26 protein-coding genes (2 of these 26 cut by a window edge) are annotated in these 57671 nt (G+C 64.9%); 16 read left to right on the top strand and 10 right to left on the bottom strand.

Annotated features, from left to right (window positions below; genetic code table 11):
- Positions 1-2937 carry the 3' portion of a hypothetical protein gene (locus KF708_15555; GenBank protein MBX3414103.1) on the top strand. 1830 nt of this gene lie to the left of the window's left edge, so only the last 2937 of its 4767 coding nucleotides appear in the window; its start codon lies beyond the left edge, outside the window; it ends in the stop codon at positions 2935-2937.
- A 51-nt stretch (positions 2938-2988) separates the two neighbouring features.
- On the opposite strand, the gene KF708_15550 is transcribed toward KF708_15555, so the two are convergent.
- A complete protein-coding gene (locus tag KF708_15550; GenBank protein MBX3414102.1) occupies positions 2989-3843 on the bottom strand; it encodes a hypothetical protein in 855 nt (284 codons plus the stop codon).
- A gap of 464 nt (positions 3844-4307) precedes the next feature.
- On the opposite strand from KF708_15550, the gene gspE reads away from it, so the two are divergent.
- The 10 genes from gspE to KF708_15500 all read left to right on the top strand — a co-directional run bounded on the left by gspE (position 4308) and on the right by KF708_15500 (position 18650).
- Entirely contained in the window at positions 4308-6005 is a 1698-nt protein-coding gene (gspE, locus tag KF708_15545; protein MBX3414101.1) for a type II secretion system ATPase GspE, read from the top strand.
- A gap of 182 nt (positions 6006-6187) precedes the next feature.
- A complete protein-coding gene (locus KF708_15540) occupies positions 6188-7399 on the top strand; it encodes a type II secretion system F family protein (protein ID MBX3414100.1) in 1212 nt (403 codons plus the stop codon).
- An 83-nt stretch (positions 7400-7482) separates the two neighbouring features.
- The gene (gspG, locus tag KF708_15535; protein ID MBX3414099.1) at positions 7483-7956 is read left to right on the top strand and encodes a type II secretion system major pseudopilin GspG; all 474 of its coding nucleotides are present in this window, start codon (positions 7483-7485) and stop codon (positions 7954-7956) included.
- A 66-nt stretch (positions 7957-8022) separates the two neighbouring features.
- Positions 8023-8655, top strand: a complete 633-nt coding sequence (locus KF708_15530) for a hypothetical protein (protein MBX3414098.1) — start codon at positions 8023-8025, stop codon at positions 8653-8655.
- Positions 8652-9113, top strand: coding sequence for a hypothetical protein (locus tag KF708_15525; GenBank protein ID MBX3414097.1), 462 nt, complete (start codon positions 8652-8654; stop codon positions 9111-9113). The genes KF708_15530 and KF708_15525 overlap by 4 nt, the downstream gene beginning before the upstream one ends.
- Before the next feature lie 3 nt (positions 9114-9116).
- Positions 9117-10520, top strand: a complete 1404-nt coding sequence (locus KF708_15520; GenBank protein MBX3414096.1) for a hypothetical protein — start codon at positions 9117-9119, stop codon at positions 10518-10520.
- Entirely contained in the window at positions 10517-12100 is a 1584-nt protein-coding gene (locus KF708_15515) for a general secretion pathway protein GspK (protein ID MBX3414095.1), read from the top strand. The genes KF708_15520 and KF708_15515 overlap by 4 nt, the downstream gene beginning before the upstream one ends.
- A 112-nt stretch (positions 12101-12212) precedes the next feature.
- Positions 12213-13871, top strand: a complete 1659-nt coding sequence (locus KF708_15510; GenBank protein ID MBX3414094.1) for a hypothetical protein — start codon at positions 12213-12215, stop codon at positions 13869-13871.
- Positions 13868-14755: a hypothetical protein gene (locus tag KF708_15505; protein MBX3414093.1), complete on the top strand. Its 888-nt coding sequence runs from the start codon at positions 13868-13870 to the stop codon at positions 14753-14755. The genes KF708_15510 and KF708_15505 overlap by 4 nt, the downstream gene beginning before the upstream one ends.
- A gap of 163 nt (positions 14756-14918) precedes the next feature.
- Positions 14919-18650, top strand: a complete 3732-nt coding sequence (locus KF708_15500; GenBank protein ID MBX3414092.1) for a hypothetical protein — start codon at positions 14919-14921, stop codon at positions 18648-18650.
- 460 nt (positions 18651-19110) lie between these two features.
- On the opposite strand, the gene KF708_15495 is transcribed toward KF708_15500, so the two are convergent.
- The 3 genes from KF708_15495 to KF708_15485 all read right to left on the bottom strand — a co-directional run bounded on the left by KF708_15495 (position 19111) and on the right by KF708_15485 (position 21476).
- The gene (locus KF708_15495; protein MBX3414091.1) at positions 19111-19329 is read right to left on the bottom strand and encodes a hypothetical protein; all 219 of its coding nucleotides are present in this window, start codon (positions 19327-19329) and stop codon (positions 19111-19113) included.
- 353 nt (positions 19330-19682) lie between these two features.
- Complete coding sequence (locus KF708_15490; GenBank protein ID MBX3414090.1) at positions 19683-20270, bottom strand: BON domain-containing protein; 588 nt, start codon at positions 20268-20270, stop codon at positions 19683-19685.
- 315 nt (positions 20271-20585) lie between these two features.
- The gene (locus tag KF708_15485; GenBank protein MBX3414089.1) at positions 20586-21476 is read right to left on the bottom strand and encodes a hypothetical protein; all 891 of its coding nucleotides are present in this window, start codon (positions 21474-21476) and stop codon (positions 20586-20588) included.
- A 566-nt stretch (positions 21477-22042) separates the two neighbouring features.
- Between KF708_15485 and KF708_15480 the strand changes: the two genes are divergently transcribed.
- The 3 genes from KF708_15480 to KF708_15470 all read left to right on the top strand — a co-directional run bounded on the left by KF708_15480 (position 22043) and on the right by KF708_15470 (position 27069).
- Positions 22043-24469, top strand: coding sequence for an MMPL family transporter (locus KF708_15480; protein MBX3414088.1), 2427 nt, complete (start codon positions 22043-22045; stop codon positions 24467-24469).
- A gap of 308 nt (positions 24470-24777) precedes the next feature.
- On the top strand, positions 24778-26190 hold the full coding sequence (glnA, locus tag KF708_15475) for a type I glutamate--ammonia ligase (protein MBX3414087.1): 1413 nt from the start codon (positions 24778-24780) through the stop codon (positions 26188-26190).
- A 147-nt stretch (positions 26191-26337) separates the two neighbouring features.
- On the top strand, positions 26338-27069 hold the full coding sequence (locus KF708_15470) for an RraA family protein (protein MBX3414086.1): 732 nt from the start codon (positions 26338-26340) through the stop codon (positions 27067-27069).
- Between the two features lie 244 nt (positions 27070-27313).
- On the opposite strand, the gene KF708_15465 is transcribed toward KF708_15470, so the two are convergent.
- Positions 27314-30352, bottom strand: coding sequence for a tetratricopeptide repeat protein (locus KF708_15465; protein ID MBX3414085.1), 3039 nt, complete (start codon positions 30350-30352; stop codon positions 27314-27316).
- Between the two features lie 226 nt (positions 30353-30578).
- Here KF708_15465 and KF708_15460 point away from each other — a divergent pair, with 226 nt between their 5' ends.
- Positions 30579-32186: a B12-binding domain-containing radical SAM protein gene (locus KF708_15460; GenBank protein MBX3414084.1), complete on the top strand. Its 1608-nt coding sequence runs from the start codon at positions 30579-30581 to the stop codon at positions 32184-32186.
- Positions 32187-32192: 6 nt separating this feature from the next.
- Here KF708_15460 and KF708_15455 read toward each other — a convergent pair whose 3' ends face one another.
- The 3 genes from KF708_15455 to KF708_15445 all read right to left on the bottom strand — a co-directional run bounded on the left by KF708_15455 (position 32193) and on the right by KF708_15445 (position 38850).
- The gene (locus tag KF708_15455; GenBank protein ID MBX3414083.1) at positions 32193-34235 is read right to left on the bottom strand and encodes a hypothetical protein; all 2043 of its coding nucleotides are present in this window, start codon (positions 34233-34235) and stop codon (positions 32193-32195) included.
- Between the two features lie 164 nt (positions 34236-34399).
- Positions 34400-35518: a glycosyltransferase family 2 protein gene (locus KF708_15450; GenBank protein MBX3414082.1), complete on the bottom strand. Its 1119-nt coding sequence runs from the start codon at positions 35516-35518 to the stop codon at positions 34400-34402.
- Positions 35512-38850 (bottom strand): redoxin domain-containing protein, encoded by a 3339-nt coding sequence (locus KF708_15445; GenBank protein ID MBX3414081.1) that lies wholly within the window; start codon positions 38848-38850, stop codon positions 35512-35514. Before KF708_15445 ends, KF708_15450 begins: the two co-directional genes overlap by 7 nt.
- A gap of 358 nt (positions 38851-39208) precedes the next feature.
- On the opposite strand from KF708_15445, the gene KF708_15440 reads away from it, so the two are divergent.
- The gene (locus KF708_15440; GenBank protein ID MBX3414080.1) at positions 39209-41140 is read left to right on the top strand and encodes a redoxin domain-containing protein; all 1932 of its coding nucleotides are present in this window, start codon (positions 39209-39211) and stop codon (positions 41138-41140) included.
- Between the two features lie 87 nt (positions 41141-41227).
- On the opposite strand, the gene KF708_15435 is transcribed toward KF708_15440, so the two are convergent.
- A complete protein-coding gene (locus tag KF708_15435) occupies positions 41228-42853 on the bottom strand; it encodes a cobalamin-dependent protein (protein ID MBX3414079.1) in 1626 nt (541 codons plus the stop codon).
- A gap of 374 nt (positions 42854-43227) precedes the next feature.
- Positions 43228-57671: the 3' portion of an SDR family oxidoreductase gene (locus KF708_15430; GenBank protein ID MBX3414078.1), read on the bottom strand. The gene runs 9862 nt beyond the window's last position; the window shows 14444 of its 24306 coding nt (coding positions 9863-24306); its start codon lies beyond the right edge, outside the window; its stop codon occupies positions 43228-43230.

Raw genomic sequence — 57671 nt, 5'->3', positions numbered from 1 at the left:
TCGACGCTCGGCGAGCAATTGCCGGGCATTCGCGTGATTCCCGACGCGACGACGGGCGAGATCGCGATCTGGGCCCAGCCCGACCAGCACGCCACGATCGCCACGATCATCTCGCAACTCGACCGCGAGCTCCCCCCCGAGGAGCAGGCGGTGATGACCACCTACCGACTCGAGCGTTTCAATCCTCAGTCGGCGCTGCCCGTTCTGCGAACCTTGTTGCCCGAGGCACAGGTCATCGTCGAGCCGGAGACTCGACAGATTATCGTGGTCGCCAAGCCGCGCGATCAGGCCACAGCGCGGGCGACGATCGAATCGATGGATGCCGATCTGCCGGCTGAAGGCGAACGGCCGCGGATCGTCGTCTACCCGGTTCAAAAGGCGGATCCCGTGCCACTGGCCACGATGCTGCAGGCCGTGGTGCCGAATGCGCGGCTCTCGGCCGATCGCACGAATCAGAGCCTGGCGGCGTGGGCGACCCCCGCCGATCACGAGACGATCCGGGCCGCCGTCGAGCAGATGGACAGTAAGCTGCCTCCCGAGAAAACGCCCACCGTGGTGGTCTATCCGCTGCGCCGCGCCAACGGAGCCACGTCGCTCTACGTGCTGCAAACGCTCGTGCCGACGGCGCGCGTGGCGATCGACGCGAACACGGGCAGCGTGGTGGCCTGGGGCACGCCCGAGGACCATGCGGCGCTCGAGCGGGCCATCGCCCAGATGGAAGAGCAGCCGAGCGCCGAGTTGCAGCGTACGCTTTCGGTCTATCCCATTGGCGACGCCGATCCGAGCTCGCTGGTGGTCATGCTGCAGAGCGTGGTCAAAGACGCCCGCGTCTTGAGCGATGCCAGGTCGCACAGCGTGCTGGCCTGGGGGACCGCCGACGAGCACGCCGCGATTCGCGAAGCGATCGAACAATTGAACGCCGGCAATACGGAAGACCAGAAGCCGATCGCCAAGGTCTACCGACTCGAAGCGGCCGATCCGACGGCGGCACTCTCGACGATGCAGGCGCTCGTGCCGACGGCGCGGATCGCCATCGATACGCGGCAGGGGGGGATCGTCGCCACGGCGCTCCCCGCCGAGCACGAACGACTCGCCGCGGCCGTGGCCGAAATGGATCATCCGGCCGCCGCGGGAGAAGTGCCCGAGGTGAAGGTCTATCCCTTGCAGATCTCGCTGGCCACGAACGTCTACAGCACGCTCACGACGCTTTACGCCACGCGTCCCGAGATTCGCTTCTCGCTCGACCCCACCACGCAGAAGCTGATTGCCTGGGCGCCGCCGTCGCAGCAGGAAAAGATCCGCTCGGTGATCGAAGAGATCGAAGGCACCGGCACGCCCGAGGCTACCGTGCAGCTCGAAGTGCATCCCTTGGGCACGGCCGAATCGTATACGGTGCTCGAAGCCCTGACGCCGCTGTTCGTGAAGTCGCCCGAGGTGAAGCTGAGCGCATCGCGGCGGAGCAAGCACCTGGTAGCGCTGGCGCGTCCCGACCAGCAACGCATCATTCGCCAGACCATCGAGCAAATGCAGACCGCCCCGCAGGAGCTCGAAGTCTTTCCGCTGACGGTGGTCGATCCCTTTACGGCACAGATGGCGATCGAGCGTTTGTTCGACGACGACGGCAATCGATTTGGAGGCGAAGATCCGCCCAAGATCGATTCGGACGCCGCCACGGGGCAGCTCGTGGTCCGCGGCAGCGCCGCGCAATTGAAAGAGATTCGCAGCCTGTTGGCCAAGATGGGCGAACCCCTGCTCGTCGAGATTCCCGCCGGCAGCTCGGGGGGGGGCAAGCTACGCGTCATTCGCATGGGACGACAAGAGATCGACTCGGCGATGGCCGAGTTGTCGCGCGTGTGGCCGCAGTTGCGCAAGAATCCGATCCGCGTGGTTACCCCGTCGGCCGTGGCCCCCACGCTGCGTGAAAGCCGCGAAACGCAGCCCCCCGCTCCGCCAGCACCCGCCCCCGATTCGCCGGACACGTCGGGGATCGATGGTGAACCGCTCGATGGGGTCTGCCAGCTTGCCGAGGCCGATCCCGCGACCAGCGAAGTGGCCGCCGAGCCTGCGGCGGACGAGGAAGAAGCAGAATCGATCCAGCCGCCGAGCGAACTGGTTGAACCGACGCCCCCGCCGATTATTGTCGCCCCGAGCAACGACCGCATTACGATCAGCTCCGACGATCTCGAGGCGCTCGATCAATTCGAGGCGCTGTTGCGCAACCTGGCGCAAAGTGGTGGAGGGCGCCCGGGACGCGAGTTCACCGTCTTCAACCTGAAGAGCGCCAACGCCGCCGACATGGCCGACACGTTGCAAAAGCTCTTCCGCGGCGGATTTTTCGGCGGACGGGGCAGCGGCATCGTCACGATCGTGCCCGACACGCGGCTCAACGCCCTGATCGTGCAGGCCGGACAGGCCGATCTCCGCGCGATCGAGGCGCTGCTCGAGGTACTCGATTCGGCCGACGTGCCCGATACGCTCGTGGCCACGAAGCCCAAGCAGATCCAGATCCACAACGCCCGGGCCGAAGAGATCGAAGACGTGCTGCGCGATGTCTACCAGACGCAGCTCACGTCGGGCGGGGCGAAGCTGCCGATTCCTAGCGGCGTGCCGCGCGAGCTGGCGAGCGTGTTGCAGCAACTGGGGGCTTCGAGCTCGGGCCCGCTGATGACCTTGGCCGTGGATCAACTGACCAATTCGATCATCGTGCTGGCGCCCGGCCCGCTGCTGGTCGAGGTCGAGCAATTGGTACACTCGCTCGACGAGGCGGCGGCCGATCCGGCCCGCACGGTGCGCGTGGTGCCGCTGAAGAAGACGAATATCCTGGCCGTGGAAGAGGCGATCGGCCGGCTCAGCGGCCAAAGTGGCTTTGGCGGCGGGGGAGGCAGCCGGCCGCGTCCGCGACGCGTGCCGCGACGCGTGCCGCGCTCTTCAAGATAGGCTCCCGCGGTGCGCTCAAGCTGAACGGTCGCCACGCGCTCAATCCCCCCCCTATGGCGCGGTGGCGCCCGCGGGTAGATTCCCCGCATCGGCCGAGGCCGTGGGGGCGGGCTCGTTCTTGGTCCGCTTGGGCGTGCCCGTCGTTGCTTCGTCGGGCGTGATAATGCCGTCGCCGTTCTTGTCGTAGCGGGCGAATTCGAGTGCCTCGGCTTGCGACCACTTCGACGAATACTCGACCATGCTCACCTGTCCGTCGCCATTGGCGTCGCGTTCGCTGAACCACTTGGCGACCCCCTTCGGCAGTCGCGAGGTAGGGACGAAAAACTGCTTCGACTTCTTCGTCCGACGACGATCGGGGTTCTGGTCGGTGTTGTCGGCATTGCCGCCCGGCGCGGGATTGCCGGCTGCGGCGGCCTCGGGAGCAGGGTTCGCCATCGGACCTTCCAGGGCGACCGTGGCCTCGTTGTCTTCGGCGGCAGGTTCCTCGGCGCTGGCCACGGGGAGTTCTTCGGCCTCGCGGGCCGGCATCAGGCGCAACGTGCGTTGGCGGCTGTAGCTGGCGACCCGCTGGGCCAGTTCATGGACGGTGATGATCCCATCGCCGTCGAGATCGGCCAGCCGCGGCGTGCCCGACATGCGCCGCCACTCGGGCTCTTGCAGTCTGCCGTCGAGATCGGCGTCATGCTTGGCGACGAGCTTGCTCGCATAGCGGAGCACCTTGCCCGAGATGCCGTCCGAAACCTGCGGCGCTCGCCCGGCGCCACGCGTCGCGGCGCTGCCGCGCGTGGGCTGGCCCGGCTCTTGCGCGGCGCCCTCGGCAGCACCCCACAGAACAATCGTCAGGGCGCCCACCGAGACGGCCGGGAACCAGAATTGCAGAGGCGAGAATCGAGTCGGTTTTGGCATAGTACCGAGATTATACCCAGCCAGGACGAGGGGTGGCGAACTTCTCGCCATCAAATGTTGCCAGCACGGCGCCGAAACATTTACGAGCTAAAGATATAAGTCGATGCCGGCGGGCCCGGGCGGGTGGCCGGCAAACGCCCTTTTCATCAAGTTCTGGCTTGACTCGGCCGGAACGGATCAACTAGGCTGCATGCGATGTCGACGGGCGGTTATTCGCCTGCTGACCCCACCCCAACGAGACGACCCACAGTCGTCCCACCCCCGGAGATGCGGCACGCTCCACCCCAGCCTGCGTGCCTCGACAGAGTGCCAGACGCGAATCGCCGGACGAGATCGGGCCGGCGCGTAGTGGACTGAACCACTAGTGGCAAGTCGCGAAACGGATGTCGCACGACTCCTGCCGCTGGAATTGCCGACGCTCGGGATCCACTTTCCGAGTGGCCAGAACACCTTGAGGCGACGCCATGGATGCCGGCCAACTGCTCGTCGAGAAGGGCCTTCTCGACGCCCAACAGCTCGAAGTGGCGCGCTCGCACGCCGGCGATGGCGCGCGCCTCGACCAGTTGGCCGTGCAGATGGGGTTTGCTCGCGAGGAAGAAGTGCTCCGGGTGCTGGCGGACGGACTGGGGCTCGAGTTCATCGATCTGAGCAATTTCGAGGTCGATCGCACGCTGCTGGCCAGCCTGCCGGCCAAGCTCATCCACCGCCACGCGGTGTTTCCCCTCAGCCAGACGAACGGCTCGCTCGTCGTGGCCACCAGCGATCCCTTCGATCTCTACGCGCTGGACGCCGTGGCGGCGGCCACCGGTTTGAGCGTCACGCCGGTGCTCTCCGTCAGCGACGAGATCGGCAAGCTGATCAAGGCGAACTTCGGCGTCGGTTCGGAGACGATCGACAATCTGATCGCGCAGCGGCAGGACCAGTCGAGCACGGTCGAGGTGCTCGACGAGCTCGAGCTCGACGGCTCCGAAGCGGCCGAGATGGCGCAAGAGGCCTCGGTCGTGCGCCTGGTGAATGAGATTCTCGTCGAGGCGATCGAATCGCGGACGAGCGATATTCACATCGAGGCGCATGCCACTGGCATGAAGATTCGCTACCGCATCGACGGCGTGCTGCAGCCGCAACCGACCCCCCCGGAGATCAACCAGTTCCAGGCCGCGATCGTCAGCCGTCTGAAGATCATGGCCCACATGAACATCGCCGAGAAACGCTTGCCGCAGGATGGCCGCATCAAGCTGAAGGTGGCGGGACGCGAGGTCGATGTCCGCGTGTCGATCATCCCCATGCTGCATGGCGAAGGGATCGTCATGCGTGTCCTGGACAAGGACAAGATGAAGTTCGACCTGCGCGGCATCGGCATGGACGAGGATATCTACGCCGATTTCCAGCGTCTGATCACCTTGCCGCACGGCATTCTGCTGGTGACCGGTCCGACCGGCTCCGGTAAGACGACCACGCTCTACAGCGCGCTCAACGAGATCAAGAGCGAAGACACGAAGATCATCACGACCGAGGACCCGGTCGAGTACCAATTGCCCGGCATCAGCCAGATTCAGGTACACGCCAAGATCGGGCTGACCTTTGCCGCGGCGCTGCGGAGCATCTTGCGTCACGATCCCGATGTGGTGCTGGTGGGCGAAATTCGCGACGTCGAGACGGCGGAGATCGCCGTGCAGGCGTCTCTCACCGGTCACATGGTCTTCAGCACGTTGCACACGAACGATGCCGCCGGCGCGTTCATGCGCTTGTGCGATATCGGCGTCGAACCGTTCCTCGTGGCCAGCACGGTCGAGGGCGTGATGGCGCAGCGCCTGGTGCGAACCTTGTGCCCGGCTTGCCGCGAAGCGTTCTCGCCGACGGAGGACGACGTGCCGGCCGATTTTCCGCTCGAGGAGTGTCTCGCGTCCGACGCGCCGATCTATCGTGCCGCGGGGTGCCGCGAATGCCGCGGCACGGGGTATCGCGGGCGCGCCGGCCTGTACGAATTGCTCGTCGCCAACGAAGAAATTCGCAACCTGGCGACCGAGCGTGCCAGCTCGTTCCGCGTCAAGCAGGCCGCCATGGCCGCCGGCATGCGGACCCTGCGTCAGGATGGCTGGCGCAAAGTGCTGTGGGGCCGGACGACCGTGGAAGAGGTCATGCGCGTGTCGAAGGCCGACTGATTTCAGTCCAAGAAAAGAGACCTTCAAACAACCTGGAAGAAAAGTGGCACAGGCCGCCGGCCTGTGCATGAATGAGCAGGGATAAAGAAAATTTCACAGGCTGGTAGCCTGTGCCACTGAACTTGATGGAAGCCTGATTCGACGGAATCTTTCTTCAGACACCACCCTTGTTTCTGCTGCCGATGCCCGACTTCGCTTACACCGCCCGCAACGCCCAAGGCCAGGAAGTGGCCGGCACGATCTCCGCTGCCACGCAGCGCGAGGCGCTCGTGCTGCTGGGCGATCGCGCGCTGTTCCCGTTGCGGCTCGTGCAGGAGAAGACCTCGCGCTTGGCGGCGTTGCAGAAACCGAAGAAGGTCAAGCAACAGGCCCTCGCGGCGACGCTCGCGCAGATGGCCGACTTGATGAAGAGCGGCGTGCCCCTGATGCGGTCGCTCGAGATTCTGGCCAGGCAGTCGTCGAACCCGCTGCTGACCGAAGTGATGGGGGACGTGCGGACGCAGGTCTCCGAAGGCTCGACGCTCGATGCGGCCTTTGCGCGGCATCCGCAGGTCTTCAACGAGTTGACCGTGAGCATGGTCCGCGCCGGCGGCGAAGGGGGCTTTCTCGAAGACGTGCTGCAGCGCACGGCCGACTTCATCGAACAGCAGGAAGAACTCAAGAGCCGCGTCGTCGGCGCGCTCACGTATCCCGCGCTGTTAGCGATTGCCGGATCGTCCGCGGTAACGGTGCTGATCGTCTTCTTCGTGCCGAAGTTCGCCGAATTGTTCGCCCGCTTGGAAGAACGCGGCGAGTTGCCCTTCATGACGACCGCCCTCCTGGGCACGAGCGATTTCATCGGTCGCTACGGGCTCTTGCTCGTCGCCCTGGCCATCGGCGTGGTCCTTTGGATCCGCCAGCAGCTCAAGACCGAGAAGGGGCGCCTCGTGCGCGATCGCTTGAAGATCAAGGTCCCCGTGGCCGGGCCGATCTTCTTGAACCTGGCGGTGTCGCGCTTCTGCCGCGTGCTGGGCACGCTGCTGCACAATGGCGTGCCGATCCTCAAGTCGCTCGAGATCAGCAGCGATTCGACCGGCAATCGCGTCATGGCCCAGGCCATCCAACAAGCGGGCGAGAACATTTCCTCGGGACAGACGCTGGCGGGGCCGTTGGCCTCGTGCGGGCTGTTTCCCCAGACGGTGGTCGAGATGATCAGCGTCGCCGAGGAGTCGAACAATCTCGAGAACGTGCTGGTGAACATCGCCGACGGGTTGGACCGCCGGACGAGCCGCCAGCTCGATCTCATGGTGCGCCTGATCGAGCCGGCGATGCTGCTCGTGATGGCCAGTGTCATTTTGTGCGTCGTGATTGCACTGCTGCTGCCCGTGTTTCAGATGAGTGCCACGATCGGTTAAACGCAACCATTCGAGTCATCCCCGCGGAGAGACCGTCGCGTCTTTCCCAACATCCTGCAACCTGTATTAGGGAGAAGAAGAACATGTCACGCAGAACTCGCCGCCCGGTGGCGCGTCAAGGTTTTACGTTGATGGAACTGCTCCTGGTCATGGCGATCCTCGTGATCCTGCTGGGCCTGGTGGCGCCGCGTTTCATGGGGACGCAGAAGAAGGCGAACATCAACGCCGCCAAGAGCCAGATCGGTTTGTTCAAATCGCCGCTCGAGATGTTCGCGCTCGACATGAACGGTTATCCGACGACCGAGCAGGGCCTCGTCGCGCTGCACGAGGAACCGGCCGAGATGGAGAATCCCGAGCAGTGGAAAGGTCCTTACCTCGACTCCAGCATTCCGCAGGATCCCTGGGGGCACGACTATCAGTACGCCTATCCCCCCACGCACAACACCAGCGATTTCCCCGACATCTGGTCGATGGGTCCCGACGGTGAAGATGGCACCGAAGACGACATCGGCAACTGGAATCCCGAGGCAAATGGTACGCAAACGGCCAGTCGTTAAGGGGAACGCATGCGAGAGAGACATCCGAGAGTTGACCACGGTGCGACACGGCGGGCTGGCCCAGTCGTGTCGCGTAGGGGATCGAGACGGTCTCGCCGCGCCTTCACCCTGCTCGAGCTGTTGCTCGTGCTGGGGTTGATCGTGGCGATGGTTGGCATCGCCTGGCCCTCGCTGCGCGGACCGCTCGGCGGCGCGCGTTTGCACGAGGCGGCCAAGCAGGTGCGGGTTGAAATGTCGCGCACGCGGCTGGCGGCCATGGAGTCGGACGCCGTGTACGAGCTGCAGTACGCGGTCGAGTCGGGACAGTTTCGCGTGCGCCGCATGCTCGACTTGAACCCGGCCGAGAACGAGGAGTGCGCCACCGTCGACTACACGTCGGCGGGAGACAATCCGAACGGCGACCAGGGGGCGAACATCGGCTGGACCGAGTTCGCCCTACCGTCCGGAGTGGTCTTTGCCGACCCGATGTTTGTCGGCGAGACCGCCGCGACCGAAGCGGTGGGGACGTTCGCCAGCGAAACGGCCGACGTGGTGAGCTGGTCGACGCCGATCGTGTTTTATCCGGACGGAACGACGTCGACGACCGAGTTTGTGCTCCGCAACGAGCGCGGCGACGAAGTCGTCGTCTCGTTGCGCGGCCTGACCGGCGTGTCGCAGATGGCCGACCAGGCCCCCGCCGCGCAGAGGCTGGTCCGATGAGACGTCGCCGCGCGGCATTCTCGCTCCTCGAGGTGCTGCTGGCGACCGGCATTTTGCTCGGTGCGGTCGCCGTGCTGGGCGAGCTCGCGCGGCTGGGGCGCCTCAACGCCCTGGCCGCGCGCGATCAAACCCAGGCCCAGTTGCTGTGCGAATCGAAGTTGGCCGAGATTCTCGCCGGCGCCGCGTCGAGCGAATCGCACGGCGACCAACCGCTCGAAGACGCGCCGGGCTGGCTGTGGCGCGTCGATCGCGAGCCGCTCGAGCAGCCAGGACTCTCCTCGCTGCGCGTGACCGTGGCACAGGATCTGCCCGAGGCGAAACGTCCCGTGCGTTTCGCGCTCGTGCGGTGGATGCGCGATGCGAGCAGCGGTGCGCCGAACGCCCCGGGGCTCGAATCGCCCAGGTCGCCGGCGTCCGGCGCGGCGTCTCTCTCGTCGTCGCTGCCCCTGGGAGAATGAACGATGACGGGCCCGACTCTTATCCCTGGCGCGCGCTGCCGCTCGGGTTTCTCGATCCTCGAGGTGTTGCTGGCGCTGGCCCTCTCGACGGCGCTGCTGGCCGGTCTGTTTAGTGCGCTGTCGCTTTTCATGCGGTCGTTCGATTCGGGCCGCACGCACGTCGAAGAGGCGCAGCTCGCACGTTCGTTGCTGCGGCAGATCTCGCGCGATCTGCGGCGAGCGGTCGTCGAGTCCGCGGCCAGATCCGCCGGAGGAGACCAACCGCTCGCGCTGCCGAGCGATTTTCTTCCCTCCGCCGAGTCGGCCGCCGATCCACTCTCCCCGGCCGAGCTGTATCGCACGACCGTGCTCTCCCCGTTGCGAGATTCGACCGAGACCCCTGTGGCTCGCACCCTGCGACTGGCGGGCACGAGCGATCGGCTCGATGTTTGCGTCCGCGCCGGGGGGGGGCAAGAGTCGCTGGCGGCCTTGGTGATCGGCAGCGAGGCCCCCTCGGCCGAGTCGAGTGCCTTCGTCACGGGGGCTTCCAACAGTGACTCGGCAGGCGCCCTGCGAAAGGTGAGCTACTTCTGCTACGACTCGACTAACCCCGATCGGATGCTCGCGCAGCAAAACGAATTCTCGCCAGCCACGGTGAATGCCGAAGCCGGGATCGCACAGACCGGGCTCGTGCGCCGCGAACAGCCCTGGCTGCACGAATCGTCGGGCGAAGAGCCGCTCCGTTCCAACGCGGCGACAGCAGCCGAACCCGAGTCGACGAGCGACTACGGTACGCCCGCTGCCGGCCTCTCGGCGTCATCTCCCATGACAACTTCTTCTGCAGCGCGCGCGAACGAGTACCGTCCACCCAGTGACGTTGCGTGGGAAGATCTCGCAGAAACGCTGACCCCCGAGGTGGAGCGCGTCGCGTTTCGATACTTCGATGGCAGCACCTGGTACAGTTCGTGGGATAGCGCGTCCGACGGCGGTCTCCCGATGGCCGTCGACATTGCCTTCTGGCTCGCCGAGCCGGCCGACGAGGCACGACGCCCGCGCCGCGCGGGCCAACGGCGCGCCGACCCTGCCGACACGTCGGCGACGCGGCAAACAGCGGCCGATCGCTCGAGCTCGCGGGAGCCAGAAACTGCCGGTGCATTCGCGGGTGGCAACGCCGCTAATGGCACGTCGGCAGAAGACTTGCCCGACTATCGATTGGTGGTCTATCTGCCGCTGGCGAGTCCGCGTCGCGAGGAAAATCCCTATCCAGAGCTGAGCAGTCCCGACGAGCTCAACGCGCCGCTGCCGGCGGCCCCAGCGTCTCCCCTGCCTTCGACGATGGCGCCTCCGACGCCTCCCGCGCCGACGCGGCGGAATTCGATTCCGTCGTTCTTCCGTCCGAACGCACCGGCTCCGGGAGGTGCGCGATGAAACTGTCCCCAGCCAACCGACGCCGCGGGATGGTGATCGTCGTGGTGCTGATCGTCATCGCCATGCTCAGCCTGGCCGGTTTTACCTTTGCCGAGATCATGTTCACCGAGAACAAAGCGGCACGACTGGGCGGACGAGACCTGCAAGCCCGCCAGTTGTCCGAGTCGGGTGCGCTGTGCGTGGCCGCCATGCTCGATCTTTCGAGCGAGGCGCGCTCGGAGCTCGGCGGCGTGTACGACAATCCCGAAGAGTTGGCGGCCGTCGCCGTGCTGGCGCCGGACGAAACGCAATCGGCGCACGGCCGGTTCAGCATCGTCACGTACGAGGCAGACGACTCGGAGTCGGGCCGGATTCGCTTTGGCGTCGAGAACGAATCGGCCCGTCTCAACCTGCACAAGTTGCTGGAATGGGATCGCAGTCATCCCGGTCATGCCCAGGCGACGTTGGCGCGGCTGCCGGGCATGACGCCCGAACTGGCCGACGCGCTGCTCGATTATGTCGACGCCGACGACACGCCTCGCGAACTGGGGGCCGAGTCGGAGTTTTATGCGCAGCAAGAGCCGGCCCGCATGGCGGCCAATCGGGTGCCTTCGTCCCTCGAGGAACTGCTCGCCGTGCGCGACGTCAGCCAGGAGCTGCTCTTCGGGCTCGACTTGAACTGCAATGGCCGGCTCGAGCCGTTCGAGATGTCGCGCATGTCCAGCGCCGCGGCAGGCGCGCTTTCGCCGGCGGTGACGGTACGCGGCTGGTCGGAGTATCTCACGCTCGACAGCGCCGAGGGGAATCTTACGCCCGAGCGACAGCCGCGCATCAACCTGAACGATCCGAATCTGGTCGATCTGCACAGCCGGCTTTCGGCCGCGCTCGATGAAGATTGGGCCACCTTCATCGTGGCCATGCGGCAGTTCGGACCGGCGCCAGGCGGCGGCGCCGCACGCAGGCAGGCGGGCGTGCAACTCGATTTCTCTCGGCCGGCGCTGCATACGATCGCCTCGGTGTACGACTTGATCGGCGCGAGAACCGCGCTCGCCGAGCCAGGCCGGGTATCGCCCACGCCCGTCGACAGTCCGCTCGCGGCCGATTCGTCGAAGCTGGCCACCGAGTTGCCCCGGCTGCTCGATGTGGTGACGACGCGGACTGAACCGCGCATCGTGGGGCGGGTGAATATCAACCTGGCCCCGCGCGAAGTGCTGCTGGGCGTCCCTGGCATCGACGACATGCTGGCCGACGAGATCGTGTCGAAGCGTGCCTCGCTCTACGATCCCACTTCGCCGGGCGACCAGCGACACGCGGCGTGGCTGTTCCTCGAAGGGCTGGTGACGCTCGACCGGTTGAAGACCCTCGAACCGATGATTACCGGTGGCGGCGACGTCTTTCGAGGCCAGGTGGTCGGTTTTTTCGACGAATTTAGCGCTTCGAGCCGAGCCGAGTTCGTAATCGATGCTACCAGCGCCCCGAGCCGGCTGTTATGCTGGAAGGGTCTGAAGCACCTGGGGCGCGGCTATACGCTGGCCGAATTGGGAGCCGCGCCCAGTGTCCAGCCTACGTCCGCCGGCACGGCGCCGGTAGCCTCGCGATAGCCCGCCCGAACGATACGCCCGGCCACGAAGGCGATGGACCGTCTCGCGACTGGTTCCGCCCCGCACGCCTGCCCCCCCTGCCCTCCACCCGGCCGCACTGCGAGAGACTCCGATGCCGCGTCTGCTGGCCATCGAATGGGACATCGCCGAAGCGCGCTATATCTTGGCGCAGGTGCGCGGTCGCCGCGTCGCGCTCGAGCAAGCCGGCTCCTTCCCGCTGGCCCCCGAGGCGGTTCCCACGGAGAGTGGCGAGATTTCCTTGAAGCATCCGTCGCGAGAGATCCTCGCGGCGCAGTGGCGCGAGACCCTGGGCCGGCAGCGCATGGCCCGCCCCAAGCTGCTGTTGGGGGTTGGCCGCAATCGAGTCGAGCTGCGACAGCTCGTCGTGCCCCCCGTGCCCGATGCCGATCTGCCCGAGCTGGTGCGATTGCAGGCGATGCGCGAGGCGGGCTTTGTCGGCGAAGACAGCGTGCTCGACTTCGTGCCGCTGTCCGACGACCCGACCGTGCCCCGACAGGTCGATGCCGTGGCCTTGTCGGCCGATCAAATGCACGAGTTGCAAGAGGCCTGCTCCGCGGCCGGCTGGACCCCCGAACGCATGCTCGTGCGTCCCTACGCCCTGGCCTCGGGCTTCCGTCGCTTGATGCCCTCGGCCGAGCAAGTGGTGCTGATCGCCGAGCTGGCGCCGACCACGGCCGAACTGCTCGTGCTGGTCGGCACGCGCGTGCTGGTCTCTCGTTCGGTGCGGCTGCCACAAGGTGAGCACGGAGACGTCACCGGCCTGCTGGCCGAAATCCGTCGCACGCTGGTCGCCGTGGCCAATCAACCGGGCGGAAGCCCCGTCGAGGCGATCTATCTCTGCGGCCGGCCGCACGAGCACGTCGAGACGATGCAGCGCATGGAGCACGAACTCAAGCTGCCCGTGCAGGCGTTCGATCCGCTGGCCGAGCTCCCCACGACGGGCGAACTGGCCAGGCACGCGCCCGCGAGCACGGGTCGTCTGGGGGCGCTCGTGGGCATGCTGCTCGACGAGGCGCATGGCAACAAGCCGGCCATCGACTTGCTCGATCCTCGCAAGATGCCGCAGCCGCTCGATCGGCGCTTGCTCGTCGGCCTGGCGGCCAGCGTCATCGCGGCGATCGTCTTCGCCGGGGGCTATGTGGCCTGGGGCAAGTTCTCGGCCGCGGACGAGCTGAACGACAAGCTGGCCGCCGAGTCCAAGAAGCTCGATGAGTTGGTGCGTCGCGCCGATGCGAAGCGGGCCGCCGTCGAGGAAATCAAGCTTTGGGCCGATAACGATATCGTCTGGCTCGACGAGTTGCGCGATCTGTCGTTGCGATTCCCCAGTGCCCGCGACGCCGTGCTGCTGCGACTCACGATGGCCCGGGCCTCGAGCAAGGGGGGCACCGTCGAGATGCAGGGGCTCGTGCGCGATCCTTCGATCGTCGGCCGCATGGAAAGCAATCTCCGCGACAAGCACCACGAGGTGCGCAGCAAACGCGTGCAGGCGACCATTCAAGAGCGCACCTACACCTGGCAATTCGAATCGTCGCTGGCCGTGGCACGGCGCGATCGCGAGGAATACCGCACGGCGCCGGCCCCGGTGGCCGGTCCCACCGTGCCCGCCCCGGCGACGACGACCGAACCAGCCGCTCCGGCCAGTGATTCCACCTCGGCAGCCAGCATCGCCGGGGCATCTTCCGCGGCGACGCAGAACGCCGCGGCGGAAACGGCCACTTCGACCAACACGTCGACGGGGGGCCGGCCATGAAAAAGCGCGAACGCATCCTAGCGATCATCGTCGGCGGCATGCTCGTGGCCTACCTGGGAAACTGGCTGTTCCAGGCCATGTTGCAAGGCCCGCTCGACGAGCGCCGTGCCCGTGCCGAGCGATTGCGTAAAGATATCGAGAAGAAAGAAGGGCAACTGCGCCTGGCCCGAGCCGCCGGCAAGCAGTTGACGGCCTGGCAGCAGCAGTCGTTGCCGACCGATCTGGAGTTGGCTCGTTCGCTCTATCAGAACTGGTTGCTCGAGCTCGTGCGTGTCGCGGGCTTCGAGCAGCCCAACGTGGACTCGGGCGAGACGGTCGGCAAGAAGGACGTTTACCAAAAGCTCCCCTTCACCGTCCGCGGCCGTGGCTCGCTCGAGCAGCTTACCAGCTTCCTCTACAACTTTTATCGCGCGGACCACTTGCACCAGGTGCAACGACTTTCGATCACCCCCATTCCGCGTTCGCAGCGGCTCGAGCTCTCGATGTCGATCGAGGCCCTGGTGCTGCCCGAGGGGGAACGCAAGGATCGTCTCAGCGGGCGCACGTCGAATCGTCTGGCCGCGGAGAACCTGGTCGAGTATCGCGCCATCGTCGAGCGAAACCTGTTTGGCGAAGGTGGCGCCCGGGCCTACGACGAATCGGACTTCGCCTTCCTCACGGCCATCCTCGAAGTGAGCGGACAGCTCGAGGCGTGGTTCACCATTCGCACGACGGGCGAGATCTTGAAGCTGGGGATCGGCCAGCCCTTTCAAGTGGGGCAGTTTCGGGGCCGCGTGGCCGAGATCGACGCGCTCGACGTCGTGATCGATTCGGACAACGAACGCTGGCTGATCACGTTGGGGGAAAACCTTAGCCAGGCAACGGCTTTGCCCCCCGAGCTCTAAACGGCCCAGTATTTTTCGCCAGTTGGCGGAATCTCCTCAGAAAGGCTGTAGCCGGCAGGCGGGACAACCGATCTTTGAGCCGGGCAAGCGATGCGCCGAAGCGCGCAGCGTGCGCCTACGAACAAGTCGCCGCAGGGGGGAACACTGCCAAGCGACAGAACCGGTGTCTTTCAAAGCTTTAGACGAATACGCAATTCGACGGCCCACGCGCACGCTGGCGGTAGCGGCGCTGGCGATGTTGCTGGCATGCTGTCAGGCCGGCCGCGCGCACGCCGCCGATGGCGAAATGAAGGCCTACCGGCTGCGGGCCGCCTCGGTCGCCGACGTCGAGCCCCTGGCACGCAAGCTGGTGGCGGGACTGGCCGGCGCCGAAATCGCCGTCGACACGGCCTCGAATCAACTCCTCGTGCGCGGACCGGCCGAAGCCCACCAGATCGTGGCCGGGCTGGTCACCGCGCTCGATCAGCCGAAGACGGCTCCAGCGGCGTCCCTGCCGACAGCCACTCTTTCGCCCCCTCCGCCCGATACGGACGCGCCGGCGATTCACGTGCCACCGCGTGTCGACGTGGCCGGCGACCCGACGGTGCGCTTCGTTCAACTGCACAGCGCGCGCGCCTCGCAGCTCGAGCCGATCCTGGTCGACATGTTCCGGGGGCGTATCCAGCCCATGGCGCAGGTCGCTGCCGGGCTGCCGGGTTACATGATTATCTTGAGCACCGGCGAGCGCATCGAACTCGGTTTGAACCGCGCGCACGATCAGCTCATGGTGCGCGGCTCGGCTCCCGTCGCCGAACGCATGGTGCGCCTCATCACCGTGCTCGACAGCCCGCGCCAACCGTTGGGCAAGTCGGTGCGAGTGATACCGCTCGACAAGGCGGATCTCACCAAGGTTCGGCGTGCCACCGATGCCTACGAGGGAAAGCTCGATCGCGAGCGGCTGCTGCCGGCGCCCTCGGATGGCGCGTCGCGCGAGAGGAATCCAGCCCGGGCAGCCTCGACGACGACCGCCGATCCTTCGGGCGCGGTGGCCTTTGCCAACTTGCTACTGCAGCCCGGTGCGTCTCCCGCGCCGGCCGAGGCGTCTCCTCCGCCGGATGCTCCCACGGGCGATGCCGAGGCCGCCGCCCAGCAGGATCGCCTGCGACAGCTCGGCGGCAATGTGGACATCGAGGTCCTTCCTGATCTCGACGTGTTGATCCTCAGCGGCGACGAGCGCGAGGTCGACGAGCTCGTGCGGATCATTCAAGAAATCGAACGCATCAGTGCCGAGACCGAGCCGGAGATCGAAGTCTATCACTTGCGCCATGCCCCCGCGGCGGGCATCGCCACGGTGCTGACCCAGGTGCAGACCGATCTGCTCGCCGGTCGACAAGGCCGCGTGACGTCGATCTCGCTGGTCAAGCCGAATGCCATTCTCCTGGTCGGCTGGGGCGAGGCCTTGCGAGTGATGCGCGAGTTGGTCGAGAAGCTCGATCAGCCCGTCGATGCCGAAACGCAGTTGCGCGTCTTTCGTTTGAAGTATGCCCCCGCGGTGGCGACGCAAACGACGATCCAGCAGTTCTTCACGAACCGCCTGGGGCTGGGGGCGAAAGTGGTCATCGTGGCAGACGCCGCGTCGAACTCGCTGATCGTGCAGGCGGTGCCCCGCGACCTGGCCGAGGTGGAGCTGTTGATCGAACGGCTCGACTCGGGCAAGAGCGGGGTGGTCAACCAACTGCGCGTCTTCAAGCTGCGCAACACGCTGGCCACCGACATGGCCCCGATTCTCGAGAACGCCCTGCGCGGCACGGCCCCCGGCACGCCGGCGGCACAGCAAAAGCAGTCCATCCTCCAATTCCTCACGGTCGATGCGCAAGGACAGCGCATGTTGGAGTCGGGAGTCCTCTCCGATGTCCGCGTCACGCCCGACGGGCACACGAACACGCTGCTCGTATCGGCGCCCGCCGACAGCATGGAACTGTTGGCCGCGTTGATCGAACAGCTCGACGGCATGCCCGCCGCGACGGCGCAGATCAAGGTCTTCAAGATCGTGAATGGCGACGCCGCCGCCCTGGTCGAGATGATGCGCACCCTGCTGGGGCCGCAGGCGACGACAGCTCTGGGACCCGAGCTGGCCGGGCCGACCGACGAAGGTTCGCTCGCTCCGCTGCGATTCAGCGTCGATCTGCGCACGAACTCGATCATCGCCACCGGCTCGGCCGGCTTGTTGCAGGTGGTCGAGGCGATCCTGCTGCGGCTCGACGAGAGTGACGTCAGCGATCGCAAGAGCCAGGTTTTCCGGCTGAAGAATTCACCGGCCATCGACGTGGCGCTGGCCGTGAATGAGTTCCTCCGCAGCGAACGCATGGTTCAGATTGCCGTGCCCGGCACGCCGAGTCCCTTCGAGCAGATCGAACGTGAAGTGGTGGTCGTGCCCGAGCCGGTCAGCAATAGCCTGATTATCAGCGCGACGCCGCGCTACTTCGACGATATTCGCACGCTGGTCGAGCAGCTCGACGCGCAGCCGCCGCAGGTGCTGATCCAGGTGCTGATCGCCGAGGTGCGGCTCGACAACATCGACGAGTTCGGTGTGGAGTTGGGCCTGCAAGACTCGTTGCTCTTCGATCGTGGCATCGTCGGCAACCTAGCCACCACAGGCTCGACGGGCACCACCGATACCCGCAATCCAGGTGTGGACATTGGCACAACGGCCAATCAGACCTCGACCACGCTGATTCCCGGGTTCAATTTCAACAATCAGAACCTGGGCAATAGCGGCAGCGCGCAGTCGATGTCGACGCGCGAGAACCTCGCCGGACAGGCCTTGTCGAGCTTCTCGGTCGGTCGCACCAACGCCGAGCTTGGCTTCGGCGGGCTCGTGCTCAGTGCCAGCAACGAGAGCATCAACATTCTGATTCGCGCCCTGAAGCAGTGCCAGCGCGTCGAGGTCTTGAGCCGACCGCAGATCATGACGCTCGACAACCAGCCCTCGTTCATTCAGGTGGGCGAGCGCGTGCCGCGCGTCGCCGGCACCACGATCAACCAGGTCGGCCAGGTAAACAACATCGAGCTGGTCAACGTCGGGCTCATCCTGGGGGTCACGCCGCGCATCAGCCCGGACGGCAACGTGGTGATGGAGGTCGACGCCGAGCGCTCGGAGTTGGGACGCATCGCCGATGGCATTCCCATCGCGGTGAACACCGATGGCGATCCGATCCTTTCGCCCCGCATTCGCACGCAAACCGCCCAAACGACGATCAGTGCCGCCGACGGGCAGACCGTCGTGCTCGGCGGGTTGATCTTCCGCAATCACGTGACGACCACGCGGCGCGTCCCCTACCTGTCGTCGATTCCCATCCTCGGGCACTTGTTTCGCTACGATTTCGAGCAGAACCAGCGCACCGAGCTGCTGATCATTCTGACGCCGCACGTCATTCGCAACGGCGAGGACGCCGAGCGGATGAAGCAGATCGAATCGTCGCGCATGAGCTGGTGCCTGGCCGATGTCGAGCGTATTCACGGCGAGTGCCAGATCTGCCGTCGCGGCGATTGCGAGCACTGCATGTCGACGACTCAGGTGATCTATCCGGATCAGGATCCGGGAGCCGAGGGCATCCCGGTGCCGGCCGAGAGCATTCCCGCCGGCAGAGCGAATTCGCCGAACGCCGTGCCCGAGAATGTGCCCGCCGTGCCCTACTTCCCTGCTCCCCAGGGAAACGCGGCGCCGGCTGAAGGTCCCCGTATCGGCGGAGAAGAGCTGCTGCCGGCGCCGGGCTCGCGCCCCTTGCCGGTGCCAGACGCCATGGGAGAGGCCAGGCCGCCCCACGCGGCGCCGGTGAACCTGGTCGCGCCCGCGACGGCGCCGGTCGTGGCGAGTCCTACTTCACGCAGGGTACTACCGCCGAACGGCAACTGAGGAAGAGCTACGCAATGAATCGATCCGCTCGACAACCGTGCCAGCAGCAGGCCGCCTCGCGGACCAGCCCTCGGGTTGGCCTGTCGCGACGTTGCCTGCGCCTGTTGAGTGGCGCGACTCTCGTGCTGCTGGCAACGGGCATCGGCACGCACGACTCGATGCGTGCTGCCCGGGCCGACGGTTTCGACCTGCGCGAGTCGATTCCCTGGTCGGAAAAAGCCAAGCCACGCGAACCCGATCGGATGGTGGCGGTGTGGACGCACACGGTATTGAATCGGCCCGGCAAGCCGGCGGTGCGCGGGTTCGGCGGGCGATTGATGTACTACGAACGCCGCTCGGATCAACCGATCAAGGTCGCCGGCGAGTTGATGGTCTTCACCTTCGACGACACGAACCGCGACGGTACGAACTGCACGCCCGACCGCAAATACGTCTTCACCGAAGAGCAGATGCCCGAGCATTACAGCAAGTCGAAGATCGGGCATTCGTACAGCGTGTGGATTCCGTGGGATGAGGTGGGCGGCCCCCAGCGCAAGATCAGCCTGGTGGCACGCTTCGAGTCGAAGGAAGGCAACGTCGTCACGTCGCAGATCAACACGCAGATTCTGCCGGGCATCGCGCCAACGGTGGTCGAACAAGCTCCGCCAGCGCCGTTGGGCGTGCAGGCGGCTTCGCACATGATCTCCGCGGGACAGTTTCCCCAGGTGGCCGGATTGCCGCTGCCACCAGATCATCGGCAGCGTATGACGACGTCGACGATCGACATAGCGCCGGGCATCATGTCGGCGGTGCCGTCTCGGTCAGTGCAAATGCAAGCCAGCGCTGGATCGTCGGTCGTCGCGCCGTTACCGGCGGTGGGCCAGCCGCAACAACCCTGGCAAACACCGACACCCTGGCAGGCGTCTGCTCCGTGGCAACCTCAGAATGCCTGGCAGCCACAGCCCGGTTATCAACCGCCACCCGGCTGGCAACCACAGCCCGGTTATCAACAGCCGCCGGGTTGGCAACCGCAACCCGCGGCAACGCAGCCCGCTAGGGGACCAGCCCCGGCACCACGGGCGTACCAAGCGATGATGCCGCCGGCGCCTCAGGCAGCTCACGTACCGATGGTGACTCAACCGGCGGCCCCACCGTCAGCTCATTCTGGACTTCCCGAATTCCGGGCTCAAGGAGCACCAGTTGTTCCGCCACGTCCCGCTGGTGCTCAGATGCGACAGCGCCACGTAGGATCGCCGTCTGGCCAACCACTGACACCTCGACCGGGCCCAGGCGTTCCATACCAGGCACCCGTAGCAACTGCCGCGCCAGCGATGCCTCAACTTCCTCGCTAGGAGGCAGGGGGTAGTCGAAGCCGATCTGGTAACGCGGGGCATAGGGACGCGCCTGCCGCGTGAGCGGTTCGGGCGGAATGCGATTGATCTGTTCGTTCACGAGCGGGCGCAAGTTCGTGATGGCCGAGCGGATCGCGCCGCGTGTGTTTCCCTGGATCGAACCGATGAAGCCGACGCGGTCCGCGAGATCGCTACCGACGAAATCATTGCGTGTGCGGTTGGTGCGTACGAATCGCTCCATACCCGTCAACTCTCCCACCGAGGCGCCCACCCGCCCGGCGAGCCCCATGCTCTCTCCCTGCGAGGCGGCCGCCGCGGCCTCCAGTTGTCCGGCCGAACCGGGCTGGGGCCGTCGACTCAGCGTGCTCCCCAGCGGGCGATCGCCAAAGAGCTGCGCCTGGGCTGGCAAGGCTACCAGAGAAAGCGCGGCAGAGATGACAGCAAATACGACCGAGGATCGCAGCCTAATGCGTGGTGCTGGCATGGAAAGTGGCACAGGCCGCCGGCCTGTGTTGATTGACTCTGGCTTGGTTCTCATTTCCGCACAGGCTGCCAGCCTGTGCCACTTTTTCCAGATGAAAAGGTTGCTTCCACCAAGCATACCTTACGGCTGGGCGGCCGGCGTGGTCTTCTCCGCCCGCTCGTTCCACCAGTCGCGGGCAATTTCATAGGCGTCGGTGGCGATCATGTGGACTCCGCTGTCGACGCAAGCCGACCAGTAGGCATCGTCGAGCACGCCCCCGCGCCGCGGCGGGTTCACCGTGTAGACGCGGATGCGATAACCCCGCTCGTTCGCCAGACGCACGGCCTCTTTCATCCGCTCCGCCGAGATGTGCTCGTTCCCTTTGGCGTCGGCGGCATCCATGAAGGTTTGCTTCTCGTAGGTGAGAAAGCGGACGAAGCCGGCCGGCGCGCTGGGCACGTAATCGGCAATGTTCGCCTTCCACGCTCCGGAGCCATGATCGCCGAAGGCCAGGTATTCGCCGTCGGCGGGAATCGAATCGGCGTAGAGGCGGTGCGCCGCGGTATCGCCCGTGAGGCAAACGGTAATGTGTCGCGGCTCGAACGTTCCGCCCTCCGACTTGGGCAGGCGCGAGAGCAACTCCGCGTGCGGTTCGATGACCTGCTTGAAGGCCTCGACGATTTCGGGGCTGACCGACTTGAAGTCGATGACGAGCGTGTAGTGGTCTTCGGGAGGCGTCTTGGCCCAGCGTTCCCAGAGGGGCGCGATGAGCTCGCCCAGTTCCGGTTCATTGCCGTGTGCCGTGCTATCGTGCGTGGCCACGATCGCCTTGCGGTTCGGATCGTAGGTCACGTCGACCTCGACGTATTTCAGCCCCGCGTCGAGCGCCCGGGAGAACTTTTGCTTGTCGGGGAGCAGGCGGTAGGGATACGCATTGTGCGCGGCAAAGGGATTCGTCGCCGAGTGGTCGGCTGCCGCGGCACGCTCGGCGGCGAGACTCGCCACGGCGAGCGACAAGACCATCACAGCCAAGCGGGCTCGAAGCGAACGATTCCAACGGGGTAAGGTGAGTTGCGGCAAGGGAACCTCGTGCAAGGCTGGGGGGCGAGGGCAGGGACAGCGGAGCCATTCATGCTACCACGCCGCGAGACCGATCCCCACACGCCAGACCCGCGACTCGGCCTTCCTGCAATCTGGCAAGTGGCACAGGCAGCCAGACTGTGTGTGGGGAAACGAGCCCGGAAACACAGGCCGGCGGCCTGTGCCACCTCTCCCTCGCTGGCAGTTGAACGATGTTGTCACGCTTCGCGTCTGTGAGGAGTTGAATTCCCGAGGATCGAGAGTTCACGATGTGAGCAGGCCGATTCGGGAAGTCGTCGTGCGGCTGGCGCGTATTCTAACGATTTCGTAAGCAGCGAGGCTTGGACGAAAGGCCCCGTTTTCGGGCCGTTTGCCCCTGGTTTGCGGCGCGCCCCTGCTTGGAGGAGGCCGCCGATCAAGTTACGATCAGTGTTTCTTTATCTGGCCTGCGCCAGCCTCTCGTGGGAAGGCGGTCTGGTGGGGCGAGAGTACCGGCAGATCACGTCGAGCAGCCCCCAATGTATTTCCGTCTTGGCTCCTTCATCGCCCGGCACTGGAAGGTCGTGATCCTGTTCTGGATCGTGCTGGCGGCGGGGCTCAAGCTGTGGGCGCCCCGCTGGGACGATGTCACGCACGACGGCGATCTCGCCTATCTGCCACCCCGCATGACGAGCGTGCGCGGCGAAGCGCTGCTCGCGCAGGCGTTCCCCGACACGAAGGTGCGCAGCCAGGCAGTGCTCGTGGTCGAGCGTCCCGACGGCGAACTGACTCCGGCCGATTACTACATCGCCGACAAGCTGGCTTCGAAGTTCGAGAAGCTGATCGAGGAGGCCGCCGAGGAACAGACTCCACTTCCCATCGCGGCCGTGTGGAGCCACAACACCGAGGTGCTGGGCAGCAAGCTTACGAGTCCCGTCTCCGATCGAGGGCAGGCGACGCTCGTCATCCTCTCGTTGACGAACGAGTTCATGGCGACCGACAACATTCGCCTCCTCGATGAATTTCAGATCGCGCTCGACGACGTTCGGCAGGATCCGCATTTTCCGGCCGGGCTGAATCTCGGCATTAGCGGTTCGGCTGCCATCGGCGGCGACATGCTCGGCTCGGCCAAGGAGAGCATCGAAAGCACCGAGATCACGGCCATCGTGCTCGTCTTCTTGATCCTGCTGTTCGTCTACCGGGCCCCCCTCTTGGTGATTATTCCGCTGACGGCCATCGTGCTCTCGGTCTCCGTGGCGACCGATGTCGTCGCCTGGCTGGCCGACTATAGCGCGCACAGCGACTGGCTACACTTCAAGATCTTCAAGACGACGAAGATTTTCGTGGTGGTGATTCTCTATGGCAGCGGCACCGACTTCTCGCTGTTCCTGATTTCGCGCTATCGCGAGGAACTCGAGCACGGCTACGAAAAGTCGCAGGCGATCGAGCGGGCCCTGGGAAGCGTGGGCGAAGCACTGGTCGGAAGTGCGCTGACGACGATTCTCGGCCTGAGCATGATGTACTTCGCCGATTTCGGAAAATTCCGCTACAGCGGGCCCGTGATCGGCTTGTGCCTGCTGATCACCTTGATCGCCTGCTTGACCTTCGCGCCGGCCATGCTGCGGGCCTGCGGCACCGCGGTGTTCTGGCCCTTCGGCTTCGCTCCGGCACGCCAGCAGAATCGCCAGGGCTTGCACCTGAGCGGCTTGTTGGATCGTTTCTGGAATTGGGCCAGCCATTTCATCATCCGCTGGCCGGGGGTCATTCTGGCGGCCTCGATCTTGCTGATGCTCTACCCCGCCTGGCGCGGACTCTCCGTCGACATCACCTACAACCTGCTGAACGAATTGCAGCAGGACCGCCCGAGCGTCGTGGGAACGAACCTCGTCCGGCGTCATTTCCCGGCGGGGGATGTCGGGCCAGTAACCGTGGTCGCCTACAACCAGCAGGGCAAGTTCGACACGCGCGAAGGCGAGATCCACATCGCCGAGCTCACGAAGCAGTTGTGGGACGTCCCCGGCGTCGTGGCCGTGCGCAGCTTGAGCGAGCCGCTGGGAGACAAGCCCGGCTATGCGAACATCTTCAGTCGGCGCGGGCAACGCAAGGTCGCGGCCAAGAAACACAACCGCACGCTCAGCACCTTTCTCACCCAGGTGCCCGAGTTGCAGGGGCAGATCACGCGCTTCGATCTGATCTTCGAGAAGGATCCCTTCTCGCCCGAGGCCGAGGAATTGCTGAACGTCGTCGATGCGAAGCTGCAGAACCTGAGCCAGACCGCGGGATCCCCCTGGTTCGGCACGGAGTTCGACTTTACCGGCACGACGGCGGGCAAACGCGACCTGAAGGCGGTCACCACCAGCGACCAATGGGTGATTCAGCAGTTGGTGACCATCGCCGTGTTGGGCGTGCTCTTGCTGATTTTGCGGCGACCGCTGATCTGTCTCTACCTGATCGTCTCGGTGATCGTGAGCTACCTGGTTACCATCGGCATTACCGAGGCCGTCTTCGCCACCCTTTATAGCGGCACGTACGAGGGCCTCGACTGGAAAGTGCCCATCTTCCTGTTCGTCATCCTCGTGGCCATCGGCGAGGACTACAACATCTACCTGGTGACGCGCGTGCTCGAAGAGCAGGCCGAGCACGGCCCGCTCGAGGGCTTGCGCCTGGCCGTGGTAAAGACGGGGGGCATTATCAGTAGTTGTGGGCTGATCATGGCGGGTTCGTTCATCTCGATGATGACCGGTTCGTTGCGTGGCATGCTCGAGCTCGGCTTCGCCCTGTCGTTGGGCATTCTGCTCGATACGTTCTTCGTGCGCCCGGTGATCGTGCCGGCGTTTCTGGCAATCGTGGCGCGTCGCGAAGAACGCCGGCGGCCGTCCGAGCATGGCCGGCGGTCGCACGGCGATTCTCCGATCGGCCTGCCCCTGGAAGCACCGGGCGAACTGGCCGAGCGCGCGGGGCGCTAATCACCTCGCCGCGCATCGCACCTGTCGGCGCTGCGCTGGTGTCTGCACGTGCAGGCTTCGCGCGGGTGAGGTGCCAGCGTGCCTGTGGCGAAAATCATCCAAAATTGGCGCCGGCAGATTGCATGCCTTGCCAGATGCGCTATGATTTTCGTTCGGTGGGCCTGGAACGGTACGGTGTCTGTCCAGCGTGCGGCAGCGCGCGGTGATTTCTTGCAGGCGGTTTTCGACGGGCTTGCGGCGCAACACGCAGCACCGAGCAGCAGATATATCGTGGATCTTTTGGACATCTGTTGGAAAGGGGAGCGAACGTGACTCCACAAGAGGTTCTAGCGCTGTGTCGTGAGAAAGACGTCAAGGCCGTGGATCTGCGGTTCATGGACTTTCCGGGGCTGTGGCAACATTTCACGATTCCGGTCAACAAGCTCGACGGCGATGTCTTCGAGGATGGCCTCGGCTTCGATGGCTCGAGCATTCGTGGTTGGCAGGCGATCAACGAGAGCGACATGCTCATCGTGCCGCAGCCCGACACGGCTTTCCTCGATCCCTTCACCGAGCTCCCCACGCTCGTGATGATCTGCAATATCCAGGACCCCATCACGCGCGAGGACTACACGCGCGATCCGCGCAACGTGGCACGCAAGGCGGTCAACTACCTGAAGAGCACGGGCATCGCCGACACCTGCTACATCGGCCCCGAGGCCGAATTCTTCATCTTCGACGACGTGCGCTTCGACCAGCGCGCGCACGAGGGTTACTACCATCTCGATAGCATCGAGGCCGAATGGAATCGCGGCCGCGAGGAGCACCCCAACCTGGGTTACAAGCTCCGCCACAAGGAAGGTTATTTCCCCGTGCCGCCGGCCGACTCGTTGATGGATATCCGCAACGAGATGATGCAGACGATGATCGACTGCGGGCTCGACGTCGAGGCGCAGCACCACGAGGTCGCCACGGGCGGTCAGTGCGAGATCGATCTCCGCTTCCAGAACCTGGTCCGCATGGCCGACTACATGCTGATGTACAAGTACATCATCAAGAATGTCGCCCTGCGGCACGGCAAGACCGTGACCTTCATGCCCAAGCCCCTCTTCGGCGACAATGGCTCGGGCATGCATACCCACATTTCGTTGTGGAAGGGAGACAAGCCCCTCTTTGCCGGGGGGGGCTACGCCGGGCTGAGCGACACCGCGATGTATGGCATCGGCGGGCTGCTCAAGCACGCGCCGGCGATCCTCGGCTTTACCAACCCCACGACGAACAGCTACAAGCGACTCGTCCCCGGCTTCGAGGCCCCGGTAAACCTGGCCTACTCGCAGCGCAATCGCTCGGCTTCGGTGCGCATTCCGATGTACAGCCCGAGCCCCAAGGCGAAGCGGCTCGAGTTCCGCTGCCCCGATCCAAGTTGCAACCCTTACTTGGCCTTCTCGGCCGTCTTGATGGCGGTGATCGACGGCATCCAGAACAAGATTCATCCGGGCGAACCGCTCGACAAGGACATCTACGATCTGGAGCCGGAAGAACTGGCCAAGGTGCCCAAGACGCCGGGCTCGCTCGACGACGCGCTCACCGCGCTCAAGAACGATCACGAGTTCCTGCTCCGGGGCGACGTCTTCACCGAGGACGTGATCTCGACCTGGATCTGGTACAAGCAGAAGAACGAGGTCGATGCCCTGCGTCTGCGGCCGCATCCTTACGAGTTCTGCCTGTACTATGACATTTAATCGCGTGTGAAACGGTTGCTCGCCACGTCACGCGGACGAGCGACTTCGTCGCTTGACTCTCATCGCCGGACTGGTAGCTTGGCTGCCAGTCCGGCTTTTTTTTGTTTGCGCCGGAGTTGCTGCTCCATCGATAGGCGACCCGCTTCCATGACGCAAATTTCACGCGACACGCTCGCGCAGCTCGCTCGTTTTGATACGCCCACGATCTGCAACATCATCGAGCTGTTCGACGTGCGGCCGCGCAACCGGGGCTATCTGGATGGCCGCATTCGAGCGGGCTTTCCCGAGTTGCCCCCCATGGTGGGCTTTGCCTCGACCGCCGCGTTTCGCAGCGATGCGCCCCCCCGTGGCGGCGATGCGTACGGCAGTCTCGAGCAGCAAGTGGCGGGCTTCGCCGAATTACCCGGCCCGGCCATCGTCGTGTTCGAGGATCTCGACGATCCCCCCGTGGCCGCCACCTTCGGCGAGGTGATGTGCTCGACCTATCAGGCCTTCGGTTCGGTCGGGCTCATCACGTCCGGCGGCGGACGCGATCTCGACCAGGTGCGGGCGCTACGGTATCCCGTGTTCACGGGTTCGACGATTTGTGCCCACGCGTATTGCCATATTCTGCACGTCGGGTTGCCCGTGCGCGTGGGCGGAATGATGGTGAACCAGGGAGATCTTTTGCACGGCGACGCGAACGGGGTGACCGATATTCCGCTTTCGATCGCGGCGGCCATCGCACAGATCGGCGACGAGTTCGTCGCCGCCGAGAAGATCGTGCTCGATTACGTAAAGGGGAGCGGCCCGAAGACACCGCAAGGGCTGGGCGAGGCCCGCAAGGCGTTCAGCGCCGTCGTGGCCGATTTGACCCGCCGCGCAAAGGAGTCGCGCTAGCAAGTTCTGTAGAACAGGTGCCATCGCCACACCCATCCTCTTGCTGCTTCGCAACACCGATCATTTTGCGACTTATGGTCGCCAATCGTCGCCGGGCATTGTCCGCAAAATGATCGGTGCCACCCAGCCGCCGGGATTACTTGTTGGCTGGCTGGCTTTCGACTTCTTGTCGGGCGAGTTGTCGAAATTCGACTGCACTCGAACATCGAGGTTTGACACAGCACTGCCCACGCCCCCCTGCTCCCTACCCATCCCGATAGGGCCGCTGCGACTGATACAGCTTCAATCGCTGTTCCATGCCGGCGCGGGTCGCCTGGTCGACGCGCTGTCCGGCTATCTCGATGACGCGCTGCATCGTGCGTACGGCGTCGTCGAAGCGGCCGGCCTCGGCATAGGCGGCCGCCAGCGTATCGAGCACGCCGGGATCGTCTTGCGTCGAGCGCTGCTGGGCGAGTTCGGCCAGGCGGACCGCTTCTGCCCCGTCGCGCAGCGAGTCGTCGGGGTGGGTCGCCAGCAGCCAGGCGAGATTGTTGGCGATGGCCGCGCTGTGGGGATTCAGTTCGAGTGCCCGGCGATACTCCGCGGCCCCGGCGGCCGGCTGGCCCGTCGCCACGAGGCATTGCCCCAGGAAGAAGTGCGCATCGACGAGCGTGTCGTTTTGCTCGAGGGCGGCGCGGAAGTCCCGCATGGCTTCTTGCAGCTTGCCGAGTTGGGCCAGCGCCAGGGCCCGACCACTGAGGGAGAGGGCATCGCGCGGATCGAGCTCGAGCGCGGCGCGATAGGCCTCGATCGCCTCTTGCGGGCGGTTGGCCGAGGTGAGGCACTTGCCCAGGGCGCGTTGAATATCGAGGCTGCCGGGGTTCAATTCGAGCGAGCGTCGTAGCGCTTGGGCGGCTTCGTCGAACTGGTCTTGCTCGGCCAGGGCCAGGCCCAGGTTGGCGTGGGCGGCTGCCAGGTCGGGCTCGATGGCGATCGCATTGCGGGCATGGTTCGCGGCGGTCGCGGCCTGACCTCGTTTCAGATAGGCGAACGCCAGGTTGCTCATCAGCTTGGCGCTGTCGGGGGCAACCTTGAGCCCCAGCGTATAGCCCTTGATGGCCTCGTCGTAGCGTTCGAGGCGCACGAGCGCCAGTCCATAGTCGTTCAACCAGTTGGCTTGATTCGGCACGATCGCCAGGGCCTGGCGGAAGTAGTTCGCCGCCGTCTCGTCGTCGCCACGTTTCTCGGCGATCCGCCCCAGCGAGTGGAGCGCCGGAGCGAACTTGGGATCGAGCTTGAGGATCGCCTCCAGCTCGGCCTGCGCGGCGTCCCATTTCTCTTGCGCATAGAGGGCATGCGCCAGCTTCAAGCGAGCCGCGATGTCGTCGGAATTGCCGGCCACCGTCTGGCGCAGATCTCCTTCGAGCAACTCGACCTGCGAGGTGCGATCGGCGACGAGCAGTTCGTTCGCATCGGCGTCCTCGGCGGGATTCTCGGCCACGAAGAAGACCCAACCGACCATCATCTCGTCGGTCGATTGCGAGCCGGTGTGTACGTTGGCCGTGGGGTCGGGATTGTTCAAGTTGTAACGTGAATTGTCGTAGTGCGCCACGCACTTGAGCTTGGCGCCCGCGGGAATGCGTTTCGGCTCTTGCAACCAGTAGAACGTCTGCCAGTTGAAGTCGAAGCGCGGCACGCTGAGCAGCGTCTCGCGCTGGCCGTCGGGATAAGTGACCTCGAAGCTGAACGACTTGCCGCGAAAGTGCGCGTGCGGATAAAGCCCGAGAATGAGGGAGTCGACGGCGAAGGTGCTGTGCGTTTCGGCGTGATAGTCTTGCTCGCCGGGGGGGATATTGAGGCTCAGGTGGTCGTGCGTGGCGAGGCGTACTTCGCGCTCGGGAGGGGTGTCGCTGAACGAAAAGGCGACCGAGGGCTGGTTCTGGGTCGCCGTGCCGTTGGGTACGTGATGAACCTCGAACATTAAGGTTGAATCTTTGGGGATGCGCAGGGCCGTGCCCGGGGGATAACGAAAGACGGGATCTCCCGGCGCCCAGGCGGCCAGCATCGGCAGGGGGGTGGCGTCGTCGGGATTGGATCTCGCCCCGGGGGGGACCACCGCCAGCGTCATGTGATGCACGACCGCGGCGTTCGATGGCTTGAGCTGCGCGGCCTCGATCCAGCGATCGCGATCGAAGACCTGCGCGGTCACGTCCGGGCTCAAGCTCAGGTAGTCGTAGGAGAGGACGCCCGAGGCCGGCACCTGAAAGGGTTCGGCGATTTGAATCACCGCCTCGGGAGAGCCGATTTCCCAGGCGGGGACGGAGGCCAACTTGCCGGCTTCGACGTCCGCGTCGCCCGGCACGAGCCCGCCGTCGATCCAGGCGACGAGCTGGTCGATCTCGTTCTGCGAGAGACGGCGATCGTTGGCGAAGTGGCCGTAGCGTTCGTCCGCGTGCCAGGGGGGCATGCGTCGCTCGAGCACCACCTCGCGAATCATCTTCGACCACTGCACGGCATCGTCGTAGGTGGCAAGGGCAAACGGAGCGGACTGCCCCGCGCGATGGCACGCGGCACACCTGGCGGCGAGGATCGGCGCGACGTCGGCGTAGGTCGACGGAGTGGCCACGGGCGTGTCGCGGCGGCGATCGAGCAGACAGCCGTCGGCATGGGTCGTGGCCTGGGCGATCGCCTGGCCCGCGAGAAGCTCGTCGAGGGCGAGTTGCAGATCCTCGCGATCGGCCTTTTCGCGCCGATAGTTGACGCCGAACTGATCGCTCACGCGGCCGCGGTACTGGAGCCCCCCTTGAGCGTCGAACAGGCAGACCGTGGGTGTACGTGTGACCTCCAGGCTATCGGCCAGCCGCTGTCCGAAGTCCTTCACGACCGTGAAAGGGATGTCGCGCTCGAGGGCATGGGCGGCCGATTCCGTGAGGGGCTCGTTCTCGTGGGCATAGACGGCCACGAAGTGGATGCCACGAGCGCGATATTGCTGTTCGATCTCGAGCAGCCGGGGGACGTAGAGATTGGCCAAGGGGCACTCGACGCCCAAGAAGGCGAACACGGTGCCGTTCGGTCCGGCCAGCGATTCGAGACTGCGTTGATTGCCTTGCAAGTCGCGCACCGAGGTCATGTCGGCGCGGTGCGAGGCGAGCTCGGCGGCGGCCGGTGGCACGGCGATGGGTTGGGCCGCTGTCTGTTCGGCCGGCTGGTTGGATTGGAACCAGGCGAGCAACACTCCCACGCCGGTCAGGCCGAGACCGACGACGAGCAGGGCGAAGAGGATTCGAGATCGACCGGCTTTCAAGGCAAGGCTCCCTAGCGAAATGGGCGGCTTTCGATCCACCTTACTGCCCCGTAAGGACGCCAGCAACCTGCGACGTCAGGGGAGTACGGCGAAGTAGACCATGCGCCGCGGCCCGTTTGCTGGCCGGAAAAAATGGGCGGGGAAATTCGCTCGATCCCCGGCATTCAACTATATTTGGGGAGACCTTTTTCCGCCTGCCGAATTCTCGGTCTGGAGTCGCGCACGCATGTCTCAATTGCTACCGATCGTCGAGGCCGAACGCCGCGAGGCGGTCCGCCCGATGCGGGTCTGCTTTGTTCGGCCGGCGGTGATCTCGGCGGCCAGCGCCTGGGCGGCCCCGTTCGCGCCGCCGCTGGGCATGGCGTACGTCGCCGCCGTGGTGCGCGAGCATGGCCACAAGGTCAGCGTGATCGACGCCGCGGCCGAGGGGCTCGACCACGCCCTGCTGACCGATGGCTATCGTTACCAGGGACTGCCGATCGACGAGATCGTGCGACGGATCGATCCACGGGTCGAGGTGATTGCGCTCTCCTGCATGTTCTCGATCGAATGGCCCTGGTCGCGGCAATTGATCAACGCCCTGCGCGAGGCGTTTCCCACGGTGCCGATCGTGGCGGGGGGAGAGCACCTGACGGCACTGCCCGAGTTCAATCTGCGCGACTGTCGGGCACTCAGCTTTTGCGTGCTGGGCGAAGGGGAAGAGACGATGGCCGAGCTCGTCGACGTGCTCTCGGCCGAAGGCGATCCGGCGCAAGTCACGGGGCTGGCGTTTCTCGATGCCAACGACGAGTACGTGGCGACCCCCGCGCGAAAGCGCATTCGAGCGGTCGACGACGTGCCCCGCCCGGCGTGGGATCTGTTTCCGGTCGAGGCCTATCTCGACAATCGCAATGGCCACGGGGTGTATCGCGGCCGGAGCATGCCCGTGCTGGCGACGCGGGGTTGCCCCTACAAGTGTACGTTCTGCTCGAATCCGGTGATGTACGGCAATCTGTGGATGGCGCGCACGCCATCGCACGTGCTCGACGAGATCGAAGACCACATTCGCCAGTACAACGTCGAGAATATCGACTTCTACGACCTGACGTTCGTGCTGCGGCGCAGTTGGATCCTGGAATTCTGCGCCGAGATCGAGAAGCGGGGGTTGAAATTCACCTGGCAGTTGCCCTCGGGCACGCGCAGCGAAGTGATCGATGCCGAGGTGAGCGCCGCGTTATACCGCACGGGTTGCCGCAATCTGACCTACGCGCCCGAGAGTGGCTCGCTCCGCACGCTCAAGCGGATCAAGAAGCAGATCGATCCCGACCGCATGGTCGCTTCGATCCGGCAGAGTGTCCGCGAGGGCATCCAGGTGAAATGTACGGCGATCATCGGCTTTCCGGACGAGACGCGGACCGATGTCTGGCAGACGATTCGATTCGTGTGGCGTCTGGCCCGGGCGGGCGTTTACGACATGCCGATCTTTTTCTTCTCGCCCTATCCCGGCAGCGCGCTGTTTCAAGAGCTGCGCGACGAGGGGGTGATCCGCGAGCTGGACGATCGTTATTTCCGCTCGCTGATGGCGTTTTTGAATCCCTTTGCTACGTCGGGGTACTGCAAGGCGATCTCGGCGCGAGAGCTGCAATTCTGGCGCAACTTCGGGCTGCTGTCGTTCTACAGCATTTCGTACGCGATGCGCCCCTGGCGGTTCTTGCGGTTGATTCGCAACGTGGCGCGCAATCGCTACGAGACCGCCACCGAGCAGCGTGTGGCCGTGCTCTTCCGCCGGCAGAAGGCCCGGCGTGCCGCCGCGGCGCCGCTGGCCGTCACGCCTTCGATGAGCAACTCTACCTGAGGGCGCTCAGGGGGGCTCGGTAGTGGGCGGGGGCGTGCCCAACAGTTGGCGCAGGGCGGCGATCTGCGCTTGGGCGTGTGTATTCTCGGGTTGGCGCTTCAGCACGATTTCATAAGCATCGAGCGCCGCCTGGTAGCGTTCGAGCCGGACGAGCACCTCGGCGCGCACGGCGTGTGCCTCGGTATTTTGCGAATCGGCGAGCAACGATTGCTCGCAGTGCTCCAAGGCCTCTTGGAAGCGGCCAAAATTGTAGAGCGCGCCGGCCAGGCGCAGATGGCCGACGGTTAAGGCGCGCTGCGTGCCGTCGATCTCGAGCTGGCCGCGAATGGCGATCGTCGGCGCCAGCTCGATCAGCTCGTGTGCTTCTTCCATCACCTTGTAGAAATCGCGTTGGGCAAAGTAGTAATCGAGCAGCCAGAGTCGCCGCTTCAAGTCGTCCTCGTCATCGGCCAGGACTTGATCGACCAGTAGCGGGGCCCCCTCGTCGGGTCGATCATTATCGATCAGAAACCAGCCGAGGTTGGTGCGCACATTGCCGCGGCCCGTGATGCCAATCTGGTCGGGATTCAGGGCATAGGCTTCGCGATACATGCGTTCGGCCGCGGGAGGGTTGTCCTCGCTGACGTAAAGTCGCGCGAGCAGAATGCGGGCTTGCGCGCTGCCGGGATAGACGTCGAGCATGTGCTCGGCCAGCGTGCGGGTGTTGTACCAATAGCCCGTCTGCATGAAGGTGAGCAGACCCAGCAGGCAGATGAGCAGGGCCGCCTCGCGAGAGAAGCCCCGCAGCCGCGTATGCGCGAGCAGCCAGGCGAGCACCAGCCCGGCGGCAAACACACCCAGGTAAATGTAATGATCGGCCACGATCGTGATGCTCTCGACGGCGCGCGAAATAAGCCCTGCTGTGGGGAGTGCGACCGCCGCGAAGATAAAGCAGGCACTCACCCAGGCGCGCCGGCCGGGCAGCCAGGCCGCGAGCGCCAGGAGCGAAACCGGCAAGATCCAGGCCACGTACAACCACCCACTCTGCAAGACGTGCTGGATCGGCAGGCCATAATCGAGCGTGAGACCGAGCGGCAGAAACAGCTTCAGCAGATAGAACGCGATCGCGTACAGGGCCACGAGAGGCCGCTGCCACCAGGCGGGCATCATGCCGGAGTGCGCCGCGACGAATTCCGACTGGGAGCCCCCCATGGCGACCCCCAGGACGATCACCGGCAGGCACCACCAGCCGAACAACAGCAGCGTCCGTGAGAGGGTTCGCCGGTAGAAGATCACCTCGAGCGTCATCACGATGAGCGGTACCGAGGCCGCGGCCGCCTTTGACAGCAAGGCCAGCAGAAAGCAGATCGACGCCAAGGCGTACATCGCGCGGCGCCCAGCGAGGGAGAGTGCTCTCGAGCCGGGGGGATCGACGTCTTGCCCCCACAGCTCGACGAGCGCCCCGCCGTCGTCGGCATGGCGAAACCGCAGGTAGAAGTAGATCGCCGCGAACGAAAACGTGCCGGCCAAGGGGCTGCGCAATTCCGAGATCCAGGCCACGGACTGGACTTGAACCGGGTGCCAGGCGAAGAGAAGCGCCCCCAGAAAAGCGGCCCGATCGTTGCCGACCAACTGCCGGAGCGCGGCAAAGACCAGCATCACGCAGGTGGCATGCAGCGCGATGTTCGTGGCATGAAAGACACGTGGGTCGAGCAGTGGATCGTCGGCGTAGAAGATCAGGTCGTCGTGCTTTTGCGTGCCCGGTTCGAGCGTGCGTATCGCCAGCCAGGAGTCGGCCGCCCAGACCATGTACGACAGCGGGCAATACTGGAAATAGAACATGGTCCAGGTCTTCTTGAGGCCGGACCACGAGGGAGGGTTGATGTGTTTGTTGGTCGTGATGTTGGCCTGATCGTCGACGGCAACGAACTGCGCGTGAAAGGTGCGCGCGTAGACGAGCGCCGTCAGCACGGCCAGCAACAAGGCCGCCAGCCAAGGCCGGCGAAAGCGCGCGCTGGCCGTACCGGCAAGCGGCTCGGTCGAGCTGGTTGATGCGACCAGGGTCTTCATAGGCTACATGCGGGGAACATGGCGGGTGCGGCTCGTCAGCGCCACGAAACTTGCTGTCGAAGGGGGCCAACCCGAGGGAAAGATCGAGCGTCGAAGGCTGGCAAGCTCCATTGTGAATGGCCGGGACCGCTTTGCAAAGAAGCGGGCTGTTCCCAGCAGGCGTCCTACCGATCGGTCCGATCGCCAGGGTCGTGCGAGTTGTGGCGCTCGGCAACCAGCGGCCGACGCCGCTCGGTGGCGACGGCCTCTTCGCGCACGCCGAGCGTTTCGCGAATCGTCCAGAAGGGTCGTCCCTTGACGTTCTCGTAAATGCGGCCCAGGTACTCGCCGGAGATGCCCAGGCAGATCAACTGCACGGCCCCCAGGAAGAGAATCGAGATCACGATCGTGGCCGAACCGGGAATGGCGTGCAGGCCGAAGTATTCGGACGCTTGAGCGGGGAACATGCCCACCAGCAAGGCGAAGATCGACCCCAACAGCGCCAGGAAGGCGACGACGGCGCCACAGAGCGTGGCCAATCGCAAGGGGAGCACCGACGAGCTGAGAAAACCGTCGAGCGCCAGGCCAAACAAGCGGAAGAGCGTGTACTTGGGCTTGCCCGCGGCGCGATGATGCCGGTCGTAGGTGATCAATTGCTGGCGAAAGCCGACCCAGGAACGCAGTCCGCGGATGAACGGTCTGCGCTCGGGCATGCGGCAGATGATGTCGACGATCTTGCGATCCATGACGCAGAAATCGCCCCCGTCGAGCGGCGTCTCGTCGGGGGACAACAAGGCCAGCAGGCGATAGAACAGGAAGTAGGCCGAGCGCAGCGGGAGGCCTTCTTTCCGCTTGCGGCGCACGCCGACGACGACGTCGTAGCCGCTGGCCCAGCTTTCGAATAATTGCGGGAGCACCTCGGGCGGATCCTGCAGGTCGGCATCGAGCATGACGACGAGGTCTCCCGTCGTGGCCTGCAGGCCGGCGCGGAGCGCGATCTGCTGGCCGAAGTTTCGCGCAAAGCGGATCAGCTTCCAGCGGGGATCGCGCGCGTGCTGGGCGACGAGCAATTCCCAAGTGCGATCGCGGGAGCCATCGTCGACCACCAGCACCTCGTAGTCGAGGTTCCAGCGATCGGCCTCGCGCGAGAGCCGCTCGAAGAGCAACGGCAGCACGGCTTCTTCATGGAAGCAGGGAATGACGATCGAGACCCGCGTCTCGGGAGACAAGCGACGCTCGGACGTGGGACCGACGGCCGGCGTTTCCGCAGAGCGAGCGGGGTCGTTCTCCGAATGCATCAACATTGGCGCCTCGCGGGGCGCAAGGCGCGGCGCCTTGAGTGCTGCGCGCCAGTGGTCTGCCTGGGCGATGTCGATGTCATGAAAGCTGGCCGCCGTACCGACGTGAACAACCTCTCGACAAGCAATAGTTGTTCGGCCAGCAACCGTGCGGCCCGCTGGCAGCCTTCGGCATTGAAGTGAAAGTCGTCTTCGAAGAAGAACTCGTGGCCGGTCATCTCGGCCGCCAGATCGATGCACTTCGTGCCCGTCTCCTGGCTCACGGCGCGCAGCACGTCGTTGTAGCGATCGATCAAGGGGCGCAGATTGTCGGCCGTCAAGAAGGTCCACTCCTTGCCCACGGGATTCACCTGCGCCAGCGTAAGATGCTTGCGGGCCGCTTGCGAGATGTCCTTATCCCACAAGACCGGCTGCGTCACGAAGACGACCTGCACGCCGTGACTTTTGCCCCACGCGGCGATCTTCTCGACGCGCTGGCGGAAGGCCTCGACCGCGGCCACGAAGTCTGGCTTCGTCGCTGGCGGAGGGGGGAAGGTCGAGTCGCGCCGGCGTGCCCAAAAGTAGTCATCGCGGGCACGTTCCGCTTCGCTCGACTCCGCCGAATCTTCGGTCGACGGCGACTCCTCGAAGAGGGCCACCGTGGGGCTGCGGTACCAGTCAGGCGGTTGCGGCGACTCGATGGGCCGTTCGGTCAAGGTGTGCCATAGATCGTCCATGCCCACCATCAACAGCACGGTATCGACCGAGGCGGCCAACACGGACTTCTCGAGAAAGGCGAGATCGTCGGCAGTCGTACAGTCGCTCTTGCCGACATTGCCGACCCAGTAGTCCCCCGATTCGCTCCCATTCAGTTGCCGCTCGAGCAATTGCGGCCAAGTTTGTTCGTTCTCGAGATAGAGACATTCTGTCGAGCTGCCGCCGAGAGTCAGGATTCTTCGCGAGCTATCGCGAGGCGGCATTTCAGCGGCGCGCACCCCCAAGGAGTTGTAGCTCGCGTGGCCGGTCTTGTTCCCGTTGAAGAAGGCCGCGTCACCAAAGTTCATCCGCACGTCGCGATTCGGTTCGCGAAGATGGAAGGCACTCGCTTCCCACGCTGACGAGGTCGAACGTTCGTAAGCAGCCACGGCAATCACGGCCAGGACGAGCATGATCAGAAGCGTGATTCCATAGCGTGGCCCCGCGCGCCGCAGGGGGGGTATCAAGACGAGCGCCGCCGCCAGCAGCACAATCAGCCAGGCGCCACTGACGACCAGGGAATAGAGCCTGCTCGACTCGGGCCGCCAGCCGCTGGCCAAGGCCTGCTCCGTGTCGTAAAGCACTCCGAGGGGCCAAACCGCCAGACACACGACAAAGATCAACCAGGCGATCATTCCCAGGCGTGCCCCGACCTTCGCCCCAGGACGTGTCGCGGCCGAGGGCAGCGGCGTTGACTGCACAGCCGGTGGTATTTCGGCCGCGGCCGGTTCTTGAGAGGCGGCAACCTCGCTCGCGGTCCGTTTCTGGCGGCGACGTTGCCATTCGCGTGCCGATAGTGCGCCGCCCGCGATTGCCAGTCCTCCCAAGGTGAACCACGGCCAGCGCATTCTGCTAAGGGGCAAGGCCGGTCCGTCTGGCTGGGCGGTTTTCTTGGTCTTGGGGGCAGGGGGAGGCTTCGTGACGAACATGTCGGGCGTGACGGGAATCGTCACGGCAACGTACCCGTCCATCATCTCGTCCCAAATCTGATGGCCGAACTCGACGGTTACCGTGGGATCGGGATTCGTCGCGTTGTCGCTCGAATTGTCGTAGGTCGCCAGGCACTTGATCGTGGTGCCCGAGGGAATGGGCTTCAAGTCTTTTAATAGATAGGCGTGCTGCCAGTTGAAATCGAACTGTGGCACCTCGAGCAGCGTTTCTTCCGTGCCGTCGGGATAGGCGGCGCTGTAACGGAACATCTTGCCGCGGAGGTGCATGTGCGGCACGAAACCCAATAGTTCGATATCGCCCAGCAATTGCATGCTCGCCTCGACGGGATAATCCGTCGCGCCGGGCGGAATGCGGAACGCCTGGTTCTTCACCAGCAACATCACGAACCGCCGCTTGACCTCGGCGGGATCGGCGAACTTCAGCCCCAGGGCAATGCGATCGGTTTGCGGCGTACCGCAAGGGGTGTAATGGACCTGAAAGACGAACTTCGATCCCGCGGGCACGCAATGCGCGATGTCGCTCGACAACTTCTGCACCGTGGCGCCCGGCTGAAAGCCCGCAAAGAGATGCCGGAACGAATCGGTCCAGGTATCGGTGGGGGACTGCACGTACACGGAAATGTGGTGTACCACGGCCGGCGCACTGGGACGGAGTTGCGCCGCGTGTACCCATTTATTCTCGCGAAACCCGGGATCGATGACGAAGTAGCGATAGTCGACCACCCCGGTAGCCGGTATCTCTTGAGGATCGTCGGTGTTGTAGAGCACCAGATCGGGTTCGCCGATCGCCCACGCGGAATCGAATTCTCGAGGTGGGGGCAGGTCGGCCGGATCACCCTCAGGCGCCCCGTCGTCGACCCATTGCGAGATGAGTCGCTTCTCCTCCTCGCTCAGCCGGGCGTCGTTGGCAAACTCGCCATGCTCGGGGCTGGCATGCCAGGGGGGCATGCGTCCCTGCTCGACGACCTCTTGGATCATGCCGGCCCAGCCGACGACCTCGTCGTAATCGATCAGCGAGAACGGCCCGATTTCATTCGGCCGGTGGCACTCCTGGCAGCGCTCTTGCATGATGCGGACGATCTGCTTCGACCACGTCACGGGGGCATCGGCCTTGGCCTCGCGGCGGCGCCCGATCAGGCAGCCAGGGGCGTCGGTGCTGGGCACGGAGATCGGTTGGCCGGCCAGCAGTTCGTTGAGCGCGGTTGCCAGATCGCGGCGATTCACCTCGGGCCGCTGGTAGCCCACGCCATATTGATCGTCGAACCGGCCGTGATAGCGGATGACCTGGTCGGCATCGAGCAGAAAAAACTCGGGCGTGCGCTGGGCGCCGAATCGATCCGCGATTTTCTGCCCGGGGTCTTTGAGGAGGGGAAAGCCGAACTGGTTCGCTCGGGAAAACTGCATCAACTCGCTGAGCGAGTCTTGTTCGTTCGAGTCGATGGCGACGACCTTCACGCCGCGTTCGGCGTAGCTGCGTTCGAGATCGGCCAGGCGCGTGGCGTAAGCCTTCGCCAGGGGGCACTCGATGCCCAGAAAGGCGACCACCGTGGCCTTGGCATCGCGCACGTAGTCGCTGTAGCGGACGGGGCGCCGTTCGGCATCTTCCAACTCGAAGCTTTCGATCTTGCGTCCGAGAAATTCGTCGGCCGCCACGGCACCCGACGGGCACGAACAGGCGCACACAGCAAAAAGCAGTGATGCCAGCACCGATTTCAGGCGTGCGTCAGGCACTCGAAGCATGGCGGAATTGTGTGTGGTACGAGCGCCGAGGCGCCGGCCAGATTTGTCCCTTGCGCGTACGCAGCCCCCGCCGCCAAAGAAGGTGATTTCCCTCACAGCCTTCCATCGTAACCGGCGTCTGGCAGGGGGTCAAAAAGCTGGTCGAACGGGAACTGGCTCGTTTTTGACGGATCGCAAAAACACAACTACCATGCACTTGATCTGCTCTCATCTTTGGAACGCTATGACTGCTCGGCGACTTCCGATCTTTCTGGTTGTGACGACGGCACTGATGATGCCTGCCGTCAGCGTGAACGTCCGATTGCAGGCGGCCGAACCAAAGCCGGATGCGTCGAGCGGGGCGACCCACGAGTTGGAATTGCGCGACACGCATGGCCAGCCTCGCTCGCTGGCCGAGTTGGCATCATCGCGCCTGGTCGTGCTGGCCTTCGTCGGCGTTGAATGCCCGCTGGTGAAGCTCTATCTGCCCCGACTGGCCGAGTTGCACGACAAGTACGCCTCGCAGGGGGTGGCCTTCTGGGGGATCGATTCGAACCGGCAAGACACGCTGGAAGAAATCGCGAGGCTCGCCGCCGAGCATGCGACGCCATTTCCGGTATTGAAGGACCCCGGCAATGTGCTCGCCGACCGTTTGCAGGTGACGCGTACGCCTGAGGTAGTCGTCCTCGACGCCGAGGGCAACGTGCGCTATCGCGGGCGCATCGACGATCGGTACGAAGTGACCACACGCCGGACCGCGGCACAGCGGCACGACTTGGCGCAGGCACTCGAGCAACTCCTGCGGAACGAGCCGGTTTCCGTGGCAGAGACCACGCCCGTCGGCTGCATCATCGGGCGAGAAATCGCCCCGGCCGCCGACGCGGACGTCACCTGGTCGAAGCAAATCGCTCCGATCATCCAGGAACATTGCCAGGAATGTCACCGACCGGGGCAATTATCGCCCCTGTCGCTGTTGACGTACGAAGACGTTCTCGGCTGGGGACCAACGATCGCCGAAGTCGTCGAGGAGCGCCGAATGCCCCCCTGGCATGCCGATCCGCGCGTGGGGCATTTCTCGAACGAGAATCGCTTGAACGAGGAGGAGGTTGCCCTCATCAAGCGCTGGGTCAGCCAAGGCACGCCCGAGGGGGACCCGAGCGAGGCGCCACCGCCGCGTGAATTCGCACCGGTCGGCTGGCGCGAGATTATCCCCGACGTGGTGTTGTACATGCGTCCGGAGCCGTTCGAGGTACCGGCCGAGGGGTTGCTCGAATATCAGCTCTTTACCGTCGATCCCGGCTTCAAGGAAGGCAAATGGATCCGCGGCGTCGAGTGTTATCCCGGTAATCCCGGCGTCGTCCATCACATGGATGTCTTTCTCTTATGGCCTGGCGAAGAAAAGCCGGACGAGCTACGTGACTTGTTCGCAGGCTTTGCTCCGGGAGCGCATCCCTGGATCTGGCCCGACGGCACGGCCAAGTATGTGCCGCCCGGCTCGAAATTTGTCTTTCAGATGCACTACACGCCCAACGGGACGAAGCAACTCGACCGCAGCTACATGGGGCTCGAGTTCACCGACGAGGACAAGGTCGAGCGACCGGTGTTGAACGGAACGGCGATCAATCTCGAATTCGAGGTACCGGCCGGGGCACGCGATCACCTCGTCGAGGCCAACTACCGCGTGACCGAAGATGCCGAGCTACTGACGTTGACTCCGCACATGCATCTGCGCGGCAAGAAGTTCACGTTCGAGGCTCGCTTTCCGGACGGGCGCGTGCAACCGCTGCTCGACGTGCCCAACTACGATTTCAACTGGCAAACGACCTATCGCTTGAGCGAACCGCTCGACCTGCCCGCCGGCACCGACGTGCATTGCGTGGCGCACTACGACAATTCGGCCGAGAATCCGAACAACCCCAATCCCAACGTGCCGGTGCGTTTCGGCTATCAGACGCACGACGAGATGATGATTGGCTACTTTGAAATGGCGGCCAAAAATCGCGCGACGCGGCGCGGCGCCCCGTTCCACCCAGCTACCGGGCCTATCGCCGTAGCGGCGGCGACCGAGGCAGGCAGTTCGTGGCTCCTCTGGCTGATCGGCGCCGGCGTGGGGGCGGGCGTGCTGTGGTCGATCTACAGCACCGTCTCCGTGGTCAAGCAGCAAGCAGCGGCGCCGGCGCCGAAGGAACAACACCGCGCGCGACCGGGCAAGCGATCTCGCTGACGCGCCGGTCAGGCAGCGGACCTGCCCACCCAACAGGGCTCGCCCCCGGAAGGTGAGTCGAGGTTCCTTCCGCGACGAGCGTGCGGCTCACATAGCGCTACCGATCGTGGCCGCCTGTCCGGCCGGCACGCGAGTCGGCGCATTCACGTTCTTGCCCAAGAGACGACGCAACGACTGGCCGAAACGCTGCTCGGTGTAGGTCGTGTAGCGGTTCTGATAGGCCGAACGGAAGAAGCTGATAAAGCGCCACGGTCGCAGGCTGAATTGCACGAGGTAGAACAGCAGGATGATCGCAAAGCGCCAGACGACGAGTTCGCGCGACGTGGCGCCCTTGCAGTAGTGCTTCGAGCTGAACGGGTTGGTATAGACCGTCAGCGACTTGAAGAAGCTGTCATCGACGGCCGGGATGCTGCCGTCGGCACGGAGTTCGTCGAACAGTTCGCCCCCCGGGTGCGCGGTGTAGATAAACACCGGTTGATCGTGGGCGCCGGCAATCGCCAGCCGCACGGAGTACTTCAGCGTGTCCCAGAAGTGGCGCCAGTTCTCGTGTGGGAAGCCAATGATCAACATGCACTTGATGTTGATGCCGAATCGTCGGCTTGCGCGGACCGACTCGAGCAGGTTTTCCAGATTGACTTGCTTCTTGATGATCTTCAGCGTATCGAGCGAGCCACTCTCGGGAGCGTAATTCATCACGGGGCAGCCCGTGCGAGAGAGAGCGCTCGCCACCTCGTCGTCGATCACCTCGCTCCGCGTGCCGGTTGGCAATTGCCAGTGGAATTTGAGCCCGCGCTCCTCGATTCCCCGGCAGAACTCCAGGACCCAGCTCTTCTTCAACACGAACGTCAGATCGTAGAAGAGAAAGGTCGTGGCACGATAGACGCGCATGTACTCTTCGATCTCGTCGAGCACGTCCGACGGCTTCCGCGTCATGTACAGCACGCCATACATGGAGGGGTTCGTGCAGAACGTACACTTGTAGGGGCAACCGCGCGTGGCGAGCATCGGCATGGTACGTTCGCCCGAGTAAACGCCGTGGATGTTCGGGTTCTCGAGATAGCGCTCCATCGGAAACAGGTGCCAGGCCGGTCGCGGGATCGAATCGATCTGCCGTATGCGTGGGCGCCGGCACGTGGCGACATATTCACCATCGCGCAGGAAGCCGAGCCCCTTGATCGCGCTCCAGTCCTCCCCCTGCTTGATCGCGTTGGTCAATTCGACGATCGTCTCCTCCCCTTCGCCGATCACGCAGATGTCGATGGCCGGGCAATCGTGCAGGCAGAATTCAGCCAGGGCCGAGATGTGCTCGCCGCCGGCCACGATGATCGCCTGCGGAAAACGCTCGCGCACCGCCATGATGGCGTCGCGATGCCAGGGCCACTCCTGCGAGAACATGCAGGAAAAACCAATCACATGCGTGTCGCTAGGGATATGCTCGACCAATTCCGCCGTGGTGATGCCGTGCAGGCGAAACTCGCCGTCGGGCGTGATCTGCGACAACCCTTCGACCACGGCGTCGACGATCGATACCTTGGTGCCTTGCTCTTCGAGACACGCGGCCAGATAGGCCAACCCAATCGGCGGAACCGCTTGCCGCGAGAACGCCAGGTAATGACTGACCGTGGGAAGCCTGACGAAGGTTACGTGCGGGTCGCCGATGGGCACGGATTTCGTCGACGGCGCAAGGTCTTGCAACACGGTCAGAGGATTCATGGTGCCTCACCTGGATGCGGAACGACTTGCACCACTACTGCCACGAAGACCAATGCGGTGAACGGAACCCGAGGAACCTGCGGCCCGCACAACTTCCCTGCATGCGGTCACAAGCGCGTGCGCCGTTGGGCAAACGAACACGCCTCGAGCCAGAAGAAGATGGCCCCCATCCCAAGTGATGCACAGGGCGTTGGCCACAAATCGCATTGGACTTCCCCCCGTTGGATCTCACGCACTAGACAGCGTTTATATCCAACGGGACTCATCCTATCGCGTGGGTTTCAGAATTCCAGAAAAATATTTTGGATTTAAATTCCCCCGTGGCAGGGAAATCAGGGTGATCGCATACCTATCGGGGGGGTGATGGCCGGGAACTAAACCGCGCTCATTTGGCCTGCCGGGTTCCCTTCCGATTCGGCTTGCAGGTGCGCGGCCAGTTCCTTCGGCGTGGGAAAACGCCGCAACAGCTCAAACCCGACACTTTGGCCGAAACGGGCCTCCAGCTCACGGTTGAAGCGCAGCATCAGGACGGAATCGAACCCCAAATCGGCGAAACTGGCGGTACTTTGTAGTCGCTCGAGGGGGGTCTCGAGTAGGCGCGAGAGAACGCCCAGCAGGTAGGTTTCGACATCATTCGTGCCCCCCGTCGCATCTGAGTGCGATGGTTCGCCAACGCTGGACGAAACCACGGGTGTTTGATGCGTTCGTCCAGGCGGCCAGGCTGGCCCGAACTCAGCGATCGCCAACTGAGGGGTATCGAGCAGCATTGCCCGCTCCAATTGCCGCAAGGCAGCCGCGCTGGCCATGGGCATTAAAACACCCTCTACGCGCGCGCGCTCGACGAGATGGGCCCCCATGCCGGCTTCGCCCCACAGCCCCCAGTCGATGGCCAAAGTGGGACGTCCTTGCGATTGGCGCCAATGGGCGTATGCCGCCAGATAACGATTCGCCGCCACGTATTCGCACTGGCCCGGGCTGCCGGTCCAGGTAGCGACCGAGCCGAACAGCACCATGAAGTCGAGCCCTTCGCCGCGCGTCACATGATCGAGTACCCAGGCGCCGAGCAGCTTGGGACGCAACACGTCGTCGAGATGCTGGCGTTTCTTCCGCGCGAGCAATCCGTCGTGCAGTGTCCCCGCGGCGTGGAAGACCCCGTTGAGCTCGCCATATTCGCGTCGCACGTCGCGTAGCAGGCCGTTCATCGCCGGCAGGTCGGCCACATCGACCGCGGCGTAGGTCACCTTGGCCCCGACGGCGCGCAGTTCTTCCATCGCCCGCAGACGGAGGGAAGTCGCATTGTCGGCATCGTGAGTGGCGAGCCAATTCGCCCAGTCGGCCTCGGCGGGCAAGGCGCTGCGTCCGGTGATAATCAACCGCGCGGCGTACTTGCCGGCCAGCCAGCGGCAAAGCTCGCGTCCCAGTCCGCCCAGCCCACCCGTCACCAGGTAGACGCCCCCATGTCGAATCGCAAGCTGCCGGCGTCCCGTCGCCAATTGATCGAGCGGTTCCAGGCGTGGCACCAACCAACGTTCGTCACGCAGCACGAGCTCGGGCTCGGTGGGCATGCGCAGCAGCTCTTCGATCAGCAGGTGGACTTGCCCTTCGGCATTGGCTGGTGGTAGATCGATCGCCTGCGTGGCGATGGCGGGGTCTTCGAGCGCGAGCGACGTCAGTAGCCCTGCCGCGGCCGCCTGCTCGGGCACGATGGCCTGCCCGTCAGACTCAAACGGAGATGCGCCACGCGTGACCGCGCGAATCGACAAGCGGCCGGCAATCTCCTGCTTCGACCAGGCGCGCACCAGGTAGTAGAGGCTGCGCGTGCCGAGACCCATCTGCTCGTCCAACTCATTGAGGGACCCCGCCGCCTGTTTGCCCGCCCCACTGCACCAGAGATGAACTACGTGGAGCCTGGTGGCAACGATTCGTTCGAGCACCTGGCTGTAGTCGGCGGCATGATCGGCATCGATCTCGAACAACCGATCCGAGATCGTGGCAAACTCTCGGCCGCGGCGCACTTCGACCACCTGCTCGGCGCGTTCGCGCAAGGCTTCGAGCACGCGTTCGCTGAGCGCGCCGCCATCGCTGAAGACGAGCCAGGTCGCGGTTTCCGCCGGTAGGGCCTCGAGGGGGGGCGTCCACGGCTTCCACGTCGGGGCATAAATCGCGGCTGCTTGACCTGCGGGGGGCGCCGGACGTTGCTCGGGCGAGCGAGGCGCCGGCCGCGAGCCATCGGGCACGCCTCGCGACACGGCGTCCGGCAGATCGCTCGCGACAGAGACCGGAGGCAAATCGACCCAGCACCGCTGGCGTTCGAAAGGATAGGTGGGCAACAGCACTCGGCGATGCTCGAGCCCTACATAGATGGCCGCGGTATCGACACGGACGCCCTGTACATAGAGCCATCCCAGCACGGCGAGCAGGTTGTCCCAGGCCGCGTGCGACAAGTTGGGCTGCCGCTCGTCCGGCTCCAACGGGCGCTCGGCGGGAGGAAGCATCTCGGCAATACCTTCGGGCACGCCCCCCAGGCACCAACTGGCCAACAGCTTGCGTGCGTGCGCGGGCAACTGTTCGAGCTTGCGTAGAATCGTGCGTTCTTCGTCGCGCGGCAATCCATCGGGGCCACCGACGAAGATGCCTGAACTGTCGAGCCCCGCGGCCGTGCCGCTCAACTTGGTCAGTTGCAAGCGGTCGAGCAGTTGCTCGGCATCGTGCGCGACAATCGCCACGCGGTGATCGAAATGATTGCGGCCGCACGCTGCCGTGAAGCAGACGTCGGCGAGTTCCCAAGGGGCTCCGGTCGAAAGCCGCGCGTGATACGCGGCCACCAAACGGCCCAGTGCCCCCTGGCTGCGCGCCGAGATCATCAACAGTTGCGGCTGCCGCAGGCGCTCTCCCTCTGGTCGAGCGGCGTGCGCCGGTGCTTGCTGCACGATGACATGTGCATTGGTGCCGCCGAGACCGAAGGAACTGACGGCGGCCAAGCGCGGCGTTTCGCTCCGCCAGGGGCGCAGGCGGTCGTTGATGTAGAAGGGGCTGTTCTCGAATGCGATCTGGCGGTTCGGGCTGGTGACGTGCAGCGTCGGGGGAATCTCGCCCTGCGAGACGGCCAGGATCGTCTTCACCAAGCCCGCGATCCCCGCTGCCCCCTCCAGATGCCCGAAGTTCGACTTCACCGAGCCGAGGGCGCAGTAGCTGCGTTTCGCAGTCCAGTGGCGCAACGCCGTGGTCGCGCCGTCGACTTCGATCGGATCGCCCAGGGCCGTGCCCGTGCCGTGGGCCTCCCAGTAGCCCAACTCGCCCGGATCAACGGCACAGGCTCGCCATGAATCGCACAATACCTCTTCTTGTGCTCGGGGGCTGGGAGCCGAGATGCTGGCCTTGTTGCGGCCGTCGTTGTTCGTGGCCGCTGCCTTGATGACGGCCAGAATCTGATCGCCGTCGCGCAGCGCGTCACTCAGACGCTTGAGGAGCACGATCGCGCCCCCTTCGCCGCGGACGAATCCGTCGCCATGGTCATCGAAGGCCTTGCAGATGAAGTCCTCGGCCAGCATGCCGTATTCCGAGACGACGGCGCTGGCCTCGGGATTCAGCAGAGCATTTATCCCCCCCGCGAGCGCCACGTCGATGGTCCCCGACAGCAAGCTCTGGCACGCCATGCCGACGGCTACGAGCGACGAGCTACAGGCGGTGTTGATCGTCAGGCTCGGGCCACGCAGATCGAGGTTGTACGAAATGCGGTTTGCAATCAGTGGCACGGCCGAGCCGGTCAGAGCATGGGCGCCTGGATCGCGCATCGCGGCGCAAAGCAGCGCAGCGTAATCGTAGCTCACCAGTCCCAGATAGACGCCGCAACGGCGAATGCGTTCATCTCCGGCGCGATAGCCCGCTCGTTCGAAAGCCTCCCACGCCAACTCGAGCATGAGCCGCTGCTGCGGATCCATCGTGCGGGCTTCGGGGGGAGAAATGTGGAAGAAGTAGGGGTCGAAGTCCGTGAGATTGTCGAGAAACGCTCCCACGTATCGAATTCGCTCCGAACCTCTTCCTCCTTCGGGCAACCCCCACCAAGCCCAGCGCTCGCGTGGACATTCGCCTTTTTGATGGACTCCGCCGCGCAAGTTGCGCCAGAACTCCTCGGGGGAATTCGCACCCGGGAAGCGGCACGACAACGACACGACGGCGATATCGCTGGCCGAGACGTCGTCGATCGCACGAGCGATGCCGCTCTTGGCCCCGTTCACCTGGGGGGGGGCCGGTTCGTTCACAACTGGCACCATCGTCACAGGAATCAACTCGTCGGGTCGAGTGACTTCCACGGGGACGGCCATCGATTCGGCAGGGGGGGCAATCGAGGTAGCCGCCTGCGGCGATGACGCCTCGACCACCGACGGAGTGCTCTCTTCGGTATCGGCACGCAGGCTCGCCGTAATACGAGGTCCGTACTCGTCGTGCCGGGCGAGGAAGTCGGTCAACTCGCGAATCGACGGATAGCGGAAGAGCAATGTCGCCCCCAGATCCAGACCGAACTGTTTCGCCAGCTCATTGCGAATCTGCAGCGCACCGATCGAGTCGAATCCCAGGTCCATGAAGTTGGCGTCGGGGCCAAGCTCTTCGACCGGCAAGCGCAACATGCGACCGAACAACTCGGTGAGATACTGCGCGATCAAACCAGCGGCATCCTCGACAGAGAATTCCGCCGTTACGGTCGGCCTGGTCGCGGGGGTCCGTGCAGACGTCGTGGCAGGGGGCACACTCGGTTGTGCATCTGGCGAGGTGACGACCGATTGATCGGCGCGGGCCAGGATCAAGTGATCGTTCGCGCGTTCGACACCGAACGACTCGGCACGCACGGCCTCGACCCGCTCGAAGCCATGCCGAGCGAGCAGATCCTGCCAGGCCTCGATCGAGAGCAAGGGATGCTCCTGGCGCAGGTGAGTGTCTTCGAAGCGCCACCAGCCTTCGGTGAGCCCGAACGTCAGATCGACCCACCAGGCGGCATGCGTCGACTCGAGCAGGACGAGCATCCCCCCCGGCCGCAAGAGCCGGCGAACGTGGGCCACCGTCTCGTCGAGCCGCCTGGTCGCGTGCAAGACATTCGCCGCGATGGCGATGTCGAACTGTGCTTCCGGCACGCGCTGCGAGACGGGAGGACGCTCGATATCGAGCACCCCATAACGCAGGAAGGTGAAGCCGTGGAACTGCGCCTCGGCCTGATTGAGGAAACCGGCCGAGAGATCGGTGAACAGATAGTCGACCCGATCGCGCGGCAACAACGGCAGGATGCGCGACGTGGTTCCACCGGTGCCGGCGCCGATCTCGATGATCGACGACGTCTGTCCTGCTCCCTTCTCGCGTACCTTGGCCAACACCAGTTCGGCGGCCACGCGATTGTAGAAGGCCGTGAGGGCCGACTCGCGATAGATCGCGTGCGCATTGTCCATCGAGCCCTTGGGAAAGAGCACCTCGATCGGATCTTTGCGCCCGGCCAGCACCTCGGGCAGTGCTTCGATGCCGCGACGCAGCATGTCGAAGATGGCCTGAGCATGGGGGAAGCGGCGGATCGCCTCTTGCCACAGGGTCTCGGACACGGTGGGCGAAAAGGCCAATAAAGAAACCCAATCGTCGCCGTCGCGTGCCAGACGCTTCGATGCCTCGAGCATGCGCAGCATGCGCTGCAAGAGACGATGATAGCGCGGCGCGAGCGAGAGCCGGCCGATGATCTCGCTTTCGGAATGCCGCGCCAGGGGGTGGGGGAAGAGCCCCACGGAGGCAAAGGCCGCGGCGGCGCCCAGGCCTGGCAGCAGATCGAGCATCGTGTCGATGCCCACCAGCCCCTCCAGGTCGGCGATCATTTCGTCCGCCAGCACCTGCACGCGCGGCGCGAGCGATGCGGGCACGAGCGACGCCGCGTTCTTCGCCAGGTCGTCGGCGGATGACGAAGGCGATTCTTGACCGGAGTCGTCAGCCTCGTCTTCGATCGAATCGCGCAGCATGAGCGCCGCGTCGAAGCGCGAACGATCGGGGAGCAGCAAAATCGAACAAGCGCCGGGGCTGGCCAGACTGCGCTCCAACCGCTCGAGCGCCTGTTGCTCGGACATGGGCAACAGTCCAAGCTGTCGCACGACCGGCCCCACGCGGAAGCGGGCCAACAAACCGACAGAGCCCCACTCCGAGAGCAGAACCGAGCGGGCGCCCGGCATACCCTGCCGCACCAGGTATTCGGCAAAGACGTTCTGGAAACGGCAGGCGGCGGCATAGTCGCTTTCGGCTGCCCCCAGGGGGCCAGAGAGCGTCGCAATGGAGGAGAAGAACACGATCGACTGACAACCGGCACGCCGGGCATGCTCGGCCATCAGCCAGCTTCCGGCGACCTTCGGGACGCAGACCGCGTGGAGCGACTCGCGGGTCTTCGTCCGCAAGGCGAGACGTTCATAATCGACGATGCCCGCCAGGTGCAGCACGCCATCGAGCCGGCCATGTCGTTCTTGCACGTGGCGGAAGACTTGCTCGACGTGCGCCGGATCGGCGCTATCGCCCGCGATGTATTCCACGCTGGCCGCGCCCAACGCGCGCAACTGTAGCAGGAAGCGGACGCGCTCGCTCACGGCCTCGGGCAGTGCCGCCAGGGTTGACTGATTCTGCCACACCGTGGCCGGGGGCAGTTCTTGCCGCCCGGTGAGGATGAGATGAGCGTCAAAATCCTGCGCTAGCCGTGTGGCCAGACAACGTCCGATGCCCCCCAATCCGCCCGTGAGGAGATAGACGCCGCCACGCTGCCAGACGATCGACGAGGGAACCGGGCTGTCGTCGCGTTCGATCGCGCGGCCCAGGCGTGCGCCGGCACGATAGGCCACTTCGGCCTGATCGCCGTTATCGGTTAGTTCCAACCAGATCTGTTCGGCCGCTTGTTCGACGTCAAGCGCCGGATCGAGATCGACCGATCGGCGCCATAACCCGCGCTGCTCGCGCGGCAAGACGAGCGCGAGACCAAGCAGGGCAGCGGATTGGAACGAAGGCAAACGCGCGCCGTCGAGCGGCTGTGCGCCCGAGGTGGCCACCAGCAGGGAAACTCCCGCCGGGCGGCGGAACAACTCCGGTCGGCGCGCGAGCGCCTGGGCCAGATGCATCAAGCCCTCGGCCGGAGACATGACCGCGTGCTCGACATCGAGCTGACTCGCCTGCAAGGCCGCGGCTTCACCATAGTGCGCGAGATGCAACACGCCGGCGATGGCGCCGAACTCGGCGATCGCCGCGTCAATCAGTTGCCGCAAGTCATCGGGCTGCGTGGGATCGACCGAATATCGTCGCTCGGAGAGCCGGGAGAAGCCTGGTCCCAGCGTCACGGCGATGGCCGAGTGCCCTTGTTGCGCCAGGCGCGCGCGCACTCGTTCGGCGAGCCCTTGCTGGTCGTCGAAGACGATCCAGACCCCCTCGGGCAGCTCGCGCTGGAGAGTTGCCGCCGGCAGCGGTTGCCAGGCAAGCCGATACAGCGCGGCGTCGTCCGTGCGTTTGGCGGGCGGAGTGGGAGGTGCCGATGGCGCCTTCGTCGCCGGACGGTCTGGTGACACGGGGGACGGTACGGCTGCCACGGTCGCTGCTTGCGCCGGTTCGTCGAGCCAATACGAGCGATGCTCGAACGGATAGGTCGGCAAGGCCATCCGTCGATGCGGCCCAGCGAAGATCGCTTCCCAAGCGAGCGACACGCCATGCACGTAGAGTTGCGCCGTGCAGGCCGCGAGCGAGGCGCGCTCATCCATGCCCCGGGCAAGGCTCGCATAGGCTGCGGACTGCGGTGCGACCTGCCGGGCGAGATTCGTGAGCGTTGTTCCGGGGCCAAGCTCGACCAGCGTATCGATGCCGGCGGCGGCCAGCGCACGTACGTCGTCGGCAAAGCGGACGGTCGAACGCGCGTGTTGTCGCCAGTAGGCGGCCTGGGGCGCTTCGCCCACCGCGAAGCGCCCGCCCGTGAGATTCGAGATCAAGTCGATCTGCGGTGCGCCGTGCGGGATCGATTCGGCAAAGCGCTGGAACTCGTCGAGCATGGGCTCGAGCAGTGGCGAGTGGAACGCATGCGACACTTCGAGCCGATGCGTGGTGACGCCTCGGCGTTCCAGTTCGGCCAGCACCTGGTCGAGCGCCGCCGCATCCCCCGAGAGGACGGTGTTCTGATCGCTATTTACTGCGGCAATCGCGAGTCGATCTCGGTACGCCTCCACGAGATCGAGCACGTTCGCTTCAGGGGTAAAGCAGGCCGCCATTGCGCCGCCGCGGGGCAGGCGCTGCATGAGCTGGCCCCGTCGCGCGACGAGGCGGAGTGCATCTTCGAAGGAGAAAACACCCGCGACGCACGCGGCGACATATTCGCCCAAACTGTGCCCGGCGACAGCCTCGCAGAAGAGGCCCCACGAATTCCACAGTTCCCAGAGGGCATACTCGAGCACAAAGAGCGCCGGTTGTACGTCGGCCGTTTCGCGCAAGGGCGTGCTCGACGTCGAGAGATACCCGAGGATGTCGAGCAGCGGGCGCGACAATTCGCGATCGAGCAATTTCGCCGCGCGGTCGATCGCCGCGCGAAAAACCGGCTGCGTGGCGTAGAGATCGCGTCCCATGCCGAGATATTGGGCCCCCTGCCCGCTGAAGAGCAGCGCCACGCGCGGCGCGCGGCGTGCGCGAACCTGGCCCGTGAAAAGTGACTCGGTGCGTCGTTCGGCCAGGTGCGAGGCGAGCTTTGACTGCAACTCGTCGATCGATCTTCCGACCACGGCCAGTCGCTCGGCAAGGTGTGCCCGACCCGTGGCAACCGTGGCGCAAAGGTCGTCGAGCGGCCAATCGGGGTGCGTGGCCAGGACCTCGGCGTACTTGCCGGTCAATTGCCGCAGCGCCGCTGGCGTGCGGGCCGAGAGCGTGAGGACGCGCGGCTCGTTGCCCGGCTGCGTTAGCGGCGCGGGGCGAGCGGGCGGCTCTTCGATGATGACGTGACAGTTCGTACCACTGAAGCCGAACGAGCTGACACCGGCGCGGCGGGGACTGTTTGCCGAGTCCCAGTCCTGCAACCGATCGGACACCGCGAGGGGAGAATCCTCGAACGTGATGAAGCGATTCGGCATCTGAAAATGGACACTCGGCGGAATCTGCTTCTGGTCGAGACAGAGGAGCGTTTTGATGACGCTCGCCAGGCCGGCCGTGGCCTCGCAGTGGCCGATGTTGCTCTTGACCGAGCCGATGCGGCAGAACTGGCGCTGCGCGGTGAACTTGCCGAAGGCCTGCCGCAAGGCGTCGACCTCGATTGGATCGCCGAGCGCCGTGCCGGTGCCGTGCGCTTCGATATAGCCGATCGTCTCGGGCGAGATTCCAGCATCGGACCAGGCCTCGAGCACGCAATCGCGCTGGGCCTGCGGATTAGGGGCGGTGATGCCGTTCGAGCGACCGTCGTTGTTGATGGCCGTGCCGCGAATGACACCGTAGATCTGGTCGCCGTCACGGAGTGCGGCTTCGAGGGGGCGCAGCAGCAAGACGGCGACCCCCTCGGAGGGGACGAAGCCATCGGCTCGATCGCTGAACGCACGGCAACGCCCCGAACCAGCGAGCGCGCCCATGCGGCGGAACATGGCAAAATTGCGCAGGCGCAGATTCAGGTGCGCGCCCCCGGCGAGTGCGAAGTCGCACTCGCCGTGTCGAATGCTCTGCACCGCCAGATGCAGCGCCACCAGCGACGACGAGCAGGCCGTGTCGACCGGCAGGGCAGGCCCCTTGAGATCGAGGAAGTACGCCAGCCGACTCGCTAGAATCGACGCCGAGCCGCCGGTTGCCGCGAACTCGTTGGGTAACGCCGTCAGAGGCGACTGGTAGTCGGCCGAACTGACTCCCACAAAGATTCCCGTGCGGGTCTGGCTCAGCTTGCCGCCGCCGTAGCCGGCGTGTTCGAGCGCCTCGTAACCGATCTCGAGGAACATGCGCTGGCGTGGATCCATCTGTTCGGCTTCCGCCGGCGAGAGCCGGAAGAAGAGGGGATCGAACTGATCGACCCCCTGGAGGAATCCTCCTTCCGCACCGGCCACGGCCGCCGGATCGATGGCGGCCAGTCGAACCCGCTCGGCAGGCACCGGCCCGACGACATCGCGACCCGTGGCCAACAACTGCCAGAATTCTTCGGCGTTCGAGGCCTCGGGGAAGCGGAAGGCGTAGCCGATGATGGCCACGTCGTGTCGCGATGACGATGACGCGGTAGCAGTCGCGGACGCTGGCGTCTCGGCCAACACGGGCTGTTTCACCGTTGCCGCGACAGTGGGAGACTGCGGGAGCGCGGCCAGGGCAACCGTATCGCGGGGCGCCGCGACGGGGTTCGGAGTCATCGACAGCGCGGCGGCTGGTGGCTCGACTGGCGCGGGAGCCGAGGTCGAGATTTCTGGTTCCGCGCCGAGCAGCGAGGCCGCCACCTTGGGGTCGAGTCCCGCGGCGAGATGCGCCGCCAGGGCCTCGACCGTGGGAAACTCGAACATGGCAGGTGGTGACAAGAACTGCACTTGGAGGCGGTTTTTGAGCAGTGCAATCGCCTGCAAGGCCATGAGCGAATCGAGCCCCTGTTCCTGCAGCGAGCGGTCGGTATCGACGCGGTCGACGTCCAACTCCAGCACCTTGCCGAACACCTCGCAGACGATCGTTTCGACGCGTCGCACGAGTCGGTTGGCCGAGGCCGCCGTGGCGGGCGGTGCGGCGGCGGTTAGCGTCTCGGTGGGCTGTTTTGCCCCGGTCGGAGAGAACGTGGGGAGTGCTTCAGTGGGACGCGCGTCCACGGTTGCCGCGGGTTCGGTGTTGGCTCCCCGTCGCGCGAGTATGATGTGTTCGATCTCCGCCAGCTCGGGCCGACGAGGGAAGGAGATCGTATCCTCGAAGCCGAGATGCGCGAGTTCCTCGATCCACTGCTCGACCGAGAGCAACGGCGATGTCGTACGCAACGGTGGATCGGCAAAGCGCCACCAGCCTTCGGTGAGGCCGAAGGTGAGTAGCGCCGTGCGATTAGTGACTGGCGTCTCGGTCAGGATCAGCATTCCGCCCGGCGCGAGCAAGGTGCGGATATGGCGCAGTGCCTGGACGACGTCGCGCGTCGCATGCACGACATTCGCCGCCACGACGACGTCGTAGCCGCCCGCGGCCAGGCCCTGCTCCGTGGGAGGCTTTTCCAGATCGCAAACCAGGTAGTCGATCGTGGGATGAGCCGCCAGGTGACGTCTGGTCCAGGCGATCAGCGCGGGTGAAATGTCGGTCAACCAATACCGGCTCCGGCTTGGATCGAGCGCCGGCAAGAGATACGACGCCGTGCAACCGGTGCCGCCGCCGACCTCGACGATGCGCAACGGCTCGGCACGTTCCAGTTGAGCCACGGCCTGCACGGCCAACTCGCCAAGCGCGGCACGGGCAACCATCGCGCTGTGTCGCGTGGGCAGCGATTCGTAGTACAGGCGGGCCAGTTCGTCGAATCCACCACCACGGACTAGAAACTCGAGCGGGTCTCGCGCGCCGGTCAGAATCTCGGCCAGATGTTCACCGCAGTTGACCAGCATCGGCAGCATGTCGAGTTGATACGCCTCGACGCGCACATATTGCTTCACATCGAGCGAAGGAACGTTGTGAGCAAAACCTCGCGTAGCCCGATAAACCTGGTCGGTGCGCACCAGCCAGCCGTCGGCCACCAAGATGTCGAGCAACTCGGAGAGGAGTCGCTCGTAGCGTGCAATCACGCGGAGGCGCCGCCGCAGGTCGTCGAGGCGCCAGCTTTCACCAGGCTCGAGGAAGACACCGAGCCGGCGGAAGGCATCAACGATGTAGGCCGCGCACAATCCGTCCAACGGCTCGACGAGCTCGCGCACGACGGAGAGCCATTTTTCGCGGAACTCGACAGCTTGCCGCTCAGCGGATTGCTCGGCGGCGATCGCGACCCGTTGCCAATCGAATCCGCTGGCATGTGCCAGCCGGCGGTGGACGCCGACCTGCGGCTTATCGAGTCCGAGTACGACCCCAAAGGCCCGCCGGCCATCTTCGTGTGACAACGAGCCGACTCCGAGAGTCGCCGACCATTGGCGATAACGCGGCGCGACGGTGGCGGAATCTCCCCACAAGCCCCAGTTGATCGAAACGGTCGAGAGCCGCAGGTGGCCGCGACGCCAGTGCGCGAAGGCATCGAGGCAGGCGTTCGTCGCGGCATAGGTGGCGTGCCCCGGCATGGCATTGAAGGCCGAAACCGACGAACAGAGCACGAAGAACTCGAGAGGCAAATCTCGCGTGGCGGCGTGCAACGCCCAGGCGCCGATGAGCTTGGGCGTGAGCAGATCGTGAAACTCGCGGCGTGGCTTGTTCCACACCAGGCTATCGCGGAGGATGCCCGCGGCATGTACGATGCCGTCGAGCCGGCCATGCTGAGCAATGATCTCTTGCACCAATTCCCGCATCGCCTGCGGATCGGCCACGTCGGCCGCCACCGGCTGGACAAGTGCTCCAGTCGCGGCGAGTCGCCGTAGCCGTTCGAGTCGGCGCGTCGTCTCGGCGTCGGCCGCCGAGGCGAGATACCGTTGCCAGCCCTCCGCGTCGCTCGACGCGAACGCCAAGGCATCCGCCGACAGAGCGGTTCGATTCAACAAAATCAGCTTGGCGCGTCCCGTCGTCTCGCGGGCAAGATATTCCGCCAGGGCCGCGCCGACATCGCCCAATCCGCCCGTTACCAGGTAGACGCCATCGTGGGGAAGCGTCGCGTGTCGCAAGGGCTGCGACTGCTGCGCGACCGGTCGGGTCGCGCGGCTCCAGCGTTGGCCGTTGCGTACGGCGATCGATCGTTCAGCCCGTTCGGTGTTCAGTTCATCCCAGACGATCTCGGCGGTCGCGGCGGTGGCATTCTGAGCGTCGCGAGTGGCAATATCGACCGCACGGCAGTCGAGCAGGCTCGACTCCAACCGCAACGCATGCAGAAAGGTGGCAATTCCGGCGCGCTCGGGCACGAGCGCAGCAAGATCATCCGCCAACGGCAGCGCGTCCCACGTCACGGCCAACAGTTCGACGAGCGACGGTTGCAGCCGTTGATGACGAGCTAGCGTTTGCGCGAGTTGAAAGAGGCTTTCCAAGCCCAGGGTGATTTCGGGCTCGCGCTTGGTCCAGGAGTTTTCGTCGCCAGGCGCCGGCCGGCAGGTCCACAGGTGGACGATCCCCATCAACTCGCCACTCTCGGCGCGGATCGTCTCGAACAATCGTTCGTATTCATTATCGCCCCGTGGATCGAGTTCGGCCTTGTCATCGTACAATCCCGCGAAGGGCTTGCCGGCGCGTACACAGATCGCACGTGAACCCGCCGCGCGGAGTTGCTCCGCCACTCGATCGCCAATGCCCAACTCATCGATGAAGATCAACCAGGTTCCTTGACGTGCCGATCGATTCACGCCGGGCAGGGCGGCGACCCAAACGGACTCGAGCAAGAGCGACGCAGTGTCGGGCGACGCGATAGCACCCGTCATGTCGCGCGTTCGCGGCGCCGCTACGGGCTCAGGCCGTGCCGACAGGGCATCCGTCGCGGTGTTCGATGTCTCGACCGCGGTCTCTGCCAGGCGTTCGCTCGATGGCGGAAGCGGCGTGGACGACAAGGCCGGTGGCGTCGGCGCGGGAACCGGCTCGTCCAAGCTCTGCCGGTCCGGGAACTCGAGATCGAGAAAGGGTTGGTCGCTCGTTCGTCCGAGCCAGTAGTGCTTTCCCTGGAACGGGTACGTCGGCAGGACGATGCGCCGGCGCCCTGTGCCCTCGTCGAATTGCCCCCAATCGAGTGTCGCCCCGGCGGCAAATAGTGTGGCGATGACATGATCGAGCGCTGCCGCGGTGGAGTGCGGCGTGCTCGTGGCATGCGTCGCCGTGCCGTCCGCCGATCGCTCGTCGAACAGCGTCGTGGCGATGGTTCCGGTGAACGCCGCTTGCAGCCGCCCGTGGGCCACCGGATCGAGACGCTGCAGGTCCGCTGCCGCGTGTGTTCGCGCCCACTGCGCCGCGTCGTCGCGCGAGGTGGTGTCCGCCCGATACCAGCGTGGTCCGGCCGAGGTGGCGTTCAAACCGCGTTCGGTGATTTCACGGAGCGCGCGCACTAACTCGTCGCGCGTGGCAAAGCGGATCGCCAGGCGCTCGCGCATCGGCACGCGCGAGGAATTCGCCGTATAACATAGGTCGTCGAGGTCGACCGTCGGCTGCTCGGCCAGAAATGTTACGTAACGCGCCACGAGTTGTTCGAGCGCCGTCGTGCTGCGAGCCGAGAGAAGTAATAAATGCGATCCGGATGCCGTTCGCGCGGTCGGCCTCGGCACGGCCGGCCCTTCTTCCAGCACCATGTGGACGTTCGTCCCCCCCATGCCGAACGAGCTGACCGCGGCACGTCGCGGGACCTGCGATGGCCAGGGACGCAAACGATCGTTCACATAAAAAGGACTGCGTTCGAAGTCAATGTGCGGATTCGGCGATTCGAAGTGCAGCGTCGGCGGCAGTTGCTTGTGGTGCAGGCACAAGATCGCCTTCATCAGACCGATCACGCCGGCGGCCGACTCGAGGTGGCCGAAGTTCGTCTTCACCGAGCCGATGGCACAATAGGCCCGTCGCGACGTGTAACGCGCGTACGCCTCGGTCATGCCGTCGAATTCGATCGGATCGCCCAGTTCGGTGCCGGTGCCGTGCGTTTCGAAGTAGCCCACCGACTCGGGGTTCACGCCCGTGCGCTCGTAGGCCGTCAGCAGACAGTCGCGTTGCGCCAGGGGGCTGGGAGCCTGAGGGCCGGCCTTGAGTCGACCATCGTTATTGACGG

The organism is Pirellulales bacterium (genome assembly GCA_019636335.1).
Lineage (GTDB): Bacteria > Planctomycetota > Planctomycetia > Pirellulales > JAEUIK01 > JAHBXR01.
Note: the sequence above shows the minus strand (reverse complement) of the source record. Positions and strands in the feature narration are given on the sequence as shown.

Excerpts from the sequence above, each read along its gene's own strand:
- KF708_15550 (MBX3414102.1), bottom strand. The coding sequence starts at position 3,843 with ATGCCAAAACCGACTCGATTCTCGCCTCTGCAATTCTGGTTCCCGGCC.
- gspE (MBX3414101.1), top strand. The coding sequence starts at position 4,308 with ATGGATGCCGGCCAACTGCTCGTCGAGAAGGGCCTTCTCGACGCCCAA.
- KF708_15540 (MBX3414100.1), top strand. The coding sequence starts at position 6,188 with ATGCCCGACTTCGCTTACACCGCCCGCAACGCCCAAGGCCAGGAAGTG.
- gspG (MBX3414099.1), top strand. The coding sequence starts at position 7,483 with ATGTCACGCAGAACTCGCCGCCCGGTGGCGCGTCAAGGTTTTACGTTG.
- KF708_15525 (MBX3414097.1), top strand. The coding sequence starts at position 8,652 with ATGAGACGTCGCCGCGCGGCATTCTCGCTCCTCGAGGTGCTGCTGGCG.
- KF708_15520 (MBX3414096.1), top strand. The coding sequence starts at position 9,117 with ATGACGGGCCCGACTCTTATCCCTGGCGCGCGCTGCCGCTCGGGTTTC.
- KF708_15515 (MBX3414095.1), top strand. The coding sequence starts at position 10,517 with ATGAAACTGTCCCCAGCCAACCGACGCCGCGGGATGGTGATCGTCGTG.
- KF708_15510 (MBX3414094.1), top strand. The coding sequence starts at position 12,213 with ATGCCGCGTCTGCTGGCCATCGAATGGGACATCGCCGAAGCGCGCTAT.
- KF708_15505 (MBX3414093.1), top strand. The coding sequence starts at position 13,868 with ATGAAAAAGCGCGAACGCATCCTAGCGATCATCGTCGGCGGCATGCTC.
- KF708_15495 (MBX3414091.1), bottom strand. The coding sequence starts at position 19,329 with ATGTGCGAAGCCGCCTGCACGCCCAACGGCGCTGGCGGAGCTTGTTCG.
- KF708_15490 (MBX3414090.1), bottom strand. The coding sequence starts at position 20,270 with ATGGGGCTCGCCGGGCGGGTGGGCGCCTCGGTGGGAGAGTTGACGGGT.
- KF708_15480 (MBX3414088.1), top strand. The coding sequence starts at position 22,043 with ATGTATTTCCGTCTTGGCTCCTTCATCGCCCGGCACTGGAAGGTCGTG.
- KF708_15470 (MBX3414086.1), top strand. The coding sequence starts at position 26,338 with ATGACGCAAATTTCACGCGACACGCTCGCGCAGCTCGCTCGTTTTGAT.
- KF708_15460 (MBX3414084.1), top strand. The coding sequence starts at position 30,579 with ATGTCTCAATTGCTACCGATCGTCGAGGCCGAACGCCGCGAGGCGGTC.
- KF708_15455 (MBX3414083.1), bottom strand. The coding sequence starts at position 34,235 with ATGAAGACCCTGGTCGCATCAACCAGCTCGACCGAGCCGCTTGCCGGT.
- KF708_15450 (MBX3414082.1), bottom strand. The coding sequence starts at position 35,518 with ATGTTGATGCATTCGGAGAACGACCCCGCTCGCTCTGCGGAAACGCCG.
- KF708_15440 (MBX3414080.1), top strand. The coding sequence starts at position 39,209 with ATGATGCCTGCCGTCAGCGTGAACGTCCGATTGCAGGCGGCCGAACCA.
- KF708_15435 (MBX3414079.1), bottom strand. The coding sequence starts at position 42,853 with ATGAATCCTCTGACCGTGTTGCAAGACCTTGCGCCGTCGACGAAATCC.